This window comes from Arthrobacter sp. (genome assembly GCF_031179985.1).
Taxonomy (GTDB): domain Bacteria; phylum Actinomycetota; class Actinomycetes; order Actinomycetales; family Micrococcaceae; genus Arthrobacter.
Window position 1 is genome coordinate 1 of the sequence record NZ_JAPSHJ010000008.1, and the last position, 56,497, is coordinate 56,497.

Annotated in this window: 51 protein-coding genes and 3 pseudogenes (1 of these 54 cut by a window edge); 28 read left to right on the forward strand and 26 right to left on the reverse strand. The window is 62.7% G+C overall.

All coding sequences use genetic code 11. The annotated features are described in order from the left end of the window. Positions 1 to 139: 139 nt before the first annotated feature. Together RIN13_RS05580 and RIN13_RS05585 are read right to left on the reverse strand one after the other, a co-directional pair. Positions 140 to 580 (reverse strand): annotated as a pseudogene (locus RIN13_RS05580) (PTS sugar transporter subunit IIA); the annotation flags it as partial. 60 nt (positions 581 to 640) lie between these two features. Then, a pseudogene (locus RIN13_RS05585) lies at positions 641 to 1,360 on the reverse strand (TetR/AcrR family transcriptional regulator); the annotation flags it as partial. Positions 1,361 to 1,520: 160 nt separating this feature from the next. Here RIN13_RS05585 and ptsP point away from each other — a divergent pair. From ptsP to RIN13_RS05600, 3 genes are all read left to right on the forward strand, one after another. Further along, positions 1,521 to 3,206: a phosphoenolpyruvate--protein phosphotransferase gene (ptsP, locus tag RIN13_RS05590; protein WP_309106351.1), complete on the forward strand. Its 1,686-nt coding sequence runs from the start codon at positions 1,521 to 1,523 to the stop codon at positions 3,204 to 3,206. A gap of 62 nt (positions 3,207 to 3,268) precedes the next feature. After that, a complete protein-coding gene (locus RIN13_RS05595) occupies positions 3,269 to 3,688 on the forward strand; it encodes a helix-turn-helix domain-containing protein (protein WP_309106352.1) in 420 nt (139 codons plus the stop codon). 101 nt (positions 3,689 to 3,789) lie between these two features. After that, entirely contained in the window at positions 3,790 to 5,064 is a 1,275-nt protein-coding gene (locus tag RIN13_RS05600; protein ID WP_309106353.1) for an FAD-binding protein, read from the forward strand. Between the two features lie 48 nt (positions 5,065 to 5,112). Here RIN13_RS05600 and RIN13_RS05605 read toward each other — a convergent pair whose 3' ends face one another. Next, positions 5,113 to 6,333 carry a helix-turn-helix domain-containing protein gene (locus tag RIN13_RS05605; protein ID WP_309106354.1) on the reverse strand — a complete coding sequence of 407 codons (1,221 nt, stop codon included), beginning with the start codon at positions 6,331 to 6,333 and terminating at the stop codon, positions 5,113 to 5,115. Between the two features lie 243 nt (positions 6,334 to 6,576). On the opposite strand from RIN13_RS05605, the gene ald reads away from it, so the two are divergent. Continuing rightward, entirely contained in the window at positions 6,577 to 7,695 is a 1,119-nt protein-coding gene (gene ald / locus RIN13_RS05610) for an alanine dehydrogenase (protein WP_309106355.1), read from the forward strand. 69 nt (positions 7,696 to 7,764) lie between these two features. On the opposite strand, the gene RIN13_RS05615 is transcribed toward ald, so the two are convergent. Beyond that, entirely contained in the window at positions 7,765 to 8,838 is a 1,074-nt protein-coding gene (locus RIN13_RS05615) for a Gfo/Idh/MocA family oxidoreductase (RefSeq protein ID WP_309106356.1), read from the reverse strand. Between the two features lie 247 nt (positions 8,839 to 9,085). Next, positions 9,086 to 9,691 (reverse strand): helix-turn-helix domain-containing protein, encoded by a 606-nt coding sequence (locus tag RIN13_RS05620; RefSeq protein ID WP_309106357.1) that lies wholly within the window; start codon positions 9,689 to 9,691, stop codon positions 9,086 to 9,088. 124 nt (positions 9,692 to 9,815) lie between these two features. On the opposite strand from RIN13_RS05620, the gene RIN13_RS05625 reads away from it, so the two are divergent. The 4 genes from RIN13_RS05625 to RIN13_RS05640 all read left to right on the forward strand — a co-directional run bounded on the left by RIN13_RS05625 (position 9,816) and on the right by RIN13_RS05640 (position 13,284). Further along, entirely contained in the window at positions 9,816 to 10,379 is a 564-nt protein-coding gene (locus RIN13_RS05625; RefSeq protein ID WP_309106358.1) for an NADPH-dependent FMN reductase, read from the forward strand. A 207-nt stretch (positions 10,380 to 10,586) separates the two neighbouring features. Then, positions 10,587 to 11,411, forward strand: a complete 825-nt coding sequence (locus RIN13_RS05630) for a GerMN domain-containing protein (protein WP_309106359.1) — start codon at positions 10,587 to 10,589, stop codon at positions 11,409 to 11,411. Between the two features lie 92 nt (positions 11,412 to 11,503). Beyond that, on the forward strand, positions 11,504 to 12,796 hold the full coding sequence (locus RIN13_RS05635; RefSeq protein ID WP_309106360.1) for a PLP-dependent aminotransferase family protein: 1,293 nt from the start codon (positions 11,504 to 11,506) through the stop codon (positions 12,794 to 12,796). Positions 12,797 to 12,852: 56 nt separating this feature from the next. After that, a complete protein-coding gene (locus RIN13_RS05640) occupies positions 12,853 to 13,284 on the forward strand; it encodes a universal stress protein (RefSeq protein ID WP_309106361.1) in 432 nt (143 codons plus the stop codon). 151 nt (positions 13,285 to 13,435) lie between these two features. Here the strand turns inward: RIN13_RS05640 and RIN13_RS05645 are convergent, their stop codons facing one another. The 4 genes from RIN13_RS05645 to hisC all read right to left on the reverse strand — a co-directional run bounded on the left by RIN13_RS05645 (position 13,436) and on the right by hisC (position 18,470). Continuing rightward, a complete protein-coding gene (locus RIN13_RS05645; protein WP_309106362.1) occupies positions 13,436 to 14,947 on the reverse strand; it encodes a 2-oxo acid dehydrogenase subunit E2 in 1,512 nt (503 codons plus the stop codon). Between the two features lie 57 nt (positions 14,948 to 15,004). Next, entirely contained in the window at positions 15,005 to 15,985 is a 981-nt protein-coding gene (locus RIN13_RS05650) for an alpha-ketoacid dehydrogenase subunit beta (protein ID WP_309106363.1), read from the reverse strand. Further along, positions 15,985 to 17,202 (reverse strand): pyruvate dehydrogenase (acetyl-transferring) E1 component subunit alpha, encoded by a 1,218-nt coding sequence (pdhA, locus tag RIN13_RS05655; protein WP_309106364.1) that lies wholly within the window; start codon positions 17,200 to 17,202, stop codon positions 15,985 to 15,987. Before pdhA ends, RIN13_RS05650 begins: the two co-directional genes overlap by 1 nt. Positions 17,203 to 17,351: 149 nt before the next feature. Continuing rightward, positions 17,352 to 18,470 (reverse strand): histidinol-phosphate transaminase, encoded by a 1,119-nt coding sequence (gene hisC / locus RIN13_RS05660; RefSeq protein WP_309106365.1) that lies wholly within the window; start codon positions 18,468 to 18,470, stop codon positions 17,352 to 17,354. A 56-nt stretch (positions 18,471 to 18,526) separates the two neighbouring features. On the opposite strand from hisC, the gene RIN13_RS05665 reads away from it, so the two are divergent. Continuing rightward, positions 18,527 to 18,955 (forward strand): phage holin family protein, encoded by a 429-nt coding sequence (locus RIN13_RS05665; protein WP_309106366.1) that lies wholly within the window; start codon positions 18,527 to 18,529, stop codon positions 18,953 to 18,955. A gap of 35 nt (positions 18,956 to 18,990) precedes the next feature. Here the strand turns inward: RIN13_RS05665 and RIN13_RS05670 are convergent, their stop codons facing one another. Together RIN13_RS05670 and RIN13_RS05675 are read right to left on the reverse strand one after the other, a co-directional pair. Next, positions 18,991 to 20,436 carry a hypothetical protein gene (locus RIN13_RS05670; protein ID WP_309106367.1) on the reverse strand — a complete coding sequence of 482 codons (1,446 nt, stop codon included), beginning with the start codon at positions 20,434 to 20,436 and terminating at the stop codon, positions 18,991 to 18,993. Beyond that, a complete protein-coding gene (locus RIN13_RS05675) occupies positions 20,436 to 20,741 on the reverse strand; it encodes a hypothetical protein (protein WP_309106368.1) in 306 nt (101 codons plus the stop codon). Before RIN13_RS05675 ends, RIN13_RS05670 begins: the two co-directional genes overlap by 1 nt. Positions 20,742 to 20,970: 229 nt before the next feature. Between RIN13_RS05675 and purB the strand changes: the two genes are divergently transcribed. The 3 genes from purB to RIN13_RS05690 all read left to right on the forward strand — a co-directional run bounded on the left by purB (position 20,971) and on the right by RIN13_RS05690 (position 23,723). After that, complete coding sequence (purB, locus tag RIN13_RS05680) at positions 20,971 to 22,413, forward strand: adenylosuccinate lyase (protein ID WP_309106369.1); 1,443 nt, start codon at positions 20,971 to 20,973, stop codon at positions 22,411 to 22,413. Continuing rightward, positions 22,410 to 23,087 (forward strand): histidine phosphatase family protein, encoded by a 678-nt coding sequence (locus RIN13_RS05685; protein ID WP_309106370.1) that lies wholly within the window; start codon positions 22,410 to 22,412, stop codon positions 23,085 to 23,087. The genes purB and RIN13_RS05685 overlap by 4 nt, the downstream gene beginning before the upstream one ends. Positions 23,088 to 23,219: 132 nt before the next feature. Continuing rightward, entirely contained in the window at positions 23,220 to 23,723 is a 504-nt protein-coding gene (locus RIN13_RS05690) for a GNAT family N-acetyltransferase (protein WP_309106371.1), read from the forward strand. Between the two features lie 4 nt (positions 23,724 to 23,727). Here the strand turns inward: RIN13_RS05690 and RIN13_RS05695 are convergent, their stop codons facing one another. After that, the gene (locus RIN13_RS05695; protein WP_309106372.1) at positions 23,728 to 24,804 is read right to left on the reverse strand and encodes an FAD-dependent monooxygenase; all 1,077 of its coding nucleotides are present in this window, start codon (positions 24,802 to 24,804) and stop codon (positions 23,728 to 23,730) included. 181 nt (positions 24,805 to 24,985) lie between these two features. On the opposite strand from RIN13_RS05695, the gene RIN13_RS05700 reads away from it, so the two are divergent. The 3 genes from RIN13_RS05700 to RIN13_RS05710 all read left to right on the forward strand — a co-directional run bounded on the left by RIN13_RS05700 (position 24,986) and on the right by RIN13_RS05710 (position 29,072). Further along, positions 24,986 to 26,065, forward strand: coding sequence for an extracellular solute-binding protein (locus RIN13_RS05700; RefSeq protein ID WP_309106373.1), 1,080 nt, complete (start codon positions 24,986 to 24,988; stop codon positions 26,063 to 26,065). Between the two features lie 86 nt (positions 26,066 to 26,151). Further along, positions 26,152 to 27,291 (forward strand): ABC transporter ATP-binding protein, encoded by a 1,140-nt coding sequence (locus tag RIN13_RS05705; RefSeq protein WP_309106374.1) that lies wholly within the window; start codon positions 26,152 to 26,154, stop codon positions 27,289 to 27,291. Next, positions 27,288 to 29,072 carry an iron ABC transporter permease gene (locus tag RIN13_RS05710; protein ID WP_309106375.1) on the forward strand — a complete coding sequence of 595 codons (1,785 nt, stop codon included), beginning with the start codon at positions 27,288 to 27,290 and terminating at the stop codon, positions 29,070 to 29,072. Before RIN13_RS05705 ends, RIN13_RS05710 begins: the two co-directional genes overlap by 4 nt. Positions 29,073 to 29,106: 34 nt before the next feature. On the opposite strand, the gene RIN13_RS05715 is transcribed toward RIN13_RS05710, so the two are convergent. The 5 genes from RIN13_RS05715 to RIN13_RS05735 form a co-directional block, all read right to left on the reverse strand. Then, a complete protein-coding gene (locus RIN13_RS05715) occupies positions 29,107 to 30,297 on the reverse strand; it encodes a 4-hydroxybenzoate 3-monooxygenase (RefSeq protein WP_309106376.1) in 1,191 nt (396 codons plus the stop codon). Between the two features lie 116 nt (positions 30,298 to 30,413). Next, positions 30,414 to 31,163 carry an IclR family transcriptional regulator gene (locus RIN13_RS05720; RefSeq protein ID WP_309106377.1) on the reverse strand — a complete coding sequence of 250 codons (750 nt, stop codon included), beginning with the start codon at positions 31,161 to 31,163 and terminating at the stop codon, positions 30,414 to 30,416. 98 nt (positions 31,164 to 31,261) lie between these two features. After that, entirely contained in the window at positions 31,262 to 32,440 is a 1,179-nt protein-coding gene (locus tag RIN13_RS05725) for an ABC transporter permease (protein WP_309106378.1), read from the reverse strand. Continuing rightward, entirely contained in the window at positions 32,437 to 33,591 is a 1,155-nt protein-coding gene (locus tag RIN13_RS05730; RefSeq protein WP_309106379.1) for an ABC transporter permease, read from the reverse strand. The genes RIN13_RS05725 and RIN13_RS05730 overlap by 4 nt, the downstream gene beginning before the upstream one ends. A 19-nt stretch (positions 33,592 to 33,610) precedes the next feature. Beyond that, complete coding sequence (locus tag RIN13_RS05735) at positions 33,611 to 34,549, reverse strand: ABC transporter ATP-binding protein (RefSeq protein ID WP_309106380.1); 939 nt, start codon at positions 34,547 to 34,549, stop codon at positions 33,611 to 33,613. Positions 34,550 to 34,718: 169 nt separating this feature from the next. Here RIN13_RS05735 and RIN13_RS05740 point away from each other — a divergent pair, with 169 nt between their 5' ends. From RIN13_RS05740 to RIN13_RS05760, 5 genes are all read left to right on the forward strand, one after another. Beyond that, positions 34,719 to 35,210, forward strand: a complete 492-nt coding sequence (locus RIN13_RS05740; protein WP_309106381.1) for a glutathione peroxidase — start codon at positions 34,719 to 34,721, stop codon at positions 35,208 to 35,210. Continuing rightward, complete coding sequence (locus RIN13_RS05745; RefSeq protein ID WP_309106382.1) at positions 35,207 to 36,262, forward strand: SMI1/KNR4 family protein; 1,056 nt, start codon at positions 35,207 to 35,209, stop codon at positions 36,260 to 36,262. Before RIN13_RS05740 ends, RIN13_RS05745 begins: the two co-directional genes overlap by 4 nt. Positions 36,263 to 36,294: 32 nt before the next feature. Further along, entirely contained in the window at positions 36,295 to 36,726 is a 432-nt protein-coding gene (gene mscL / locus RIN13_RS05750; protein ID WP_309106383.1) for a large conductance mechanosensitive channel protein MscL, read from the forward strand. A 103-nt stretch (positions 36,727 to 36,829) separates the two neighbouring features. Then, positions 36,830 to 37,714 (forward strand): ACT domain-containing protein, encoded by an 885-nt coding sequence (locus tag RIN13_RS05755; RefSeq protein ID WP_309106384.1) that lies wholly within the window; start codon positions 36,830 to 36,832, stop codon positions 37,712 to 37,714. Between the two features lie 150 nt (positions 37,715 to 37,864). Continuing rightward, complete coding sequence (locus RIN13_RS05760; protein ID WP_309106385.1) at positions 37,865 to 38,323, forward strand: DUF4383 domain-containing protein; 459 nt, start codon at positions 37,865 to 37,867, stop codon at positions 38,321 to 38,323. Positions 38,324 to 38,459: 136 nt separating this feature from the next. Here RIN13_RS05760 and RIN13_RS05765 read toward each other — a convergent pair whose 3' ends face one another. Beyond that, positions 38,460 to 38,816, reverse strand: coding sequence for a hypothetical protein (locus tag RIN13_RS05765; protein ID WP_309106386.1), 357 nt, complete (start codon positions 38,814 to 38,816; stop codon positions 38,460 to 38,462). Between the two features lie 166 nt (positions 38,817 to 38,982). Next, positions 38,983 to 39,909 carry a diacylglycerol kinase family protein gene (locus RIN13_RS05770; protein ID WP_309106387.1) on the reverse strand — a complete coding sequence of 309 codons (927 nt, stop codon included), beginning with the start codon at positions 39,907 to 39,909 and terminating at the stop codon, positions 38,983 to 38,985. A gap of 212 nt (positions 39,910 to 40,121) precedes the next feature. Between RIN13_RS05770 and RIN13_RS05775 the strand changes: the two genes are divergently transcribed. After that, the gene (locus tag RIN13_RS05775; protein ID WP_309106388.1) at positions 40,122 to 40,367 is read left to right on the forward strand and encodes a hypothetical protein; all 246 of its coding nucleotides are present in this window, start codon (positions 40,122 to 40,124) and stop codon (positions 40,365 to 40,367) included. A gap of 41 nt (positions 40,368 to 40,408) precedes the next feature. Here the strand turns inward: RIN13_RS05775 and RIN13_RS05780 are convergent, their stop codons facing one another. From RIN13_RS05780 to RIN13_RS05795, 4 genes are all read right to left on the reverse strand, one after another. Next, entirely contained in the window at positions 40,409 to 41,782 is a 1,374-nt protein-coding gene (locus tag RIN13_RS05780; protein WP_309106389.1) for an NAD(P)(+) transhydrogenase (Re/Si-specific) subunit beta, read from the reverse strand. Next, positions 41,779 to 42,105 (reverse strand): NAD(P) transhydrogenase subunit alpha, encoded by a 327-nt coding sequence (locus tag RIN13_RS05785; protein ID WP_309106390.1) that lies wholly within the window; start codon positions 42,103 to 42,105, stop codon positions 41,779 to 41,781. The genes RIN13_RS05780 and RIN13_RS05785 overlap by 4 nt, the downstream gene beginning before the upstream one ends. Next, positions 42,105 to 43,301, reverse strand: coding sequence for a Re/Si-specific NAD(P)(+) transhydrogenase subunit alpha (locus RIN13_RS05790; RefSeq protein ID WP_309106391.1), 1,197 nt, complete (start codon positions 43,299 to 43,301; stop codon positions 42,105 to 42,107). The genes RIN13_RS05785 and RIN13_RS05790 overlap by 1 nt, the downstream gene beginning before the upstream one ends. A gap of 218 nt (positions 43,302 to 43,519) precedes the next feature. Further along, entirely contained in the window at positions 43,520 to 44,191 is a 672-nt protein-coding gene (locus tag RIN13_RS05795; protein WP_309106392.1) for a TetR/AcrR family transcriptional regulator, read from the reverse strand. A 242-nt stretch (positions 44,192 to 44,433) separates the two neighbouring features. Here RIN13_RS05795 and RIN13_RS05800 point away from each other — a divergent pair, with 242 nt between their 5' ends. The 7 genes and pseudogenes from RIN13_RS05800 (at position 44,434) to RIN13_RS05830 (ending at position 54,855) form a co-directional block, all read left to right on the forward strand. Further along, positions 44,434 to 45,942, forward strand: a complete 1,509-nt coding sequence (locus RIN13_RS05800; RefSeq protein ID WP_309106393.1) for an amino acid permease — start codon at positions 44,434 to 44,436, stop codon at positions 45,940 to 45,942. Positions 45,943 to 46,003: 61 nt separating this feature from the next. Further along, positions 46,004 to 46,924 carry an urea amidolyase associated protein UAAP1 gene (locus RIN13_RS05805; protein WP_309106394.1) on the forward strand — a complete coding sequence of 307 codons (921 nt, stop codon included), beginning with the start codon at positions 46,004 to 46,006 and terminating at the stop codon, positions 46,922 to 46,924. Beyond that, on the forward strand, positions 46,921 to 47,601 hold the full coding sequence (locus RIN13_RS05810; protein ID WP_309106395.1) for an urea amidolyase associated protein UAAP2: 681 nt from the start codon (positions 46,921 to 46,923) through the stop codon (positions 47,599 to 47,601). The genes RIN13_RS05805 and RIN13_RS05810 overlap by 4 nt, the downstream gene beginning before the upstream one ends. After that, complete coding sequence (uca, locus tag RIN13_RS05815; RefSeq protein ID WP_309106396.1) at positions 47,598 to 51,356, forward strand: urea carboxylase; 3,759 nt, start codon at positions 47,598 to 47,600, stop codon at positions 51,354 to 51,356. Before RIN13_RS05810 ends, uca begins: the two co-directional genes overlap by 4 nt. Next, positions 51,353 to 53,206 (forward strand): allophanate hydrolase, encoded by a 1,854-nt coding sequence (gene atzF / locus RIN13_RS05820; protein ID WP_309106397.1) that lies wholly within the window; start codon positions 51,353 to 51,355, stop codon positions 53,204 to 53,206. The genes uca and atzF overlap by 4 nt, the downstream gene beginning before the upstream one ends. Positions 53,207 to 53,402: 196 nt before the next feature. After that, positions 53,403 to 54,155: pseudogene (locus tag RIN13_RS05825) on the forward strand (hypothetical protein); the annotation flags it as partial. Positions 54,156 to 54,195: 40 nt separating this feature from the next. Then, positions 54,196 to 54,855, forward strand: coding sequence for a hypothetical protein (locus RIN13_RS05830; RefSeq protein ID WP_309106398.1), 660 nt, complete (start codon positions 54,196 to 54,198; stop codon positions 54,853 to 54,855). A gap of 34 nt (positions 54,856 to 54,889) precedes the next feature. On the opposite strand, the gene RIN13_RS05835 is transcribed toward RIN13_RS05830, so the two are convergent. The 3 genes in view from RIN13_RS05835 to RIN13_RS05845 are tightly spaced (at most 28 nt apart) and all read right to left on the reverse strand, a layout consistent with a single transcriptional unit that may run on beyond the window. Further along, a complete protein-coding gene (locus RIN13_RS05835) occupies positions 54,890 to 55,690 on the reverse strand; it encodes an IclR family transcriptional regulator C-terminal domain-containing protein (RefSeq protein ID WP_309106399.1) in 801 nt (266 codons plus the stop codon). A gap of 28 nt (positions 55,691 to 55,718) precedes the next feature. Then, positions 55,719 to 56,441, reverse strand: coding sequence for a 3-oxoacid CoA-transferase subunit B (locus tag RIN13_RS05840; protein ID WP_375164728.1), 723 nt, complete (start codon positions 56,439 to 56,441; stop codon positions 55,719 to 55,721). A 1-nt stretch (position 56,442) separates the two neighbouring features. Next, positions 56,443 to 56,497: the final stretch of a 3-oxoacid CoA-transferase subunit A gene (locus tag RIN13_RS05845; protein WP_309106400.1), read on the reverse strand. The gene runs 605 nt beyond the window's last position; 55 of the gene's 660 nt are visible here — the last part of the coding sequence; its start codon lies off the right edge, out of view — the gene reads right to left on this strand; its stop codon occupies positions 56,443 to 56,445.

A 56,497-nucleotide genomic window follows, 5' to 3' on the forward strand; every position in this document is an offset into this window, starting at 1 on the left:
CCCTGTTTGTCTCCCCACCGAAGTAGGGGGCTGAAAACCCTCCCTCACCTTTCGCTCTATCTGCGCGAATGCTCTCCCTCGAACTGAAGGAGGGTTCGCCAAAAACCTGCGAAAGGTGAGGGAGGGTCAGGGATGTGTCTTAGGCGCCTCTGGAGTTGACCTTCGCAAACAGCTCCAGCACTTCGTCCACGGATGTTGCGGCTTCAAGCTGTGCCACTTGGGCCTTTTCAGCAAAGACTTCGGCAATTGAGGAGAGGATGTACAGGTGCTCATCGCTGATGCCGGCGACACCGACCACGAACTTGACCTCTTTACCGTTCCAGTCAATGCCGTGCGGATAACGGACCACGGAAACCGCGGATTTTTTGATGTGATCCTTTGCGGCGTTGGTACCGTGCGGGATCGCGAGGTAGCTGCCCATGTAGGTGGAGACCGCTTCCTCGCGCTCGTGCATAGCCGTGATGTAGCCGCTGTCCACTGCACCGCGGTCCAACAGCAAGCTGCCGGCTTCAAAAATTGCGGCATCCCGGGTAGTGGCCGTCCCATGGAGGATCACGCTGCTCGAGGCAAGGATCTTTGACCCACCTTCTCTGGCTTCGGATGCAGGCGCGTCGACCCCTGTGGCAGCGCGGAGGCTGCCGGAGCTGTTAGAGATGCGGTGAAGCCATTCGAGGAAGAGCTTGAGTTCTGAGCTTGAGAGCTGATCCGAGTGCGAGGCCTGGAGCGCGGCATTAAGGGCAATGGCGGCAACCACCACTGATGATTTGCCGGAATCATCCGGTGCCGCCTCTTTGGCCTCGTCCGTGGACACCGCGAAGATCATGGCGTCCCGCGTCATGGTGGAAAGTTCAAGGTTGCGGTCTGCAATCGGCTCCGCGATGAGCATGAGAGTGACACCGACGTTGGCTGCCAGAATGCTTCTGGCCGCTTCCCGTGGAGGCACGTTGAGCTGGCCCGTGACGGCCGCCTTGTTCAGCATTTCCTCCATCAGGGCTTCAGCATCGGCCACGATGGAGGGACGTCTTTCAGGCCGGATATTGCCGAACATCACGAGGTACAGCTCGGGCTGGTTGAGCCCGAACTCGACGTGGTTGTCCCACATCCGCCGGATATCCTCCAACGGTTTGCCGGACGGGGCAAAGTCGCGTTCGCCCTTTACATATTCTTCGAAGCCAGCTGTAACAACTGCGTCGAACAGCCCTTCCTTGTCGCCAAAGTGGTGATACAGCGTGGGTGCCGTAACCCCTGCCAGCTGGGTGATCTGCCGCGTGGATACAGGCGCTCCCGCTGATCTGGCGAGCAATTCAGCCGCCGCACGCAGCAGTCTCGCCTTAGGCGGTAACTGGCCATCGAAACTCATAGCCGCTACCCTAGCACCTATAGCGTTGCTATATGAAGTGCATCACATACAATTTTTTCAGAACTTTTTTCAGGCAAAGCAGCTACCGTCGGACGTAGCAGTACCGACTTCCAGCATCCGACGACGCAGCATGGTTACCGGCAGAGAATGAGGACCTTCAGTGCAGAACTTCCCAGGAGTAGGCGTAAGCCCCGGCCGCATTATTGGCACCATCCGCCAGATGCCCAAACCGATCAGCGAACCCATTGCTGGTGAGCAACTGCAGCAGGGGATCTCCGCAGAGGAGGCCACGGCGCAACTCAAAGCAGCAGCTAAGGCAGTGCATGATGAGCTCAAGGAGCGCGCCGTCAAGGCCACCGGGGATGGCAAGGCCGTCTTGGAAGCCACTGCACTTATGGCCACCGACACCATGCTCATCAAGGGCGCAGGCAAACTGATCGCTCGGGGAACGTCCGCCGAACGCGCCATCTGGGAATCAGGGGCGTCTGTCTCTGAGATGCTGCTCAATCTCGGCGGCTACATGGCCGAGCGCGCCACCGATGTCCTGGATGTGCGGGCCAGGATCGTCGCTGAACTGCGCGCAGTCCCCGCGCCCGGCATCCCCGAATCAGACACTGCGTTCATCCTGGTGGCCGAGGACCTGGCACCTGCCGATACCGCAACCCTCGACCCCAACAAGATCCTGGCGCTGGTAACTGCAGGCGGCGGGCCCCAGTCCCACACAGCCATCATTGCCCGCTCTCTCGGATTGCCGGCCGTCGTTGCCGCGGTTGGCGTCGATGAACTGCCGGACGGCACCGAAGTTTTTGTCGATGGCGCAGCCGGAACCGTCACCGCGGAGCCCGACGAGTCACTGCGTTCTTCCGCGGAGGCGTGGGCGGCAACGGCATCGCTGCTGGCAGAGTTCAGCGGTACGGGTTCGACGGCGGACGGTCACTTGGTCCCGCTTCTCGCCAACGTGGGAGGCGCTAAGGATGCTGTGGCTGCTGCTGCCCTCGGCGCCGAGGGAGTAGGGCTCTTCCGCACCGAATTTTGCTTCCTCGAACGCGATACCGAGCCCAGTGTCGAAGAGCAGGCGGCGGCCTACAAGGGCGTTTTTGATGCGTTCCCGGGCAAGAAAGTTGTGCTCAGGACCCTCGATGCCGGTGCCGACAAGCCCCTCCCGTTCCTCACCGACGCCACAGAACCGAACCCGGCCCTCGGGGTCCGCGGCTACCGGACCGACTTCACCACTCCCGGCGTCCTGGACCGCCAGCTTGAGGCCATTGGATTGGCGGCGAAAGACTCCGAAGCCGACGTGTGGGTGATGGCACCCATGATCTCGACGGCGGAAGAGGCTGCGCGTTTCGCCTCCATGTGCGCCGACGCGGGAATCAGCACCCCTGGCGTAATGGTGGAGGTTCCTTCGGCCGCTCTGACAGCCGAAGCGATCCTGCGGGAGGTCGGGTTTGCCAGCCTGGGAACCAACGACCTCACGCAGTACGCCATGGCCGCCGACCGACAGCTTGGTCCCCTCGCGGGCCTCAACACACCCTGGCAACCGGCGGTGCTGCGGCTGGTCGGACTGACGGTTGAGGGGTCGGTGGCAGAAGGCAACAACAAGCCCGTTGGCGTCTGCGGGGAAGCGGCAGCCGACCCAGCCCTGGCCGTTGTCCTCACAGGCTTGGGTGTTTCCACACTCTCCATGACTGCCCGCTCCCTGGCCGCAGTTGCCGCTGTGCTGAAGACCGTCACTCTGGCCGAGGCCCAGGAACTGGCCAAGCTGGCCCTTTCCGCTCCCAGCGCTACCGAAGCCCGGGCATGGGTCCGTGCCAAGCTGCCCGTACTGGAGGAGCTGGGCTTGTAGGGCTCAGCCGCCCGGGCAGCCCGTGTCCCCCCGGGCGGATACAGCCGGGTTAGTATTCAGCCATGGCACTGATAGCCCCACGGGTCACAGGCGCACTGCCCGCTGACGATGCCCGCAAGCTCAAGCGAGCCCTCGAGGGCAGCCACGACATCACTGTCTTTGTCGACGGCACTGTCCACCGGCTGCCCCCGCAGGCGAGGGACGCCGTCGTCGACGTCCTGACGCGTTTCAGTGAGGGCGACGCCGTCACCGTCAGCAGTGTGGAGGAAATGCTCACCACCTCGCGTGCGGCCGAACTCGCGGGGATATCGCATACCTATCTGCGCAATATGACAGATCGTGGCGAGATCCCGGTGCAGTACAGGGGCACGCACCGGCGGATCCGGCTGACGGACATCATGGCCTGGCTGGAGACGCAGAAGAAGTCCGTGGAATCGCAGGAATCGGAGGCGTCGAAAGACCCGGAAAACTCCGAAGCCTGACCGCACCTCGGCCGGTCATTGACAGCACGCTGGGTGCCTAAGCAGTATTGTGAGCGGTAACAATTTGGTCGGAGCCACGGGCTGCGGCACGAAAGGGAGTTATGCGCACGGAGCTTGATGAACTGAACTGGGCCGGCAACTACCGCTACGGAGCTCCCGTGATCCACCGGCCAGGCTCGGTGCAGGAAGCGCAGGAACTCGTCGCCGGCGCCCCGAACATCAGGGCCCTTGGCTCCCGCCACTCCTTCAACTCCATTGCCGATTCCGCGGGGGCCCTGCTCTCGCTGGAGGCCTTGGACCCCGCCATCACCATTGACCCTGCAGCGCGGACCGTCACAGTTTCAGGCGGAACGCGTTACGGGACCCTGGCGGAGGAGCTGGAGCGGAACGGCTTTGCCCTGCCCAACCTCGCCTCACTGCCGCACATCTCCATAGCCGGCGCCATTTCCACGGCAACGCACGGATCCGGCGATCGCAACGGCAATCTCGCTACCTCGGTAGCTGAACTCGAGCTGATTGGGGCCGACGGGAACCTTCGCAGACTTCGCCGCGGAGACCCCGACTTCGACGGCTCGGTGGTGGCACTCGGCGCCCTGGGCATCGTCACGCAGGTGACCCTGGACATCGAGCCCACCTTCTCTGTTCGCCAGGACGTTTTCGAGGCACTCTCCTGGGAGCAGGTGCTCGCGGATATCGACGCCGTCACCGGCAGTGCCTACAGCGTGAGTCTGTTCACAGACTGGCAAGGGGAGACGGTGGCGCAATCCTGGTTGAAGAGCCGCGGGTACGACGGCGGTGTCCCCAACGCCGCATACAGCGCCGGTTTTTACGGCGGCTCCCCGGCCCTTCGAGCAATGCACCCATTGCCCGGCTTCTCAGGCGAGGATTGCACCCAGCAGCTAGGCGTTCCCGGGCCCTGGTCCGAGCGCCTGGCACACTTCCGGATGGCCTTCACGCCAAGCAGTGGGGCCGAGCTGCAAAGCGAATACTTCGTGGCACGGGAGAACGCCACGGAGGCCATCGCCGCAATCCGGGGACTCTCTGAGCACATCACTCCCCTGCTGCAGGTCTCGGAAATCCGCACCATCGCCGCCGATCAGCTGTGGCTCAGCCCTGCCTACGGTCAGGCAACAGTGGGCCTCCACTTCACCTGGAAGCCCGAGCAGGCAGCTGTTGAGAAGGTCCTTCCGCTGATGGAGGAGAGGCTGGCCCCGCTGGGAGCCAGGCCGCATTGGGGCAAGCTCTTCCAGGCAGATGCAGCAGCCCTCGCGCCGCTGTATCCCCGTTTCGCAGATTTCATTTCGCTGGCCGAACGGGTGGATCCTGAGCACAAATTCCGCAACAGCTTCCTGGAAAGCAAGGTGTTTGGCGGCTAGCTCTTCGTACGCGGCAGGCCGGGCCCAAGCGAGGGCCGTGGCCCGGAATCAGATGCGTGGGCGGGAGGCCCAACGCCGCGCCTTGAGGGCCGCGTGGAGTTCCAGCCGCACCATTCCCTTGAGCGGATCAACTCCCAGCACCTGCCGGATCCTGCCGAGCCTGTTGTAGATGCTGCTCCGATGCAGATGCAGCTTGTCAGCAACATCCTGGACCGAACCGTCATTGTCGTAGAGCAGCTCAAGCACGGGGAGAAGCTCTCCGTTGCGGTCGTGGTCCTCCAGGAGATGGAAGTACACGGAACCTGCATCTGCCCACGCTCCTGTGCCGCCCCCGGCTGAGGCGAGCAGCTGGTACATCCCCGTATCGCGGCAGTCCACCAGCTCTCCGAGCTGCGGATCAACTGCTGCTGCCTGCGCCGCCTGCTTCGACTGACGATAGGCCTCGTTCAGCTCCCGCGGCTTACTGAAACCTTCACTGCAGCCAAGGATGATCCGCTGCACGGGCCGCCCGGCACGCTTGGCCAGCTCCAGCTGATAATGCACCAGGACCTGCGCGTGGCTGGCCCGGCCGACGGACTCCCGGAACAGCACCACAGCATGGGTTTCCGTGCCAGCACTGAACAGGGTGGAATCCACTCCGATGGTTGCCTGCAGCGCAGCAGACCTGTGGATGAGGGTGGACGCGATCGGATCCGGGCCTTCAGTCCAGCCATCGGCATCGATGATGGTCACCAACTGCCAAGGCCCCTTGCCCTGAACTTCCTTCCAGCCGGCGACGGCCGCCACAGCGTTGCTCTCCCCGGCGCACGCCTTAAGGAATTCCTGCTCACGTCGGCGGCGGAACTCTGATTCTGCCGTGTTGGACTCGAGCAGGAGGCCGGACAGCACCTCCAACTCGTCCCGGACGCCGGGCAGCTGACTCAGGATCGCCGTCGCGCTTTCATCTTCAAGGTCCTGTTGGACCCACAGATATCCCACGCGGAAACCGCGCACCAGCAGCGGGACGCAGACGCGGCCCAGCATCCCCAGGTCCTCGTTGGCAGGCACGACGACGGGACGCACCGCCGTCGCGATCCCGTGCGAAAGCTGCCAGGCGCTGACATCCGCCGGGACCCGTTTGCTCAGCAGGAAGTTCACCCGCACGCGGTCGGCGTGGGATTGGTTGGAGCTGTAAGCGAGCAGGACACCGTCGAGGTCCTCAAGGGAAAGCCCCCGCCCCAACTTGAGTGCCACGTGCTCGACGAGCTGTTCCACATCCTGTACCCGCATGCTGCAACAGTACTGCTCATGCGGCCTCGGCAACCCACCTTCCTGCACGAACAGGAGGCGACAGTTGACGCTAGAGGCTTCGACAAATGTCGAGGTCAATCTGCGCAAACCCGCGAAAACAGGCGGAAGTTGAGTTCTGTCCCGATAATTTCCATGTCGTGTGCCTCACAACCGGATTTATTCTGGAATCACATCCACAGATCCATCCTGGCCCTTACAAAGCCGCCGAACCTGGAGCCCAAAATGATCATCGGTATCCCCAAAGAGATCAAGAACAATGAATTCCGCGTGGCCATCACCGCTGCTGGAGTTCACGAATTCCTTATGCACGGCCACACAGTCCTGGTGGAACGCGGCGCAGGGCTGGGCTCGGGAATCACTGATGAGGAATACGCGATTGCCGGCGCCGAGATCGTGACTGACCCGGACGATGTCTGGGGCCGCGCAGACATGGTGATGAAGGTCAAGGAACCCATCAAGGCCGAATACCACCGGTTCCGCAAAGGGCTCATTCTGTTCACCTACCTGCACCTGGCAGCAGAGCCGGAACTGACCCAAGAACTAATCAACTCCGGCGTCACTGCCATCGCCTACGAAACGGTGCAGGAAGGCCGCACACTTCCACTCCTGGCCCCCATGTCTGAGGTGGCAGGCCGCTTGTCGGTCCAGGTCGGAGCCGCTTCGCTGATGGCCCCAGCCGGAGGCAAGGGTGTGCTGCTGGGCGGCGTACCGGGAGTCCGTCCTGCCAAGGTTGTGGTGCTCGGCGCCGGAGTAGCCGGAACCAACGCCGCGGCGATGGCACTCGGGCTTGGGGCGGACGTCACCATCCTGGACATCAACATTCCCCGCCTCCGGGAACTCGATGCCCAGTACCAGGGCCGCCTGAAGACGGTGGCGTCCAACAAATACGAGATTGAAAAGTCAGTAGTGGACGCTGACCTGGTGATCGGATCCGTGCTGATCCCGGGAGCCAAGGCACCCAAGCTGGTGACGAATGAGCTCGTTGCACGGATGAAGCCGGGCTCGGTTCTGGTGGACATCGCGGTGGACCAGGGTGGCTGCTTTGAGGACACCCACCCCACAACGCACCAGGAGCCCACGTACAAGGTCCACAACACAATCTTCTACTGCGTGGCCAACATGCCCGGCGCCGTTCCGAACACCTCCACCTACGCGCTCACCAACGTCACCCTGCGCTATGGCGTCGCGTTGGCGAACCTGGGCGTCAAGGCGGCCTTCGAGAAGGATCCCGCACTGGCCGCCGGCCTCAACATCGCCGCCGGCCATGTGGCCCACCATTCCGTGTCGGAGGCACACAACCTGCCGCTCGTCGCAGATTGGCACCAGTTGGTTAGCGCCTGATTTTCCCATCGACTGCTCCATTAGTGCCTTTTGATGCGTCAAGGGGCACTAACGGAGCAGTCGGTGGGGTTAAGCCAGCTCCCGGGCCTTTTCTATTAATTTGAGGACGGCGACTGCGTCTTGGGGGTTGACCGGGAGGGGAAGTGCAGAGGAGGCCCCGCCGTCGTGGATCTTTTCCCCCAGGAGCCGGTAGAACTCGGGGTAGGCACCACGTTCCGTTGGCAGCTTGTCGAGGTGGCCGTCGCGGCCGAGGGTCCCGGCCCACTCAGGGGCTTCGAGGCCATAGTCGAGGTCCAGCGGGCTTCCACCGGCCACGATGTAGGGTTCCTGGGGGTCCACGCCGTGCTTGGTGAACCCGCCGTCGCTGCCCAAAAGCCGGAAGCGGGGACCTTGCTGCGCGCACAGCATGTTCATCCAGAGGTGGCTGGTGACGCCGGAGTCGTGACGCAAGGCCAGGAACGCGTCGTCGTCCACGTTTTCGCCGGGGCGCCTGATCTGGAGTTCGGCGTGAGTGACCGTGGCCGGGCCAAAAAGCTGAAGCGCCTGGTCCAGAAGGTGGGTACCCAGATCAAACAGAACCCCTCCTCCTTGCTCGGCCGTCGCTTCAGCTTTCCAGGCTTTGGAAATCTGGGGCGACCAGCGCTCGAACCGAGATTCGAATCGGGCCACATGTCCCAGGGCGCCGTCGGCGAGGATGGTCCTGAGAGTGAGGAAATCTCCGTCCCAACGGCGATTATGGAAGACTGTGAGTACGCGCCCAAGGCGTTCGGCCAGTCCGATGAGTTCCTCGCCTTCACTGCTGCTCACTACAAAAGGCTTGTCGACCACGATGTCGAGGCCCGCTTCCAAGGCAGCCTTCGCAAGCGGAAAGTGGGTTGCCGGAGGGGTGCCCAGAACCAGCAGGTCGAGCTCCCCGGCTATCCCGAGGATGTCTTCGGGGGTGTCCACAACCCTCGTCGCCGGGTAGCGCTCGGAGGCGGCGGACTTCCGGCCGGCGTCGGAGGTTGAAATGACCTCGAGGGAGAAAGCAGGATTGGCCGCGATCAGCGGGGCGTGGAAAACGCTGCCCGACAACCCATACCCGGCCACCGCCGTTCGGATGGGGGCTGGCCGGCCGGCGTGAACGGAAGAGTCTGTAGTCATGGAGCAACGCTACCCCCGGACGCTCCCTCACATCCCGACCAAATTTCCCCAACCCTCCCTCACATCCGGGACCAAATTCCCAAACCCTCCCTCACATCCCGACCGCTAGGCACCCCCGGCGGACGAAACGTGAAGGAGGGTTCCCCCAAAACCCGCGAAATGTGAAGGAGGGTTCCCCCAAAGCCCCGAAACGTGAAGGAGCGTCCCCAAAAAACCCCCGAAACGTGAGGGAGCGTTCAGGGGCGGGCTAATCCTGGCGAACCACCCGTGTGACAAGCTCGCGCCACGATTCCGCCAGCCGCTCGGGAGTTATTCCTTGTGCCCTCACGGCATGGAGAATCCGGTCGGTATCAAGAGTTGCGCTCAGTGCTCCCGCCATGAGGTACGGGTCGGCGTTCATCCCCGCGGCCCTCAAAAGCATCTCGAGATGGCTGTGCCAGAGGAGCACGGCGGGCACCTCGAACTTGTTCCGTGTGGATGTTTCCGCGAGGCGCGCAAGGTCGCCAAACTCGAGAATGTAGCCGATCCGGCCACTTCCGAAGGCCACAAGTCTTTCAAGTGGCGGTGCCCCCGGCCCCAAAGGAGGAGGCCCAAACATAAACTTCCGCTGGAAGTCTGCCTCGGCGTCGCTCAAGAGCGTCATCATCAGTCCCGCCTTGCTGCCGAAGCGGCGGAAGACAGTTCCTTTGCCCACGCCGGCGCGAACAGCAAGCTTGTCCATCGTGAGAGACCCCACCCCGCACTCGTCCAGGAGCTCACGTGCCGCAACAAGCAGGCGTTCCCGGTTCCGGGCGGCGTCGCTGCGCTCTGAATCCTCACCCGGGGATCCGGAGCGGATTGGGATAAGGCTCACAAAAAACATTCTAGACCCGGGAATAAGATCCGGACCGCAGTCCGTTTAGATCAGGTGAAGGGCCCACAAGGCCTCCTAACCAACCGGCCGCCGCCTTCCGGTGGCCAGACAGAAGGAGTTTTTCATGTCAAAGAGCACCGTACTCGCCCTCGTCGGCAGCCTGCGCGCAGAGTCCACCAACCAGAAGCTTGCCGAGGCCATCCAGGTCAACGCCCCGGAGCAGGTCGAGGTCATCATCCACGAAAGCCTGGGAAACATCCCCTTCTACAACGAGGATATCGACGTCGAAGGCCAGGTGCCGGCCGCTGCGGCAGCACTGCGGGCCGCCGCTTCCGATGCCGATGCCCTGCTGCTGGTGACCCCCGAGCACAACGGCACCATTCCCGCCTCCCTGAAGAACGCCATCGACTGGCTGTCCCGCCCGTTCGGCGCAGGCGCCCTCACCGGCAAGCCGACCGGCGTCGTCGGAACCGCTTATGGTCAGTTCGGCGGAGTCTGGGCCCAGGATGAGACCCGCAAGGCTGTAGGCATCGCCGGCGCCCAGGTCATTGAGGGCGTCAAGCTCGCCGTGCCGGGTTCCGTGGTGCGCTTTGCTGAAATCCATCCGAAGGACGACGCCGAAATCGTCGGGCAGATCAAGGATGTCTTCAATGCGATTGCTGAGAGCAGCCCAGTCGCCGCTGCCTGATCTTTCCAGCTGATGTACGACGCCTCCCGGCCGCCGATTCAGGCAGCCGGGAGGCGTTCTGCATTTCAACCCTGACCCCTGAGGGCCAGACGTATTAAACCGTGACACAGCTGTCGCCGAACCGTCATCTGAAACATATTCCGCCCCTCCCCGCTGAGCCGTAACGTTGATATACGGATTGCAACGGGGCTGGAGGTGCGGGTTGTCATGAGGACCTCGCAGGGTTTCACGAGGGTAGCGGGATTGGCCTGCTGCCTGGCAATTCCCCTGTGGCTCGGAGGCTGCACCTCGTCGGACACCAGCTCCACCACGGGCGCTGCGGAAGGTTCAGCACTGAGCCAGCTGACACCGGCGCCCGCTCTTGCCGCACCCGAGCCGGAAGCCCAGCCGGCACCAACCCCTGTAACGGAGCCTGCTGAAGGGGGCAGCCCTCAGTTGGCACCCCGCGGAACGGCTGGGCCTTATCAGGAGCCTGCAGCCGAAACGCCACCGCCAGGCACCACGTCAGGAGGGTCTGCATCCACGGCCTCGTCGTCGCCAGGCCCGGCTCTTCCGCCTGAACCCTCCCCTACGCAAGGGGCCGCGCTTCCTGCGGGTAATCCTCCGGCTCCCGCTGCCAGTGCCCGGCAGTCCGGAACGGCCTACTTCGTTATGCTCGACGACGGCGGCAGTGGCGGAGTCCGCTTCGGCTGCAACGACAGCCTGGTGTCAGTACCCCTTGCCGCCCCACTCGCAAACGAACCACTCCAATCCGCTCTTCAGGCCCTTCTGCCTGGGAGCAGCGGCGGCGGCTCCGCCCCTGACGGGCTCTACAACTCCTTGGCCTCTTCCACGCTCAGCTTCGTCTCGGGTTACTTCGACGGATCCACAGTGGTGGTGAACCTTAGTGGCACTGTAAGTCCTGCGGGTACCTGCGACATCCCCAGGATTGAGGCCCAGCTGACACAGACAGCCGTCACGGCGGTAGGTGCAACACGGGCGGAAATCTACATCAACGGACGGCGACTGGCCGAGGTCCTCAGCCTTCGCTAAATCTGCAGCAGGCGGGAGCGTCGGCATCCCAACCTCACCGAAAGGCAACAGAGGTTGCATACTTAGCAACTGATGGTTGTATCCTGAGGAATGTGAGCCACGAGACACTGGATGCCGCAGCACAGTTGCTGCCCGCTGAAGCCGTTGAAGCAATCGAACGAGCGGCCACGTCCGCCCACCGCCACGAGGAACTCTTCTCGGAGCGCGCCGCCAACATCAAGCAGTCAGCCGTACGCGATGTCTTTGACATTTCCATGCGCCCCGGGCTGGTCTCATTGGCCGGAGGCAACCCGTACCTGCAGTCACTCCCGCTGGACCGGCTCGCAGAAACAGCCGCCGCCATCATCGCCGAACAGGGAATGATCGCGCTTCAATACGGCAGCGGCCAGGGCTCCCTGGAATTGCGGACACAGATCTGCGGGGTCATGGCCGAGGAGGGAATCCTTGACGCCGTTCCGGAGAACGTGGTTGTCACGGCCGGGTCGCAGTCGGCCCAGGACATCGCCGCAAAAGTCTTCTGCAACCCCGGCGACGTCGTCCTCGTAGAGAATCCAACCTATGTGGGTGCTCTGAATGCCTTTGAGGCGTACCAGGTGCAGGTGGAAACCGTTCCCATGGACGAAGATGGCCTTGTCCCTGAATTGCTGCGCGCGAAAATCGCTGCTCTGCAAAGTGCCGGGAAGAGAATCAAGTTCCTCTACACCATCCCCAGCTTCAACAACCCGTCAGGCATTACTCTCGCCCAGGAGCGCCGCCAAGAGATAGTTGATATATGCCGCAACGCAAATATCTTGATTCTGGAAGATAACCCCTACGGTCTTCTGCGCTTCGACGGGCAGCCTCTGGCCCCGCTGAGGAAGGATAACCCGGACGACGTGATTTACCTCGGCTCGTTCTCCAAGATCTTCGCGCCGGGATTGCGTGTGGGTTGGGCATTGGTCCCGGCACACCTTCAGCGCCGCTACTATCTGGCCTCCGAATCGGTAACGCTGTGCCCCCCTGCCTTCAACCAGATGCTGGTCTCTGCCTACCTGCGGGACTTTGACTGGAAGGGGCAGATCCGCACGTACCGCGGACTCTACGAGGAGCGTTGCCAGGCAATGCTGACTGCCCTCGAACAGCACATGCCTGAGGGCATGAGCTGGACGCGGCCCGAGGGTGGTTTTTTCGTCTGGGTTACGCTTCCGGTTGGAGTGGATACATATCCGCTGCTTCACAAGGCCATCGAGGCGGGGGTTGTTTTCATTCCCGGAGCAGCATTCACCCATTCGACTGAACCCTCCAACAAGCTCAGGCTTGCCTTCAGCGCGGTTCCACCCGAAGCCATAGACAAAGGTGTCCGCAGGTTGGCACCCGTGATGCGGGAAGCAATTGCAGCACTGTAGCCTGAAAACCATCCCGGGCTCAGCCCGGAGATGCATCGACTTAAAGGAGCAGGAATATGACCGGAATTATTGTTGTCGGCGTAGATGGCAGTGAAACGGCGATGAAGGCTGCCGAGACGGCCGCAGGTCTCGCCGCTTCCATGGGAGCCACCCTCCACGTGGTGAGTGCGTTCGACAGCGACCGCACTGAAGTCTTCGGAAGCGGGAGCGACCAGTGGATCGTCTCCGATGCCGGTGCAGCGGAGAAAGTTGCCCGCGGCGTCGCCGATCGCCTGCGGACACCGGAGTTGAACGTGACTTATTCCGCGGCGCGCGGAAAGCCGGCCGAGGCACTGATCAATGAAGCCGAGCGGAGTGACGCCCGGATGATCGTGGTGGGCAATCGTCGTATGCGGGGAATTGGCCGCGTGCTGGGCAGCGTGGCCAACAGCGTTGCTCACAGCGCGCCTTGCGATGTCTACATTGCCAAGACGGACGACGTCGCCTGAGGCCGCCCCACTTCCTCACCTTCGCGTGAAGCTCCTCCGGTTGCCATCAGTCACTGGAGGAGCGACCACACTCCGGCCATGACTACTCCGCGGAACAGCGGTCCGCGTTCACCATTCGCTGGCCGTCACCATCAGCTAGCTAAGCCCTCGTTCAGTCAAGCAGCAGGGCAGGCTCTTCGAGGATGGCCGCGACGTCCGCCATGAACCGCGCCGAAAGATCCCCATCCACCACCCGGTGGTCAAAGGAGCCACCCAGAGTGGTGATCCAGCGCGGGATGACCTCTCCATCCAGCACCCATGGCTTCTGCTTAATGGTGCCGAAGGCAACGATGGCTACCTCGCCCGGGTTAATGATGGGTGTGCCGGTATCAATTCCCAGCGCGCCGATGTTCGTGACAGTGAGCGTGCCGCCCTGCATCTGTGCCGGCTGGGTCTTGCCTGCACGTGCTGTGGTTGCCAGGTCGTTGAGGGCCAGGGCCAGCTCCTTGAGGGAGAGATCCTGCGCATTCTTGATGTTGGGCACCATGAGGCCCCGCGGTGTAGCGGCGGCAATACCCAGGTTCATGTAGTGCTTGACGTGGATTTCGGCTGTATCGCTGCCGTCGGTGCTGTCCACCCAGGTGGCATTGACGCTGGGATTACGCGCGGCAGCCCAAATGACCGCCTTTGCGAGGATCAGGAGGGGGGAGACCCGGATGCCCTCAAAATCACGTGATACCTTGAGCCGCTTCACGAACTCCATGGTCCGGCTTGCATCAACATCCACAAAGATGCTGACGTGCGGGGCCGAGAACGCCGACTCCACCATCGCCTTGGCCGTCGCCTTGCGGACACCCTTGACCGGGATGCGCTCGATGCGCTGGTCCTGCGGCTTGCCGGACTTGCCCCAGAACGAATCGGCTTTATCCAATTCGGCGTCGCGCTGCGATTGGTAGCTCACCAGATCCTCACGCGTAACTTCGCCGCGGGCGCCTGTAGGAACGACGTCGGAGAGGTCGATACCAAGATCCCGGGCAATTTTGCGGACAGGGGGCTTCGCGAGGACCTTGTTCACCAGCCCGCTGATGGTGCCGCCTAGAGTCTGGCGGTCGGCGTCCGGGACGGCGCCAGCCGTGGCCGCGGCCTCCGGAGTTTCCATCCGCTGGACCTGAGGAGGCGCGACGGCGGCCGGCATGTCAGAAGGAGGAACAGGCGTTACGGACGCATCCGCCGGGACGCCCATGCCCGAGGATTTCCGCGGCCGGCGCTTCACGGCGTCGGCCTTGGGACCCGATCCGACCAACGGTCCGCCAGCCTCCGGACCCGTGCCGGGAGTATCCTCCGGCAGCTTGCCGTACAGCGGCACGGCCGGCGTCGAAGCGGCGGGTTCTGCTGTCCGGAGGGCGGGGGCCGGCACGTCCGCGGGAGTGGGGTCCCCGGCAATGGCGTCGCTGACGCTGATGATCGGGGTTCCGACGTCGATGGTCACGCCTTCGGGGACCAGCAGTTCGGTCACGGTACCGGCGAAAGGCGACGGCAGTTCGACGAGCGACTTAGCGGTTTCAATCTCGCAAAGGACGTCGTTGATAGCCACGGTGTCTCCGGCCTTCACCTTCCAGGAGACGATTTCAGCCTCGGTCAGCCCTTCGCCCACATCGGGAAGGTTGAACTTGTTCAGAGTCATGGAGTCCTCGGTTTCGAAACGATCAAGGGCGGCGTTGGAACTTGCTGCAGACTGGATTCAGTAGGCCAGGGCGCGGTCCAGCGCCTCAAGAATCCTGTCGATGTCCGGCAGGTAATCCTCTTCCACCTTGGCTACGGGATAAGGCATGTGGAAGCCTCCCACCCGGATCACCGGAGCCTCCAGCGACAGAAACGCCCGCTCACTGATACGTGCGGCGATCTCGCCGCCGATTCCACCAAAGGTGGGGGCCTCGTGGGCCACGATCAGCCGGCCGGTCTTTTTTACGGACTCCGTGACGGTTTCGAAGTCGATGGGGGAAATGGAACGCAGGTCGATGACTTCGACGCTGCGGCCGTCTTCCTCCGCCGCGTTTGCCGCTGCAAGGGCAACCGGCACGAGAGGCCCGTACGCAACGACGGTGGCGTCCTGACCTTCCCGGATCACGTGGGCCTTGAAAGGATCATCGGCGAGCCCGGGGGCCTGGATGTCGACGTCGCCCTTGAGCCAGTACCGGCGCTTGGGCTCAAAGACGATAACGGGGTCCTGGCACTCCACTGCCTGCTGGATCATCCAGTACGCGTCGTGGGCGTTGGACGGGGTGATGATGCGAAGGCCTGCGGTATGCGCGAAGAGCGCCTCGGGCGATTCCGAGTGATGTTCCACCGATCCGATGCCGCCGCCGTACGGAATGCGGATCACTACGGGAACGGTGAGGTTGCCGTGGCTGCGCGCATGCATTTTGGCCAGCTGGGTGGTGATCTGGTTGAACCCCGGGAACACAAAGCCGTCGAACTGGATTTCGCAGACCGGGCTGTAGCCCCGCAGGGCCAGCCCGATTGCTGTACCGATAATGCCGGACTCAGCGAGGGGTGTGTCTACGACTCGGTCGGCGCCGAATTCACCGATCAGCCCGTCAGTGACGCGGTAAACGCCGCCGAGGGGTCCAATGTCCTCGCCCATGAGCAAGGACTTGGGGTTGTTGGCCAATACAGCCCGGAGGCCTTCGTTGATCGCCTTCGCGATGGTCATGGTGGTCATCAGTGCGCCGCCCCTTCAGCTGCATCTTCAAATCCTGCGCTGTACTGCTCGAACCAGGCGAGCTCCTCAGCCACCAGCGGATGCGATTCCACATAGGCGTTCGCGAAGGCTGCCCGGATGTCAGGCGTCTCAAGATCGTGGGTGGTGCGCCGCACATATGAGGCGAGTTCATCGCCGTCGGCCTTGACCTGCTCAAAGAAGGCATCATCTGCCAGGCCAGCGGCGCGCAGATAGACCTCGAGCCTCGCGAGAGGATCCTTCGCCCGCCAGGCATCCTCCTCAGCGGAGAGCCTGTATTTGGTGGGATCATCAGCGGTAGTGTGCGCGCCCAACCGGTAGGTGAAAGCCTCGATCAAAACAGGCCCCTTGCCCGAACGTGCGTGCTCCAGCGCCCACTCCGTCACAGCATGTACGGCGATGACATCATTGCCGTCCACGCGGATGCCGGGGAAGCCGTAACCCTTAGCACGGTTGGAGAGGGGTATGCGGGTCTGGACGGCGCTGGGGACCGAGATAGCCCAATGGTTGTTCTGGCAGAAGAACACCACGGGAGCGTTGTACGAGGAGGCAAAAACCATGGATTCATGCACGTCACCCTCGGAGCTGGCACCGTCACCGAAGTAGGCAACGACGGCGGCAGGCGGCTCCGTTCCCGCCGGATCCGAGGCGGCGGCGAGCTTCTGGTCGCGCTGGATCCCCATCGCGTAGCCCACGGCATGGAGGGTCTGGGCGGCAAGAACCAGCGTGTAGAGATGGAAGTTAGTGTCCTTGGGGTTCCATCCACCGTTGGAGACACCGCGGAACTGCCGCAGGAGTTCGGACAGGTCGACGTTCCGGGTCAGGGCCACGCCGTGCTCGCGATAGGTGGGGAAGATGTAGTCCTGGGGCTGGCTGGCCCGGCCTGAGCCGATCTGGGCTGCCTCTTGCCCGGTCAGCGGGACCCAGAGCGCGAGCTGCCCCTGCCGCTGAAGAGCTGTGGCCTCCTGGTCGAACCGCCTGATGGCCGCCATGTCCGCATAAAAACCGCGGAGCTTGCCGGCGTCGAGCTTGTTGGCGTACTCCGAAAAAACAGGATCGCTGCCCAAGGTTCCGTCCGGTCCCAGCAGCTGCACCATCTGGGCATCGGGTTCCCCCATGGCCGCCTCGGCTTCCGCCTCGAGCTGGTCGTCTACCTCGGTTCCGTCGAACTCGGTGGAGGGCAGATGTGTGGCGCCCATACCGTCTCCTCGCTTGCCGCATAAGAATGCGCTGCAATGTCGCTGGGATATATGCTCTTCGGGGAATATATTCCCATCGGAGCATATATTGTGGCTTACTGATCCTTACTTTATCCGCAGTAAGGTAGCGGAAGCCGCCTCGTTAAGCGCTAGGAACGCTGTGGGGCTTTTGTATAGTTCGCACAGAGTTCCAAGAACCGGGTGTTCGCCTCTGTTTCTCCAATGGTGACGCGTACACCTTCGTCCCCAAAGGCCCGGACGGAGAGTCCTGCTTCTTCCGCCTTACGGGAGAAATCCGAGCTGTTTTGGCCCAGGTTAAGCCAGACAAAATTTCCCTGGGCCTCAGGAACGAACCATCCCAGTTCCTTGAGGCCCGCCGTTACCCGGTCCCGTTCGTCCACCAGCACTTGTACCCTTTCTACAACCTGGCTGAAGTTCTGCAGGGAGGTCACGGCTGCAGTTTCCGCTATCTGCGAGACAGCGAAGGGAGTGGCGGCCACCCGCAGGTGCTGCGTGAGATGTGGCTGGGAAATGCTGTACCCCACCCGAAGGCCTGCCAACCCATGGGCTTTCGAGAAGGTCCGAAGCACCACTACGTTGGGGTACTTCCTGTACATGTCGATGCCCTCGACAGCATGACTGTCGCGTACGAATTCCTGATAGGCCTCGTCGATCACCACAATCACGTCCGACGGCACGGTGTTGATGAAGCGCTCCGTCTCCTCGGCGCCCAAGCTCGGTCCGGTGGGGTTGTTGGGGGTGCAGAGGAGAATAACTTTGGTCCGCGCCGAAACTGCCGCGGCCATCGCCTCCAGGTCATGGCGCCCTTCAGGGGTCACGGGGACCCTGATGCTCTCGGCGCCGGCCAGTCCTACACAAATGGGATACGCCTCAAATGAGCGCCATGCGTAGATCACCTCGTCTGCTTTACCGTCCTCATTTTGCCCGGCGAATGCGGCAAGAAGCTGGTTCAGGGCACCAAGGCTCCCCGTCCCTGTGACAATGTCCTCCGCCGGAACGGACAAAAACCCCGCCAGAGCCGTCCGCAGCCTGGTACTCAACGGATCAGGATAGCGATTGAAGTCTGTTTGCGCCGCGATGGCTTCCACGACGGCAGGGATTGGCGGCAGCGGATTCTCGTTCGAAGACAGCTTGTAACTCGTGATGCCCTCGACGGCGAGGGGCGGCTTCCCGGCGGCATAGCGCGGGAGCCTGTCTACCACTGGCCGCGGCCTGATACCAGGGGCAATCTTTTCTGGTGTCGTCATGTGAACCAGCCTACTTCCACGTATCTGCCGCCTGCCCGCGTGTGAAAACATGGGGGATGCGTTCTTTCATTGTGCGGGTAGTTATCAACGGACTGGCTTTGTGGATTGCGAGCTGGATCCTTCCGGGGCTGGATATCTCCACGTCGGCCGCTTCTGAGGCCGTTGCCAGGACAGGCGTAACCGAAGGAACCGACACCATCGGGCTCATCCTCGCTTATTTGTTCATTGGATTGATCTTTGGACTGGTCAACGCTTTTGTGCGTCCCCTCGTCAGCCTGCTCTCCTTGCCCATCACTATTCTCACGCTTGGGCTGTTCACTATCATCATCAATGCAGCCATGCTCTACCTGACGTCCTGGCTCAGCAGCTTCACCCCGGTTGACTTCACCATCGACAGCTTCTTCTGGACAGCTATCCTGGCCGCCATCATCATCACCATCATTTCCCTGGTCGCCAGCCGCATTCCGGGAGCCCGCCGCAGCTAACGGAGGTCCGGGACAGCCAGCCGCCAGGCACGCCCCTACCGGCCGCCGTAGGGAAAGCCCGGATGCCGTTCCTTGCGGGCAGCGGAAACGCGACCAGCTTCCTTTGGCGGGACCTGAGGTTCGCGGACCATGCGGAAGCGGGTAGCCGTGGCGGCACCACCTGTGCCCACCACTCCGGCCAGAGCGGCGGTTGAAGCTATCAGCGAGGGGTCATCGCTGGCTGAAACGGCCCTTGCCCCTTCTTCGTAGTTGGTAAGTCTGTGCCCTGGTCCCAGCCCGGCCTCCTCCCCTGACGGGATCAGCGCAGGACTGGTCAGCGTCACCGTGACCCGGTCGCTGGTATCAGGGCTGGGGACGCCGTCACTCCCCGGCACCCAGTCCTGACGGTGCTCCAGGTGCAGGCTGCTGATTCCAGGCTGAGGAGTTATTCCACCGACCGGCGAGCCAGCGGTCAGCACATACTTCAGGTCGTACTCCGCAAGAAAGGCCCTGTCCTTGCTGAGGTTCATGGCATGGACGCCGCCCTGGCTGTAGCCCACGGCCACCACCTGGTCCTGTGCTGCTGCTCCGGCCTGCTGGAGGGCGGCACGGATAGCAGCGCCGGTGTATTGGGAGTCGTAGCCCAACCCTTCAGCGATACCGGCTTCATCAAAGGGATTGTCACCGCCTCTGGGGTTCCCTGGCTGCGTCCCAGGAATGATCACGATGAAAGCCTTCTGTCCGTCGTGGACGGTTTGGATGATTTCGATGCGACCGTGTCCCTGGGCATCCACGCTCCGGGCCCTGGCCAGCAGACCGGCGGGTGAAGCATCCAGATCAGTATCGGACGTCGCTTCCTCTACGGCTGTGACGGGACGGGGCTTGAGGTCCGGGAGTCCGCTTTCTGCCAGGATCCGGATAATGGACGGGACACCGGATCCCTTGGAACCAGGGCCAAGAGCCGTCGCTGCCGCCAAAGCCAAATCCGGCCGCACTCCGAGGAGGAGGCGCAGGCATAGAGGCACATTTCGGGCGAGGGCTTCTGTTGTTTCCCGGTTCATGAATCCGGTAAGTCGACTGTCTGTGATCTGGGCAGAGAACAGTTCAAAGGACCCCATTCCCATGCGGAGATTCTGGCCGCTCTGGCTTTCGGCTGCCTCATACTCACGCTGACACGCACGCACCTGGTTGCCGATGTCCTGCAGCTCCTGCCGGACCGCCCCGACCGCACGCCGGCCTTCCCCCACCGCATCGAGGGCCGCCACTCCGCTGGACCTGGGTTCGTTCCCGTAGTTGCACAGCTCCTGCCAGACACTGTGCGTTGCGGCCTCGACCGAGGTGAGCGTGCCTACGAGGACGTCCAGTGCCGCCGCGCCCGCCGCAAGCTCGGAAAGCTGGAAGCTGATGCCACGAACTCCGCCCCTGATCGACAAGTCCCCATCAGGCGGGGGCAACTGAGGGCGGAGCGGCCCGCCAGCACCTCCTGGTGAAATCTCAGCCATCAGTAACCGCCTGCCGCAGTCCGTGTGGAGGATTCCGCCACGTTCTGGGCGTGGTGCCGCACCGCTGTGGCCGCCTGATCCAGCTTCTCCCTTGCCCGACGCAAGGAAGCTGCCTGCAGCCCTACACTCAGGCGGTAGGCCCTGCCGGCCGGTGACTCCCAGCTTGCGAGCTCCAGTTGGGAAAGCCGGCGATGTACCGCCTCGACTTCAGTTATCCCCGCCTCAACCCGGCCAGCGAGCAGCTGGACCTCATAGCTCCGCGAAGCGCACTGGTTGAGATCCCCCGGTGTGATGGCGCTGCTCATTGTTGGACCCCCAAAAAGTGGATATGTGGCGGCGGAATCCCGGGAACAAGTCCGTCCAGGGAACTACAGGTCTGTCACTGCCCTTTCAATGTAAAGAACCTCCTTTCCGGCGTGAACAGACCACGGCGGCTATGTGGATAAGCGGGCATAACAACCAGTGCTGCTGTTGACGGGAAGTCACATGCCCGCCCGGCTTAGGCAGACTCGAAGTTCATGAAAGAATTGCCGCATGCCTCAAACTGCCGCCACAGCTGATACCCGTACGCCCTCCGGACGCATTGCGCTTGCCGCTTCCCCGGTCCAGATCGCGCTCGGCCCGCTGGACGGCCGCTACCAGTCCGCCGTCGCGCCGCTCGTTGACTACCTGTCAGAAGCAGCTCTGAACCGGGACCGCGTCGCTGTGGAGGTCGAGTGGCTGATTCACCTCACTGGCAACAACGTTCTTCCCGGAGCCGGACCGCTCACACAGGAGCAGCAGGAGCAGCTCCGCACCATCGTCACTGAATTCGATGCCGCCGCCGTTCAGGAATTGGCGGAAATCGAGGCAGTAACTGTCCACGACGTCAAGGCTGTGGAGTACTACATCGGCCGCCGGCTCCAGGGAATCGGCATCGAAAACCTCACCGCTCTGGTGCACTTCGGCTGCACATCCGAGGACATCAACAACCTCTCCTACGCGCTCGGCGTGAAGGGTGCTGTGGAGGACGTGTGGCTGCCGGCTGCAAGGTCCCTGGTGGCCCAGATCGAGAAGATGGCCGAAGACAACCGCGCCGTCCCCATGCTCTCCCGCACGCATGGCCAGCCCGCCACGCCCACCACGCTGGGCAAGGAGCTGGCCGTCGTCGCGCACCGCCTGAACCGCCAGCTGGAGCGGATCGCAAAGACCGAATACCTCGGCAAAATCAACGGTGCCACGGGTACGTACGCCGCCCACGTTGCATCGGTGCCCGGCGCTGACTGGCAGCACGTCTCCAAGTCCTTCGTTGAAGGGCTCGGCCTCACCTGGAACCCGTTGACCACGCAGATCGAAAGCCACGACTGGCAGGCCGAGCTGTACGCAGACGTCGCCCGCTTCAACCGGATCCTGCACAATGTCTGCACGGACATCTGGAGCTACATTTCCATCGGCTACTTTGCGCAGGTTCCAGTAGCGGGAGCCACCGGTTCCTCCACGATGCCTCACAAGGTCAACCCCATCCGTTTCGAGAACGCCGAGGCCAACCTGGAGATCTCCTCCGGGCTGCTGGACGTGCTGGGCTCCACGCTGGTGACGTCCCGCTGGCAGCGTGACCTGACGGACTCCTCTTCCCAGCGCAATATCGGAGTGGCATTCGGACATTCGCTCCTCGCCATCTCCAATGTGGCCAAGGGCCTGGAGCGTCTTGATGTGGCTGAGGACGTCCTCGCCAAAGACCTGGACACCAACTGGGAAGTCCTGGGTGAAGCGATCCAGATGGTGATGCGCGCAGAGGCAATCGCAGGCGTCGAAGGCATGGAAAACCCGTACGAACGGCTCAAGGACCTCACCCGGGGCCAGCGCGTGGATGCTGCCCGCATGCGCGAATTCGTCCAGAGCCTGGGCCTCTCTCCAGAGGCGGAATCCCGGCTGTTGGCTCTGACCCCCGCCAAGTACACGGGGATCGCTGATCAGCTGGTCGATCATCTGAAATGAGGCTCCTGCTCATTCGCCACGGCCAGACGCCCGGGAATGTTCTCGGGCAGCTGGATACTGCGTACCCCGGCCCTGGCCTAACCGAACTCGGTCAGCGGCAGGCGGCAGCGTTGGCCAGGGCTTTGGCGAATGAGCAGATCGACGCCCTTTACGCCTCCAGGCTGGTCCGAACCCAGGTCACCGCCACCCCGCTGGCCCGGGCCCGCGGCCTGGAGATCCAGGTGATGGATGGCTTGCACGAGATTGAGGCCGGCGCGCTGGAGAAACTGACGGACCACGAATCGCACATGCGCTACATGCGTACGGCTTTCGCCTGGACCTCCGGCGACCTGGACCGCCGGATGCCTGATGGCCCGACCGGCCACGATTTTTTCGGGCGTTACGACGCCGCCATCGCCAGCATTGCGGCTGCGGCAGCGGCGGCTGGAACAGACGGTTCCGGATCGGTTGCAGTGGTTAGCCACGGCGCTGCCATCCGCGTCTGGGCTGCTGCCCGCACCCACAATATCGACATCGACTTCGCCGCCAGGCACATCCTGGCCAACACGGGCATCGTTGCGTTGGAGGGAGACCCCGACGGCGGCTGGAACCTTCTGCACTGGGACGGCAGCCCGGTGGGCGGGCTGGCTTTGGCAGACCCGACGGCGGAAGACCCCACGGGCGACTCCTACTGATTTTGAGCCGGGTTACGCCAGCCCGGAAAAGTTCTCCCGGCCCTTACCGCCGCGAAACACAGCGGTAACCGCTGGTTTCTAGTCTTGAGTTGCATACCCCTTCGGAGAATGCGATCTCGAATCGAGGCAGTCATGCAGACCAACCCGCGTCTCAACATCCGTCAAGTCACCTGGGCGAACCCCGTTGGTGCCGATCTTCGAGCAGCCCAGCAGGCGGAATTGGATGCCCGCTTCGGAACGGCCGATCACGAGCCCGGCCCGCCGCCGTCGGAAGCTGATACTGCCGTGTTTCTGGTGGCCTACGAGAAAAGTTCGGGCCAGCCGGTAGGCTGCGGCGGCCTACGGATGCTGGACGACCGTACGGTCGAGATCAAACGCCTCTATGTCATTCCGTACATGCGCGGCTCAGGAGTCGCCAGCTCCATCCTGGCGGCGCTGGAAGGGCATGCCCATCAGCAGGGTTTCACCACGGTGACTGCCGAGGCCGGGTCGGCGCAGCCCGACGGGCGGCATTTCTACGAGCACAGCGGATTTGCGGAAGTGCCGAGTTTCGGCCCCTACATCGGCCAGGAGCATTCGCACTGCTATGCAAAGACAATCGATTCACACACCGCAGCCCACACGGCCATGGCCTAACACCCTAGTTCGACGGCGGTGGAAATTTCCGCGGTCGACCGCCGGCTGCCCGCAGTACCAGATCGCGGACGGGCTGCAGGCGTCCCGCCAGCGCGATGCGCATCATGGCGGCCGAGCCAAGACGCAGGGCCTGGGTACGCAGGAGTCTCTGACGGCCATAGGCCCGGAGGGCGGCGTCAACTGGCCGGGAGTTAAGGTGGTCGGCCAGGGTCACGGCGTCGATCACCGCCTCGCAGGCTCCCCGCCCCAGATTGGGCGTCATGGCATGGGCCGCATCTCCCACCAGCGCCACCCGGCACCGGACGTACCCGGCCAGCGGGGGCGTGGTCCAGATCCGCTGCGCCAGGGTCGCCTCGGTTTCGGCGGTTGTGAGAACCTCGCGAATGGCTGCTGCATGCCCGTCAAACCGCAAGCGGGCCAACTCAAGGGCCCTCCCGACGTCTATCTCGCCCGGTGCCAGTTCAGGCCGGAAGCCGGAGTGGAAGGAGGCGTACCAGTTGGTGCCTCCGGCGGCGGGACCAATGCCGAACAGGTCCCCTCGCCCCCAGTACTCCCCCGAGCAATCCTCCCAGAGCCTCCCCGGCACAACACCGCGGACTGCCACATAGGGAGTCAGGCGGGGTCGCGTGGACTCGCCCCATACGCTGCGGCGAACAACGCTGCCCACTCCATCGGCTCCCACCAATACTTCTGATCCCTTTGAGCTGTTGGCTTTTGGGCTGGCGCCCTCAAAGCGTCCGGTTACCCGGCGGACGGAATCCGGTACGGCAGAGTCGAGAAGCCGGATGAGTTCAGGCCGGGACACAGCGACGGTCCCGCCGGCGGGCACCACCAGCCACGGGTCACCCGCCGCGCTGCGAAGGGATCCGACAGCCAATGCCGGGCTGGAAGCCCTGACAGCATCAAGTATCCCCACCGCAGCAAGTGCCTCCTGCGCCTTCGGCCACATCATCAGGGATGTGCCTACAGCAGGCAGTTGCGTCCGCTGCTCGTAAAGCGTGACCTGGAAACGCTGGGCATCAAGGCGTGCCGCAAGGGCCAATCCGGCTATCCCGCCCCCAACGATTGTTATCTCCTGCACGGGCTGAGTGTACGCGCTCGACGGCGGCCAGGTGGCCATGCGGATCCGCGCCGGCCGCACGGGCAATCAACATGTCTGAAGTGTTCCCCAAATTGATGGTGATTCGTCATCAGGCAGCGTCAATCTTGGCTATAGGCTTGCGGGACATTGCTGATTCAATTGGGGGAGATGAGTCACTATCATGCATAAATTTAAAACTCTTGCTGTGGGTATTGTCGCTGTTCTTGGTCTAGCCGGTTGTGGGGGTACGCCAGGGACGGCGTCCCCTTCTTCCTCGCAGGCTTCCGGCGGATCAAGCGGCGAAACGTTGATTGTCTATACGAATTCGAACGGCGAAGGCCGGGGTGAGTGGCTGACCGAAAAGGCAGCAGCTGCCGGTTTCAAAATCGAAATCGTTGGTGTGGGCGGCGCGGATGCCACCAATAAGCTCATCGCAGAGAAGAACAACCCCATCGCCGACGTCGCCTTCGGGTTGAACAACATGTACTTCGAGCAGGTCAAGGCCGGCGGCGCAATCGAGCCCTACACGCCATCCTGGGCAGACGAAGTTGATTCTGAACTAGGCGACAAAAGCGACGATAAAGCCTATTGGCCGCTGGTAAAGCAGGCTATTCTGCTCGGCTATAACTCCGAGAAATTCAGCGCCGACAAAGCACCAAAGGACTGGACGGACCTGTGGACAAAGGACGAATTCAAGGATCGTTATGAGCGGGTCACGGGCTTGGGGACCGCAACGTCGCAACTGGTAGTCGCCAGTATCCTCACCCGCTATAGAGACGATTCCGGTGACCTGGGAATTTCCGACGAAGGCTGGAGCCAGATCGAGCAATACTTCCAGCATGGCAGCCCAGCGGTACCAAAGACCGATCTCTTTGCCCGGATAGCTGGCGGTGAAGTGGACATGGGCCAGATGCCGTCGTCCATCATCCCGGAACGCGAGAAGACCTTCAAAGTCAATGTCGACGTCGTCAAGCCGTCCGTGGGTGTGCCGTTTGCTGTGGAGCAGGTGGCGATTGTGAAGGGGACTGACAAGAAGGAGGAGGCGCGGAAGTTCATCGACTGGTTCGGCGGAGCGGAATTCCAGGGCGAGTGGGCACAGAAGTTCAACTCCATGCCCGTCAATGAGGGAGCCGTCACCAAAGCGAAACCGGAAGTGGTGGAGTTCGTGAATTCGCTGAAACAGCAGGACATCGACTGGATCTTTGTCCAGGAGAACATCGGGGCCTGGGTCGAGAAGATCGAACTCGAATACATGACGTAGAACGGACGGCGGGCGGAGCCAGACCCGGCCCCGCCCGTCACAGGTTTCTACATTCTCGAACACACTCCTTCCAGACAGGCTTTCCCATGATCCGCTTGGACAACATCGAAGTTACCTTTGGAGATTTCATCGCCATTCCCGGTTTGACGCTGGACGTGAAACAAGGGGAATTCTTTACCCTGCTGGGACCCTCCGGTTGCGGAAAAACGACGGCGTTGCGCACCTTGGCGGGGTTCATCGAACCATCTGCGGGAGATGTTTATGTTGACGGCAAGGCCGTAACCCGGCTGCCAAGCGACAAACGCCAGGTGGGCATGGTGTTCCAGAACTACGCCCTGTTTCCCAGCATGAGCGTGTGGGAGAACATCGCCTTTGGCCTTCGCGTGCGTAAGGAAAAGCCTGCGGACAGCGACCGGATGGTGCGCGAAATCGCCCGGCGGGTTGACCTCTCGGATGCCCAGCTGAGTAAGAACGTCGCGGAACTGTCCGGCGGACAACAGCAGCGTGTGGCGGTGGCCCGGGCCCTGGTGCTCCAGCCCAAGATCCTGCTGCTGGACGAGCCCCTGTCCAACCTCGATGCGAAGCTCAGGCATCAGTTGCGGCAGCAGCTCAAGGACCTGCAAAGCGAATTCGGCATCACCACCGTCTATGTGACGCACGATCAGGATGAGGCCCTGGCCATGAGTGACCGGGTTGCCGTCTTCAACAAGGGCATGGTGGAACAAGTGGGCACGCCGCAGACCATTTACGACGAATCCGCCACGGAATTCGTTTGCAACTTCATCGGGGACAGTTCGGCGCTGACGCCTGAGTTCATCGCCGAACTCAACCGGCAGTCCCGCACCCCGTTGGACCCCGCCGCCCGCTCGTACCTCCGGGTGGAGAAGGCTTGGCTGGAACCTGGCACAGGCCGTGAATGGGGCTCGGGCACCGGTGCACACCGCAACTTGGGCACGGATTTTGGCGCAGCCGTTCCCGAGGAAGCGGTGGCGCTCGAAGGGACCGTGGTCTCGCGGACCTACCACGGGCTTCACAGCAGATACCGCGTGAAATCCCACGGTTCGGAATTGAGCATCATCGTCCGGGAGGACGGGAGCAGGCGGCCAGATTCCGGGGCAAGGGTGACTGTCCATATCAGGCCGGAACACGTCCTCCAATATCACCCGGAGACCGGGAGCAGGCTCGAAAATACAGCCTTCGCGACGTCCGCAACCTCCCAGCCATGAGCGGAACATCCGTCAGGTCAATGCTGAGATCGCCCTTCGTGATTCTGGTGGGCGTGGTGCTCACCTGGTTCATCGCGGCCTTCCTTGTCTGGCCAAATGCGAACGTCTTGATTGCCACATTTTTCCCCGATGGAAGCTTTTCCGGCCGGGCGGCTGAGAAGCTCCTGTCCTCCGACCGCGCCATGAAATCCCTCGGCAACAGCTTCATGTTGGCGGCGGCACTCTCCATCACAGTGAACATTGTGGGGATCTTCATTGTGCTGGTAACGCACTACTTCAGGATCCGCGGGTCGCGGATCCTGTTCCTGGGCTACGCCACCACGTTTATCTACGGCGGCATTGTGCTCGCTGCCGGCTATAAGTTCATCTACGGCGAGAAGGGCATTGTCACTGTTCTCCTGGCCGGCATGTTCCCCGGGATGGATGCGGGTTGGTTCTCCGGCTTCTTTGCCGTCCTGGTGGTCATGACTTTTGCCACTACCACCAACCACATGCTCTTTGTTGCCAACGCGTTGAAAGGCGTTGATTTCCAGACCATTGAAGCCGCCAGGAACATGGGCGCCTCAACCTGGACCATCCTGCGCCGGATCGTCCTGCCCATGCTCAAGCCCACATTGTTTGCGGCCACCATCCTCTCCTTCCTGACCGGTCTGGGTGCCCTGAGCGCACCTCAGGTCCTTGGCGGCCGGGAGTTCCAGACCATCACCCCGATGATCCTGACCTTCACCAACAGCCCCACGTCCCGGGACCTCGCCGCCTTGCTTGCCGTGATCCTTGGTGTGGCCACCATTTTGATGCTTGCCGTGATGACCCGTCTGGAAAAGGGCGGCACCTACTTCTCACTATCCAAGGTGTCCTCACGGCTCGAGAAGCAGGCCATCACCAACCCATTGGCCAACGTCCTGATGCACGCGGCCGCTTATCTGCTCTTTGCCGTGTACACCCTGCCCGTTGTCCTGATCGTGCTTTTTTCATTCGCCGACAGTGCAGCTATCCAAACCGGCCAACTGTCCCTGTCCAGCCTCACGCTGGAGAACTATGTCAGGGTGCTCACCCAGCCTTCCGGCCTTCGTCCGTTCATCATCAGCATTGTCTACAGCGCCCTGGCCGCAGTCATCACGGTGGGAGGGCTTTTGTTCGTCGCGCGGCTGATCCAGAAGCACCAGAACTGGCTCACCACGCTCTTCGAATACCTTCTGCATATCCCGTGGATCCTGCCGTCAGCACTCCTCGCCCTGGGCCTGATCATCAGCTACGACCACCCGAATCCCCTCGTCGGCGGAGCCGTCCTGACCGGGACAACGGTCATCCTGCTGATCGCCTTCGTCACCGTCAAGATTCCTTTTACCCTCAGGATGCTCAAGGCAACTTTCACCACAGTGAACTCCTCACTGGAGGAGGCCGCCGCCATTATGGGAGCCAGGACCCTGTATGTCTTCCGCCGCATCCTGTTGCCGATTGTCCTGCCCACGGCCGCGGCCATCGCTGCACTGAACTTCAACAGCCTGCTGGACGACTATGACACCGCCATTTTCCTGGCCCACCCGCTATTCCAGCCGCTTGGGCTGATCATCAAGGCCAACACAGAGGGGGCCGAAGGGGTGGACGGCGTCTCGAACACCTTCGTCTATACGGTGCTCCTCATGGTCATCACGGGGCTCACGATGTACATCGTGTACGGGCGGGCACGCTCACGGGCTGGCCGCACGCCGCAGGAACTCCCGCCGTTGCCAGCGGCCGAGAGTTCCCTTCCAGCTACCGTTTCCAGCGCTGCTCCCTAGCCAGACGCATGGGAAAGCCCGACGGCGGTGCCTCCTACGCTGCTCCCGGCCAGCCGGTGTAAGCCTCAGCCAGGTACGCCTGCCCATGGCGGGAGGAAACCACCGAGTTAAGCTCCCCCAGTTGGCGGGCACGTGAAAACCCGTCAGCGTACGCCGGGGTGTGGAGCATCGAAGTCATCCAGTACGAAAATTGCTGGGCTTTCCACACGCGGTCCAGGGCGCGGCTGCTGTAGGAGTCCAACAGTTCGGTGGAACCCCGGGAGTAGTAGCTGTCCAGGCCCTCGAACAACATTTTCACGTCGTGGATGGCCAGGTTGAGGCCCTTCGCTCCGGTAGGGGGAACGGTGTGGGCGGCGTCCCCGGCCAGGAACAGGTTGCCATGCCGCATGGGAGTGTGGACAAAACTGCGGAATTTCAGCACCATTTTGTCGATGACCGGCCCCTCCTTGAGCGTGAACCCGTTGCCATTCACGCGGCTGCGGAAAGTCTCCCAGATGCGGTCATCGTTCCACTCCGCCACGTTTTCGTCTGGATCGCACTGAAAGTACATGCGTTGAACGGTGGGAGTGCGCTGGCTGATCAGGGCGAACCCATTCTCGGAGTTGGCATAGATCAGCTCATCGGAACTTCGCGGAGCCTCCGCCAGAATGCCGAACCAGGCGAAGGGATATTTGTGGAAGTACCATTTCCGGTGCGCTTCCGGGATCTGCAGCCTGCACTGGCTGCGGGACCCGTCCGCGCCCGCAATGAAGTCGGCCCGAAGCTCATAGTCCACCCCGTCTGCCCCTGTAAACCAGACCTTCGGCTTGCCCTCGATGTCGTGAAGACGTGTGTCAGTGACGCTGTAGCGGATGTCGCCGCCGTCGGCCTCCCGTCGTGCAGCGAGGTCTCTGAAGACATCCGTCTGGGGATAGAGCCACACGGATTCGCCCACCAGCTCCTTGAAGTCGATGCGGTGGCTTTCGCCTTTGAGTCGCAGTTCAATGCCGTCATGACGATCCCCGTCCCGGAGCACCCGGTCCGACACACCGCTGTCCACGAGCATGTTCACGGTGCCGTGTTCCAGGATTCCCGCGCGTACCGTTTCGGAAATTTCCTCCCGGCTGCGGATCTCCACCACTGTTGAGGCAATTCCGGATTTCGCCAGGAGGTGCGAAAGCATCAGGCCTGCGGGTCCTGCCCCCAGGATGGCCACTTGGGTGGTGACGACGGTACGTTCTGCCATGGTGTTCCTCGCTTCATCGCGTGTGGGAGCAGAGGCTACGGAGCCTGCTTGTTGATCTGGCATCAGTGTGTCCCTGAAAGGCCCCGGCGCATCATGTCGATTCCGTTGAACGGAATCTACGTCACGGCTTCCCCCAGTTGGCGCCCTATCCCACGGGCCGCTGTCTGGAGCGCCGGAATCAGAGCCTGCAGGCGCATCTCATGCAACGGAACAACCACTCCGAGAGCCGCCAGGGCGTTCTTTCGCCGGTCAAAAACGGGCACGGCGATACCCCACGTATCCGGGTCCACAACCCCCGCCAGCTGGGCGTACCCCTGACGGTTTGCCTCGGCCAGGAGCACACGCATCTCGCGAGGGCTTATCCGGCCGGAGGGATCGGCAAACTGATCCAGGTACTCCCCTTGGAGATCCTTTGGCTTGAATGCCATCAGAGCGACGCCGGCCGATGAGATGTGCACCGGCATTCTTCGCGCAATTTGCGCGCGGTTAGCCACCGACCCCCGACGGGACAACCTTTCCACAAACAGAACCTCCCAACCGTCCAGGACTGCAAGGTTCACATTCTGGTTCAGCACCTGTTGGATGTCCTCCATGAAGGGCAACGCGGCCTGCCGCAGGACGAGCGCCGGGGAATTACGGTTGACGAGCTCCCACAGCCGCAGTCCCAGCCGCACCGAACCGCCGTCGCCCAGATCCACGAGTCCGTGCTGGGCGAGTTGCCGGACCAGTCTGTGGGTGGTGGTGAGCGGAAGCCCCGCGAGCTCGGCAAGCTGCGAAAGCTGTAGGCTGCTCACGCCATCGGGAAATGCGGCGATGACCCGCACAACGCGGTCCACCACCGAGTCTCCCGACATAGAGTTGGCCACGGCTTCCTAATCTCCCAGCGAGTCCACCGAGCAGAGATTCCAGAAGGATTCCATTCAATGGAAATAACGCCTTCACCCTACCCTGCGTCAGGGGAAGGTCAGAGAGACCTGTTGAGGCTCCGGCGCAACAGCAACGAACCCAGCAGCAACAGCGCAACCGCCATGGCCGCCAGCACTCCGAGTTGAGGCAGGATGTCCCCTAAACCGCCTTCATGCCGCTGAATCTCGGCAAACGCGTCGTACGCAAACCGGTGTGGAGTGATGTAGGAGACCGTCCTGAGCGTCTCGGGGAACAGTTCAGGAGGCACCATGCAGCCGCCCAACCCGGCCAGAACCAAGCCCGCTCCAACCCCCACTCCGGAAGCAGCGCCGTCGTTGTCCATTACAGATCCGATCACCATGGCCGCCGCCGCTGAAACAGTGCAGAACAACGCCAAAACCAGCACTGACAGTGCAATGCTGCCCCACTGGACGCCGAAGAGCAGTGCGGTCCCCAGCATGATGTAGCCGCCCTGCACCAGCGCAATAGCAAACCTGCCCAGAGCCTGCCCCGCTACGGCTTGCCCGCTTGAAACAGGTGCTGCCAACATCCGTGGGATCACTCCCAGTTTCCTTGCCTGGATCAAGGTGGTGGCGCCCGTCAAAGAACTCAAGAACACAAAAAGCAGCAGCTGCTGGGCTGCTCCAAGATCGAACTGGCCCAGGCCGCGGAACTCCTGGGCGATTTCACTGGTATCCACCACCTCCACTTTCGGGGCCGAGAGCCTCTGCGAGGCGGCTGCCAGCGCTTCATCTGCCTGTGCAGCGGGCAGGCCTGCCTGAGTCAGTGCTGCGAGCTGGCCGCGCTCCACGTTGACCGATTGAATGGCCGTACGCACCTGTTGCATAACTGCCTGCGCGCCGGACTGCGACCCCATCACCACCTCAACCTCAGCAGGTCTCCCGGCTTCGGACCCGCCGGCATCGAATTCTGCAGCGGCCGCCTCTGAGATGAATAGCCCGACGTCGGTGCTGCCGCGGCTCAGCTCCTGCCGCACGGTATCCGCTCCCGCGAAGGTGACGTCGACGTCGGCTGCTTCGAGTTTCGTCTTGATGGCCTCGGCCAGCGACGATCCAGAACCCGAAATGGCTACGCGCGACTGCCCGGCACCCGCGCCGAACTGTGAGCCGATCAGCAGGATCAGCATGAGCGGAAAGATGAACACAAAGAAGATGTTGGACCTGTCCCGCAGGAACCGTTTCAGCTCCACACCCGCGAGCGCCAGCACTGCCGTCATGCCCGTGCCCCCCGGTCCGGAATGATCCTGGCTATGACCAGACAGATCCCGGCGAACACCAGCATCACAGTGATGGGAGCACCAACCTCTGCCAAGCCGCCCCCACCGGCGGAAATCCCCAGGCCGCGGATGAACGCGCCAACCGGGTTGATGTCCAAAAGGGTCTGGGCAAACCCAGAGCCCTGGATGGGAAAAAATGCCCCGCCTGCTATGCCCAGCACCATGGCCAGGATGGACTGCGCCACGTTAGCCTGTTCGGCAGTCCTGACCATGCGGGCCACGATGAAGGTGAGGCTTGTTGCCGCGGCCACCACGCTGAGAGTCAGCGCACCAACCACCAGAGGGGATCCGAAATCGACTCCGAACAGCAGCGATCCGGTAACCAGCAACACTCCGGTGGCCGCCACGCCGAGGATAAAACCGACGGCGGCCTTCGACGCCATGATGGTTCCGTGGCCGAGGGGCATGGACTTAAGCCGCGCCAGGGTGCCCTCCTCGCGCTCTGCCAGCAGTCCCAGGACTCCGAAGCCGACGGTGAACATCAGGAAGAGGCCGGCCTGGCCGGCAACCAGTGTTCCGTGGAAAGAAAGCTGCTCGTCCGAAGCCTGCCCTTCCTTGAGGATCAGTGCAGGGGCTCCGGCCGCCGCCTGGTTCCCGATAGCGGCTATGGTGTCAGGGGGAAGTCCGGCAGAACCTGCCGCGGCCGCCGCTACGGAAGCAGCGTGCAACTGGTCCACCACTCCCACCACCACGGAGATGAGGACGTCCGTTTCCAGTCCGGCGCCGTCGCCCTGAACCACCTGCACAGTGGGTGATGATCCTGATCTGAGCGAGCCGCCGAAGTCCTCAGGGACGATGAGTGCCATGTCGGCTGCACCTGACCCGGCCGCCGCACGGGCGTCGTCGGCCGACATCCTGTTGAGAGTAACGTCCACTACCTCCTGGGACTCAACGGTGTCCAGAACGGTTATAGCCAACTGGTCGTCGTTGGCGGCGCTTGCGGCAACCGTCACAGGCTCCAGCCCGGGGTCGTCGCTGCCAAAACCGCCAGTGACGAGGCTCAGCACACCCATCAAGGCAAGCGGAACGACGAGTGAAAAAACGAAGACTGACCTATCGCGGACGCGTTGCCTCAGGTCTTTGAGAATCATGATCCACAGCTGGCGCATATCAGTCCCGGAGCGCCTTTCCCGTGAGGTGGAGAAACACGGATTCCAGGTCCGGGCGGGTAATTTCCACGGATGTCACCGACATCCCGGCGTTACCTGCACCAGTGACGATGCCAGCCAGGACGCTCGGGCCATCCTGCACGGTCAGCGAGAGGGCTGAGCCGTCGCCGTCCACGTGCTGCACCCCCGGGACGAGGCGCAAGGCAGCCGCTGCGGCCACTGAATTTCCGCTGCCATGAAGGTTGATGCGGTCCACTCCGCCGGTCAGCTTGATCAGCTCGTCACGCGTCCCCTCGGCCTGGATGCTGCCCTCGTCAATGATGGCTATCCGGTCGCAGAGCCGCTCGGCTTCCTCCATGTAGTGCGTCGTGTACAGGACAGCCATTCCCTCGGAAGACAACGCCTCCACCGCTTCCAGTATGGAATTGCGGGATTGGGGGTCGACGCCGACAGTCGGCTCATCGAGGATCAGCAGCGTGGGGCGGTGCAGTAGGCCGATGCCGATGTTGAGCCGGCGCTTCATTCCGCCGGAGTAGTTCTTGGTGAGGTCGCCGGCCCGATCGGCCAGGCCGATAAGTTCCAGCACCTCCTGCGTACGCCTGGAGAGGTCCCTGCCGTTCAAACCCTGGAGCCGACCGAAGAAGCTCAGGTTCTCCCTCCCGGTCAGGTCGGGATAGATCGCCAGTTCCTGGGGGACCAGGCCGAGATGCCGCTTGGCCGCAGTTTCGGATGGACCCATCCCCTTTCCGGCGACCGTGACGGTACCGGCGTCGGCCGCAATCAGGCCGGCAATCATGGAAATCGTGGTTGTTTTACCTGCACCGTTCGGGCCCAGGAGCCCGAAGGTTTCACCCGGAGCGATGGTGAAGGACACACCGTCGACGGCGGCCAGGTCCCCATAGCGCTTGGCCAAGCCCTGCACGGTGAGGACCTCGGTCATTTGCGGTTCGGTTTGTCCTGCATCACTTGGTCGTGCGACACGCACTCCGGCGGCCCCCTTTAATCGACGTTCCAGCATCCAGTATCTGACAGAAAACCCCCAGTCTGAGCCCGTACGCTGATGTTGGCAACGAATTTCCGGTAAGACCCACTTTGCGAGGACCAACACCGTGACATCCCTGTACTCCATCCCCCTCACCCTGAACGACGGAACCCAGACCGACTTCGGCCGTTTCGCGGGAAACGTGGTGATGGTGGTCAACGTGGCCTCAAACTGCGGATTCACCCCCCAGTACACGGGGCTCGAGACCCTCTACGAAAAGTTCAAAGACGGCGGCTTTGAGGTTCTTGGAGTCCCCTGCAACCAGTTCGCCGGCCAGGAACCTGGCAACGACAGCGAAATCGCCGAGTTCTGCCAGCGGAATTTCGGGGTGACCTTCCCGTTGACCGTGAAGTCGAATGTCCGCGGCAAGGACCAGCATCCGCTCTACGCGGAGCTGACCAAATTCAAGAGCGGTGTGCTGCCCGGCCTGGTTAAGTGGAACTTCGAGAAGTTCCTGGTAAATCGCGACGGCGAAGTGGTGGCCCGCTTTGCTCCGACCGTTGAGCCCGACTCAGCTGAGGTCATAGACGCGATCGAGACTGCCCTCGCCAAAGGATGACCGCAGGCACCAGCCCCGGGGAACCGAAAGCACCCAGCCATGCGTTCACGGACGCTGATCTCAGAGGGTTGTGGATCGACGGCGACTTCTCACCCGAGTACCACGAGGAGGCGCGTCCAAGTGACGAGTTGATTGCATCTGTTGAGGCCGAACTGGGCGGTTACAAGCTGCCGGCGTCGTATGTCGAACTGGCCCGGATCCACAACGGCGGCGTGTTGCACAGGTGCGTTTACCCCATGCATCATCCGACAAGTTGGGCTGATGACCATATCGTCATCACGGGCCTGTACGCCTTGGGGCGGACCGCGCAATGGTCGGTTGTAGGGCCGCTGGGTTCCCTCCATATGGAGAGCGAGTGGGGCTATCCCCGTATTGGCGTTGGTATTGGAGACACCCCCAGTGCGGGCCATGAGCAGATCATGCTCGACTACCGTTCCTGTGGAAAAAGCGGCGAGCCGCAGGTGGTGCACGTCGACCAGGAAGCCGGTTATCGCATTACGTTCGTGGCAGAGGATTTTGCCACTCTTATCCGCGGGCTTGTGGGCGAGGATGACTACTATTTCGCCCAGGAAGAGCGCAAGGTGGCCTTGGTGACAGTGGAGCGGGGAACGCTTTCGCCGATCGTCGTCTCGGCATTGGCTGCGGCCTCGGGCCAACTCCCCGAGGGTGAGCGGATACTGCGGGCCCTCGCACGTCGGATTGTCGAGGACAAGGGCAGCTTCGCGCTGCATGGCGATGAGCAGTCATACGCGATGTACGACCTCATTTTCTGGCTGTATTCTCACTTGACCACCGCCCAATCCTTTGAGCACTTTGTGAGGGATCCTGAGGGCGCTGCCTCTTACGACGCTCCTTGTTATGAGCTCATGATTGTATTCAGCCTCACCGACCAGCCCTACGGTTTCAATACCGGTGACTTCTCCGGGGACTTTCTTCTGGGATGGTGGCAGGAGCGGCTCTCGTCGGGCGCCATCGCACCTTCCGCTGAAGGATTTCGGATGAGCCCCGAAACCCAGCAAAACCTCCTCGCAGTGGTATCTTCTATCGGTTGATTCCGAGGTATTTACGCACAACTGGAGGTCGCGTGTTCAAAGGGTTCAAAGACTTTATTCTTCGAGGCAATGTCATCGAACTGTCGATCGCCGTCGTCGTCGGTACAGCCTTCACAGCGCTGGTTGCCGCCTTCACCACCAACATTGTTAACCCGATCATTGCAGCGGCCGGCGGGGTGGAGACCGAAGGGCTGGGCTTCCCTATCTGGCCGGGAAACGAAAAGACATTCGTGAACATCGGCGGGGTCCTCACAGCGTTAGTGACATTCCTGATTACTGCCGCCGTGGTCTATTTCATCTTTGTGGCCCCCATGAACAGAATCAACTCCCTGGTCAAGCAACGCCTTGCCACTGAGGAACCCGAAGAAGAACCGATCCCGGCCGATACCGCCCTTCTGGCCGAGATCCGTGATCTGCTGACGAAAATGGCCGAGGCTGACCGCAGCAGCGAGAACTCCCGCTAACCGGCACTCAAAAGGCCTGAGGCGGACGTAGGGCTGCGGAACCGTCCACTGATCCTTACGCAGGGGCAATACTGCCGAAACAGCCAGCGGACAGTATGGCCCTATGAAGCCAAAGGTGAACATCCCGCTCCCGGCTGATCTGAGTTGCGAGGTCTGCGGCCAGATGCCTGAACCTACTAGAGCCCGGCTGACCCTGGCCAACATCGCAGTGATGCTCCCCATCGAGCTCCTGGTGCACGCTGCCGTTGTGGAAACCCATCTGCCCTACGTTGCCAAGGTCCTGGTCCTGACCTTCACAGCTACATTCCTGGTGATCTGGGTAGCTGAACCGTCTGCCGCCCGGCTCCTGAAGAAGTGGCTCCATGCTCCCGCCCTTCGCCACCGTAGCCGGCTGGTGGAGGCTCCGGCTCTGTGGCGGGCACGAACCGTGCTTCGTGACCAGCCGGGCTCGCTCCAGAAGGTTACCCGCGCCCTGGCCAGACTGGATACGAACATCCTCAGCATTCACGTCCATCCCGTCGCTGGCGGCGTGCTCGACGAATTTGTGCTCTCGGCTCCGGGAAACCTCGGAGAAACCGAAATTTTGGCGGCTCTGCAGGAGGCCGGCGGACGGCATCCCCATATCTGGCCCACCACGGCACTGGCGATGGCTGACGGCCAGACCAAAGCCCTCAGCCTCGCCTCCCGAATCGCTGCAAACCCGGCCGAGCTTCCTTTGGCAGTTGCCGAACTGCTGCGGGCACATGTGGTCGGTACGGGCGACCCTGCCCGAGGAAACACGCCACCGGCAGAAGCTGGAAGCGGGGGTGACCTTTCCGGATCACAGGTTGCCGGCACTGCATTGAAAATCCCGACGGCCTGGCATGGGCCCCTTGTTTTCTCCCGGCCTGGGGAACCCTTCACTCCTGCGGAATCCGCCCGCGCCCACCGGTTGGCTGAACTGGCAGAAATTCTGGCCCATGGCCCCACGAGATCGGCCGTCAAGTAGAGCTCAAAACATTACTCCAACCACTTCCCTAATTTGATAAGCATACTTATGATGTATCTCATGGATGCGACGTAGATCGGCCGTACCGGAACGTGGCACCCTGCACCGCAACATCCGATAAACAGTTGCCGTATAAGGCAGGAGAACATCATGGTAAATACCAACCAGACAGGTCGCCGGACAACCATCCAGACGGCAGCAATGGTGGTTGGAGCAGTGTTCTTGCTGGTGGGCATCCTGGGATTCATCCCCGGTGTTACCAGCAACTACGCAGCCCTCGGAGCAGCGGGACCCGGTTCAGAGGCTCTGCTTCTGGGCATCTTCCAGGTTTCCATCCTCCATAACATCGTCCATCTGCTGTTCGGTGTGGCAGGAATCGTTATGGCACGCAGCGCCACCCAAGCCCGGAACTATCTGATCGGCGGCGGCGCTCTTTACCTGATCCTCTGGCTCTACGGCCTGGTAGTGCCGCATGATTCAAGCGCCAACTTTGTTCCGTTCAACGACGCGGACGACTGGCTGCACCTCATCTTGGGTCTGGGCATGGTCGCCTTGGGTGTTGTCCTGGCGCGCGGGGTGACAGCAACCCGCACCACAGCCCGCGGCTAAGAACAGGTGCACCGCTGAATAAAGGTTGCCGCCAGACTTTGGCGGCTAGGCCTTGGTGGCCGGGAGACCGGCCACCAAGGCTTTTTATTGCCAGAAGACCAAGAGCACGAGCATCGTGAGGGTGAGAGCTTGCCAGCTACCGGAGCTCAATGAATTCGCGTTCGAACATGTTGGGTTTCACGTAATCGGACACAAACTCCAGCTCGAGCCCTTGCTCGGTCCACGCCGCCCGGTAGTTCCCTTCGCGGAACGGATCATGCGCGTTATTGGTAACCACCGACCCTACCTCCACGTATACGGGCCAGCTTCGAGGCTCGTAGATCGTGAACCCGCCGGCGTGAAGGAATGTCCTGTCGACGATCAGCGCGCTTCTTCCGTCATTCGGTGATTGCAACCCGTACGAAGTGCCCGGGGTGAGCAGGAACATCGCGAACGCCAAGTATGAGAAAAGCAGGCTGACGTAGATCCCGGTGATCCAACCGGTTGCTCTCACGAGGCGGGCTACCCAACGACGTCGAGTACTGAGGGCGGCAGAGCGGACCAGGATGTAGATGCCAGCGATGGCTGGCAGAACGGCCAGATGAATGTTCGCAGACGGCCTGTTGCCACGGCCAACTTGGATTCATCGTGAACGGTTATTTCGGGGCTTCCGCTAGCCCTCAGTCGTTCATCATCCTGATCTTGAGTGCGGCAGGCTCGAGGGTTACTGCCAGGTGCTTGCCCGTGCCGACGTGGTCCCCGTCGAGCTGGAACTCCTGTTCGTGCTCCAAGGTGATTTCGGCAGACTTGCCCTGGAAGTACTCCACCGAGGTATTCCTGCGCTTGTTCCGGCCGAAGATGCCTGCCACCACTCCCAGCCACCCCAGGCGGCCGCGAGGCGCCAGGATCAGGAGGTCCAAAAGGCCGTCGTCCACCTTGGCCTCGGGAAATATCTCCACGCCGCCCATGATCCTGCCGCAATTGCCGATCATGACACTGCGGATGCGCCGCCGCACAGGATGCTTTCCGTCCATGCTGATCCTGGCGCGCACTGGCTTTCCCGGAAGCTTCCGGATGCCGGCTTCCACATAGGCGAGCCAGCCCATCCTGTCCTTCAAAACATCGATGGTGTCCGCCATGATCGCTGCGTCATAGCCCAGGCCGCCCATCACCAGGAAAACCTGCCGGTCGGCGGAGCCGTCCAGGTTGGTTCGGATCACGTCCACCGTTCGCACGGTGCCGTTCAGCACATCGTAGGCGGCAGCCACCGGATCCGTGATGTTGATGCCCAGGTTCCGGGCCAGCAGGTTCCCGGTGCCCAGCGGCACCAGTCCCAGCGGAACCCCGCTGCCGGCAAGGATCTCTGCCACGCAGCGGACTGTACCGTCACCGCCTGCGGCAATAACGACGTCGACTCCTGCTTCCAGCGCTTCCCGCGTCTGGCCTTCCCCCGGGTCCTCGACCGTGGTTTCCAGCCATAGCGGCTCGGCCCATCCCTGGGTCTGGCACAGCCGGAAAATGGAGCCTCGTAACTCCGGGCCGACAGATTTGGCAGGATTGATGACGACGGCTGCCCGAAGAGCGGGGGTGGCGTTAGTGGCTGTCATAGCGTCCTTGAAAGAGTGGCGTTTTCGCCGCATGGCGACGGGAAAGGCCCCGGACTGAAATCGTATCGGGGATTGACCTGGATAGGCAGCAGCGGCGCGGGGTCGTGGACGCTCCACCCCTTCGACCCATAGGCTGGCTACGTTATGGAAGACTCCGGCCTGTCCGGGATACTCCTGGGGGGCCGCGAAAGCAATGCGGAAGGCGGCGGAGCATGACCGAAGCGGAGAACATTTCAGCAGAGGCCGAGGCGAACAGCAGGGACCCGCATGATTGGGGCCGGGCCATGGCCCGCGCAGTAACGAGGCTTGCCGAGCAGCTCGCTCCGGAGGGAAGCGAGGACATCCACGCCTCAGTGGTGGACAGGGAACTGTGCCTCACCATCAGGGATGATCCCGACGGCGTGCTCATCACGGTGTCCACTCAGTTCACGGGGGACCGGGGCAACCACCAGGATTGAAACGCGGCCACTCAGGCGAAGGCCACAGAAAGCCGTGACTTTCAGAGTCCCTTGACCGCGCCGAGCACCTTGGTGAGGGATTCCTTGGCGTCCCCGAACAGCAGCGTAGTCTGCGGTTCGAACATGAGATCATTTTCGATGCCGGCAAAACCGGGGCGCATGGAGCGCTTCAGGAAGACCACCTGCCGCGCGTCGGCGACTTCGAGGATGGGCATGCCGTAGATCGGCGAGCCCGAGGAAGTCTTGGCGGCCGGGTTGACCACATCGTTCGCTCCCACCACCAAGGCGACGTCTGCCGTCCTGAATTCCGAATTGATTTCGCCCATTTCCTTGAGCGACTCGTAGGGCACGTTGGCCTCGGCGAGGAGGACGTTCATGTGTCCGGGCATGCGCCCTGCTACCGGGTGGATGGCGAAGTCCACCTGGATGCCCCGGGCCTCGAGCGCCTGGGCAAGTTCCGCTGCCGTGTGCTGCCCCTGGGCAACGGCGAGGCCGTACCCGGGAACGATGATCACGCGTTGCGCGTAGCCGAGAAGTACAGCGACGTCCTCGGCACTGGAGGACCGCACCGGCCGGTCACTCGCCGTCGTCGAACCCGCCGTCGAGCCTCCGCGGAAGGCCCCGAACAGGATGCCTGCTACGCTCCGGCCCATCGCTGCAGCCATGGCCCGGGTGAGGATGGTACCCGAGGCGCCCACGAGCGTACCGGCGACGAGGAGAAGAACGTTGCCGAGCACCAGGCCGCTGGCCGCGACGGCGAGGCCCGTGAAGGCGTTCAGGAGCGAGATGACGATGGGGACGTCCGCGCCGCCCACCGGAAGCACCAGCAAAACGCCTGCAGCCAGGCCCAGCACCATCAGTATCAACGCCAGCGCCAACGAACCGGTCAGTACAACGGCGGTAGCGGCACCGAGCGCTGCGATCAGCACAGCGGCCATCAGCACAGGCAGGCCCGGGAACACCATCGGCCGGGTGGTCATGAGTTCCTGCAGCTTGGCAAACGTAATGGCCGAGCCGGCGAAGGAGACGGCACCTACCAGCAAAGTGAAGACAACCGCCAAGCGAACCCAGGATTCTCCTGCATGCCCGAGTTCCAGAAGTGCCACGAGCGCCGCGGCACCGCCGCCCACACCGTTGAAGAGGGCCACGAGCTGAGGCATCTGGGTCATTTGCACGCGACGGGCAACGGGCGCCGCCACAGCTGTGCCGACGGCAATGGCACCCAGGATCCACGGAATGTTGTCCAATCGTGCCGAGAGGAAAACAGTGATCACCGCCACGAGCGCCCCGAAGGCGCCGAGGAGGTTTCCCCGGCGCGCAGTGCGGGGGGAATTGAGGCCCTTGAGCGCGAGGATAAAGAAAACAGCAGCAGCGAGATACAGCAGCGCCGTCCACACCGGATCGAGGAGAATCACTTCTGGACCTCCCGGTTCCCGGAGCCGGTGTTTTCCAGGCCGGGTTTCTTACGGCCGCGGAACATTTCCAGCATGCGGTCTGTCACCACAAAACCGCCCACCAGGTTGGCTGTGGCCAGGACTACCGCCAACAGGGCCACCGCGAGCACCCAGGGGTCGGCGGCCTGGCCTGCAACGATGATGGCGCCCACGAGGATGATGCCGTGGATGGCATTGGCCCCCGACATCAGCGGGGTATGCAGGGTGCTGGAAACCTTGGAAACCACTTCGAAGCCCACAAAAACCGCCAGCACAGTGATGGTGAGCAAACTGATCGGATCCATCAGGACACCCCCTCATTCCGCGAAGGTGCGTTGGGCGCGGGGGCGTTCTCCAAGGCGAGCAGATGCAGCGCCTGGGCGGTGGGCTCGTGCCGCACAACGCCGTCGTGCGTCAGGGAGGAAGCTGCCAGGACCTCATCCTCAAAGTGCGGCGCCACAACACCTTCCTTTGTCATCAGGGCCAGCAGGTTCGCCACATTCTTGGCATAGAGCCGTGACGCGTCTGCCGGCATTGCTGATGCAGCATCCTTCATGCCCACGACGGTGACCGCTCCCTGGCCATCTGCGGTGGGAACCTGGAGATCCTCTCCGGGAACCGAGCCCTCCACGTTTCCGCCAGACTCAGCCGCGAGGTCGACGACGACGGAACCGGGCCGCATGCCCTGCACCATTTCCCGGGTCACCAGGAGAGGGGCACGCCGTCCGGGGACTGCCGCCGTCGTGATCAGTACGTCTGACTGGGCCACATGCGGGGCCAGCAGCTGGCGTTGCAGGGCGCCGCGATCTGCGCTGAGCTCCCGGGCGTAGCCTCCGGAGGCCTCCGCAGTTTCCAGATCCAGTTTGATGAACGTGCCTCCCATGGACGTGACTTCCTCGGCCGAGGAAGGCCTGATGTCGTTGGCCGAAACACGCGCACCCAGACGCTTTGCGGTGCCGATTGCCTGGAGCCCGGCCACTCCGACGCCGAGCACCAGCACGCGGGCCGGGGGGATTGTCCCGGCTGCTGTCATGTACAGCGGAAAAAAGCGGGGAAAACGCATCGCCGCCTCAAGCACGCAGCGGTAACCGGCCACCAGGGCCTGGGAAGAGAGGGCGTCCATGGATTGGGCCCGCGAGATGCGCGGCACCAGTTCAAGCGCGAAGGAGGTCACTCCGGCTGCCGCGAGCGCCTGGACTGTGGGAAGCTCCGATGACGGTGAGGCAAGACCAACCGTGATTGCTCCAGGTTTGAGGCTCTGCGCCGTTGCCGGTTCCAGCGGGCGCACGTGTGCGTAGACATCCAGTTCGGCAAGGCCCAGCTCGGGGATGATGTGCGCTCCGGACTGGCGGTAATCGTCGTCACTGTGTCCGGCAGCCGTTCCGGCCCCCGCCTCTACCAGCACGTCGAGGCCCAGTCCCGTCAGCTGCTTTACCGTTTCCGGCGTCGCCGCCACCCGGCGCTCTCCATCCCGGCGTTCCCGGGGTATTCCTAGCTTCACCCGTCACTCCCCTTCCGACGAGTGCAGCGGCGGACCTCCCGGCTCTTCGCCTGTGGACGGATGCCTTGCGGAGCAACACTGCTGCACGTGGTTGGCACGAGTCTATGGCCCCTTGGGTCCGCTTGGCGTGTACAGGCAGGTAATTCCCCCAAATTGGGGATTGGCGGGAAAGTGCTTCCTATGTGCGCTTCGGCCGGGCCCCGCTGGCTGGGAAGGCCCTATGCGAGGCTGGAAATGAGTGCCGCGCTATGAACCCGGATAGCGGGAAGGCTCTGCGCCAGGCCGCAGAGCACGATGCCTGCGTCAGCCGTCTGGTGAGGTGAAGCTGTGGTGGCCAAGCCGTCAGCCCGCAGACTGACCAGGGACTCCACCAGGCGGAATGCCAGTTCCCCGGCCTGGGTGACGTCGTTGGTCCAGCTGCTCTCCGGCAGCTCAGCGCCAAGGCGTTGGTACAGGTTCCGAAGCTCCTTGCGGTCGTCCCGGAATGTGCTGAAACGCTCGGCCCTCGCCTCCGGCAGGTTGTAGAGCACTCCGAGGTTCCAGCGTGCATTGCAGAGTTGCATGCCGTCGTAAAGAGCGACGGCGTGAAGCCGCGACCCCGGGGGAAGTTCCTTATCCGCGGACTCAGTAAAGACTCGGCGTGCGAATGCCAGGCCGCCGGAAACCGTGCCCGCCAGCAGTTCCTCAAGGATATCGTCCTTGGTGCCGAAGTGATGGTAGAGCGATGACTGCCGGATGCCGACGGCATCGGCGATAGAGCGGGTGGAAGTGTTGGCGTAGCCGTGGGTCGTGAAGAGCTCGGCAGCGGCGTCGAGGATTTCATCACGGGCGGTTGCCCCGGGCCGCGATGGTTGCTGCTTGCGGGGGCGTCCCGGTCCGGCTGAAGTCACCGACTCATTCTTACATTCCTTTTTGCCTCGGCGGGGCGCCTGGAGAGCCTGGTCCAAATCGGTGAGTGTTTCGAAATGCCCGGGAAACAATCCCTCAATCAACCTTTTACATTGGCGAAACGAATCCGGGAGGTCCGGATGGAAAACTATCAATTGACCGGTATTCAGCAGCCATCGGATCCATCGCTGCATTTGCCGGAACGCACCACTCCCCAACGCCGTTCCAGCCCCCGGAGATCCCGATGACATCCACCGTTGTTCCCACGTCCGCCCGAGCGGACGATGCTGACCTCACGTCACTGGGCTATGAGCCCTCGCTGCACCGCAAGCTCGGCCGCTACGCCTCCTTCGCCGCCGGCTTTTCCTTCGTATCCATCCTGACCACTATTTTCCAGCTGTTCGCGTTCGGCTATTCCTTCGCAGGACCGGCATTTTTCTGGACCTGGCCCGTGGTGCTCCTCGGTCAGCTTCTGGTCGCATTGAACTTCGCCGAACTCGCTGCCCGTTACCCGCTTTCCGGCGCCGTCTATCAGTGGGCAAGGCGTGTCGGCGGCGAGACAGTGGGCTGGTTCGCCGGCTGGTTTATGGCCCTGGCCCAGGTAGTAACGGCAGCAGCAGCAGCAATAGCTCTTCAAGTGGTGCTGCCTCAATTGTGGGAAGGCTTCCAGGTGGTAGGGGGCGATGCCGCCCTGAACACCGTCACCGGCGCCGCAAACGCCGTTGTCCTCGGAGCGGTACTGCTCGTCGTGACCACCATCATCAACTCATGCGGAGTCAAGCTGATGTCGCATGTGAACTCGATTGGTGTCACTTGCGAGATTGTGGGAGTCGCGGCTGTCATCCTTGCCCTCGTCACCGCCGCCCAGCGGGGGCCAGAGGTAATCATGGACACCACTGTGATGCAGGGCTCGGACCTTGGAGCTGTGGGGGCCTTCCTGGTTTCCGGCCTGATGGCCGCCTACGTGATGGTGGGTTTCAACTCCGCCGGTGAGCTTTCGGAAGAGACCAAGAACCCGCGCCGCACAGCTCCCCGCACCATCCTCTCCGCCCTGATCATTTCGGGTATCGGCGGCGCCCTGATGATCATCACTGCCCTTATGGCGGCCCCAAGCCTCGACGACGGCCGGCTCGCGACCGAGGGCCTCCCCTATGTCCTGACGGCGGTCCTCGGCACCTTTTGGGGCAAGGTCCTGCTGGTGGACGTGGCTGTTGCCATCTTCGTGTGCACGCTTGCCATTCAGACGGCGGGTTCGCGGCTCGTCTTTTCCATGGCCCGTGACGGCAAGCTGCCTGCCTCCAACCTTTTTTCATCGGTCCACCCCGTCCGCGGAACGCCTATGTGGCCATCTATTGCCATCGGCGCCCTGGCCGTCGGAGTCCTGGCCATCAACGTCGGCAACGCAGCACTCTTCACGACGCTTTCCAGCGTCTGCATCGTCATGGTGTATCTCGCCTACCTCATGGTGACGGTCCCCCAGCTGATCAACCGCCTCCGTGGCGACTGGGACAGGGTTGGCCAGACCATACCTTCCGGGCTGTTTTCCCTGGGCCGCTGGGGACTTCCCGTAAACATCCTTGCCGTGCTTTACGGAGCAGTCATGGTGGTCAATCTGGCATGGCCGCGCCCGGAGGTCTACGACCCCTCAGGAGAAAACGGAATCCTGCTTTACGCCGCGCCGCTGATGGTTGGCGTTGTCCTGCTCCTCGGGATCTGGGTGCGCCGCATGAGCTCGATCCGCGCCTCTGCCTGAACCTCCCCGCACGGTACGGAAAGCCAGCGCCCCCTGAACCAACAACACAGGACCAGGAACCATGACAACGAATATTGAAACTGCCGCCGGAGTGGCGGCTGACCCCACCGTTGCCTCTACGGTGGCAGCCGGAACAGCCACCACCGACGGAGCCCGCGCCCATGCACGGACACAGCACTCACGGACCGCAGAGACCATGCGCCACGTTCCAGCCGCTTCGGCTCCTGAACGGCTCGTTGCTGGATTGCCTGAAAAGGCTGTTGCCAGTCTCACCTGGGCGGAATCCCTGGGCTTCGGCCGGTACACCACCCTGCCACTCGCACGCGGCACGCGCATCCGCCTCACCGACACCCTCGGCGATGGCTGCATCCACACCTTGCTGTACCGCAGCGGGGCGTTGCACGAGCGGCTAAACGTGGCCGACACCGTCAAGGTCCCTTGGCAGGCCTACCCGGGAGCGGGACATCCCCTGCTTTCCGACGCCGGACGCGTCATGGCAACCATTGTGACGGATACCTCTTCCAGGCATGACGCATTAACAGGTACCACCAGCCTCGCCGGAAACACCACGCGGTATGGCGCAGGCGCAGTCCATAGCTCCTCGCCGGCCGGGCGCGAGCTCCTCACCCTGGGTGCCCTCAAGCACGGGTTGGGGCCGCGGGACGTGGCTCCTTCATTGTCCTTCTTCAAGGGCATAACTGTGGAGCCGGACGGCCGCATCCGCTTCACAGGAAGCGCCGGGGCCGGGGCCGCCGTCGAGCTCCTGCTGCAGCTGGACGTGGTCCTGATCCTGGCCAACACCGCCCATCCGCTGGATCCACGCCCTGCCTTCAGAGGTACTGCGGTGGATATCGTTGCCTGGCAGGCGCCAGAGGACCTGGCCGCTCTTGCTGACGGCAGGCTGCCCGGGCCGCTGACCCCGGAACACCGGCAAGCGCTGAACAACTCCGAACACGACCTCAAGGCTAGGAACGCCCAATGACCGCCGCAGTGGAACAATCAACGAGCCGGCCCGACGCCGGGATCACCGCCCTGGTGCCGGGCGCCGTGGTCCTTGATGAGTATGTGGATGCCCTGGGGCCGTGGTCCGCCGTGGTAGAGGCAGGAGACATCCTGACCATCGTGGATCTCGAAGGAAACCAGGCCGTGGACTGCCTGCTGTATGCGGCCGCCGATACAGCAGTCCGCTACTCCGCTCCCGCCACAATCGCCAGGCAGCGCTCCATTTTCCTGACCACCGGTTCCGTGCTGCTGGCCGAGACCGGAGCGCCGCTGATGACCGTTGTGGCGGACGAGGTGGGCGTGCACGACACCATTGGAGGGGCCTGCTCACAGGAATCGAACACCCTTCGCTACGGGCAGCACACCCGGGACCAGCATGCCTGCGTGGAGAACTTCCTGATCGAGGGTTCCCGGTGGGGCCTCGGCAAGAGGGATCTGGTGTCCAACATCAACTGGTTTATGAACGTGCCCGTGGACCCGGATGGCGCCCTGGGCATTGTGGACGGACTCTCCGCTCCGGGAAAGCGTGTGGCGCTCCGGGCTGAGATGGACACTCTGGTGCTCATCTCGAACTGCCCCCAGATCAACAACCCCTGCAACGGCTTTAACCCCACCCCCGTGCGCATGATCATCACCCGGCCGGAGGCTGGAAAATGAACAGCAAACAGCACCCATCACAGAATCGCTTCGACACCCTCCTTATCGCAAACCGGGGGGAGATCGCCTGCCGCATCATCGATTCCGCCCGCAAACTGGGACTGCGTACGGTTGCGGTCTTTTCCGAGGCGGACCGGGGTGCACGCCATGTAAAGCTTGCAGACCAGGCCGTGCTGCTGGGGCCCGCTCCGGCCAAGGAATCCTACCTTCGTGTTGACGCTATCCTGGCAGCTGCCGAGGCCACCGGGGCCGGAGCCGTCCACCCCGGGTATGGTTTCCTGTCCGAGGACGCCGATTTCGCAGCGGCGATAGAGGCAGCGGGGCTTGTGTTCATCGGACCCACCCCGGAGCAGTTGCGGATCTTTGGGACGAAGCACACTGCACGGGACGCAGCGCGCGCCGCAGGCGTCCCCATGATCGCAGGATCCGGCCTGCTGGCCAACATGGACGAGGCTGTGGCGGCATCAGTTGAAATCGGCTTCCCACTGATGCTCAAGGCGACAGGTGGCGGCGGGGGTATCGGCATGACCGTTTGCCGCAACCAGGACGAACTGGCTGAAGGATATGGGCGCGTTACCCGTCTGGCTGCATCCAGTTTTGGCACAGCCGGCGTTTTCGCTGAGCGGTACGTTGAGCATGCGCGGCATGTTGAGGTTCAGATCTTCGGCGACGGACAAGGCCGCGTCGTCAGCCTTGGCGACCGCGACTGTTCCCTGCAGCGCCGCCATCAGAAGGTAATGGAGGAAGCGCCGGCGCCTGACCTTCCTGCGAACCTGCGGGAAGAACTTCACCGCAGCTCACGAGCCCTGTGCGCTTCCTTGAACTACCGTTCTGCCGGCACTGTCGAGTTTGTCTACGATCCACTACGGCAGGAGGCTTCCTTCCTGGAGGTCAACGCACGGCTGCAGGTGGAACACCCTGTGACCGAGGCGGTCACCGGCGTCGACCTGGTGGAGTGGATGCTGCGCTTGGCACAGAGGCCTGTAGAAGCGGGGGTCCTGACGGGCCTGCCGGACAGCATCCCGGTCACCGGCTCCGCCGTGGAAGCCCGTGTTTACGCGGAGGACCCCGCCCGCAATTTTCAGCCAAGCGCGGGAACCGTTACCAACGTGGTGTTTCCGGCCGGGGCGGGCGCCGACGGTGTCCGTGTCGACGCCTGGGTGGAGTCCGGCACCGAGGTATCCACCAGCTACGATCCCCTCCTGGGCAAAGTCATCACCTTCGGCGCCAACCGCGACGAAGCCTTCAATAAGCTTGCCCAGGCGCTTGCCGGCACGCGTGTCGACGGCATTGAGACGAACCTCGGGATGCTCAGAGCAGTCACTGCCTTGGACACCGTCCGCCGGGCGGAGCACTCCACTGAAACTCTGGATAGCGTTGGTGACCCGGAGCCGCGCATCACGGTGGAGCGGCCTGGGCTGCAGACCAGTGTTCAGGACTGGCCCGGCCGTACAGGTCTGTGGCAGGTGGGAGTACCTCCAAGCGGGCCCATGGACGATCTCTCCTTCCGGCTGGGCAATACCGCTTTGGGCAATGCCGAGGGCGCGCCGGGGCTCGAATTCACTGTCACGGGGCCGCGTTTGCACTTCACCCACGACACGACGGTCTGCATCGCCGGAGCGGATGTACGGGTCTCGGTGGACGACGAACCAGTTCCCCTGTGGGAACCGATCACGGTGAAAGCCGGTGGTACGCTCGACGTCGGCACGGCCGAGACAGCCGGCCTGCGCGGCTATATTCTGTTCGACGGCGGGCTGGACGTTCCGAAATACCTTGGCAGTGCCTCCACCTTCACCTTGGGCCAGTTCGGCGGACACGGTGGACGGGTGCTGCGTATGGGCGACGTCCTGCGCTCCGTCGCCGGTTCTTCCGGTCTTTCAGCAGCCGCCTCGGTGCAGGGTTCTGCCGAAGGTTTAACGTCCCAAACGTCCCAGGAATACCGCCCGGTTCCAGCGGACAGCAGGCCTGTTTTCACGTCCTCCTGGGAGCTGATGGTGGTGGAGGGACCGCATGGCGCTCCCGAGTTCTTCCAGCGTGAAGACATCGAGGAGCTGTACGCCGCTGAATACGAGGTCCACTTCAACTCCGCCCGTACGGGAGTCCGGCTCATGGGTCCCAAGCCACGGTGGGCACGGGGCGACGGCGGCGAGGCCGGGCTGCATCCGTCCAATATCCATGACACTGCGTACTCTGTGGGCGCGCTCGACTTTACCGGGGATACGCCCATCCTGCTCGGGCCCGATGGCCCTAGCCTGGGCGGTTTTGTCTGCCCTGTCACTGTTGTAACGGCCGACCGCTGGAAGCTGGGGCAGCTGCGTCCGGGAGACAAGGTCCGATTTGTACCCCTCAATGCGGCCCAGGCCCCTTCCTTCAGGGATTTGGGACCTGGCCGCCAGTTGGTCCTCCCGGGAGGTTCAGATTGGTCTACCGTCTTGGCGGCGGGCGACGGCGACGACGGTGTGTTGGGACGGGTACCAGAGGGGCCAGGCCGTCCAGCGGTTACCTACCGTCGCTCCGGCGACGATAATCTGCTGGTCGAATACGGCGACATGGTGTTGGACCTCGGCCTTCGGGCCCGCGTCCACGCTCTGCACCAGCACATTGAACAACTCCGGCTGCCGGGAATCCTTGACCTCACGCCGGGAATCCGGTCCCTGCAAATCAAGGTGGACCCATCGGTCCTGCGGACCCCGGTGCTGCTCGGTTTCGTCAGGGAAATTGAAACCGCCCTGCCGGCCAGTTCCGAACTGGTCGTCCCCAGCCGCACCGTCCGGCTCCCGTTGTCATGGGATGACCCCGCCACACGGGAGGCGATTGAGCGCTATATGGCTGGGGTACGTGACGACGCGCCCTGGTGTCCTTGGAACATCGAATTCATCCGCCGCATCAATGGCCTGGACTCTGTGAACGACGTTTTCGATACCGTGTTCGACGCCGAATACCTCGTCCTCGGACTTGGGGACGTCTATCTGGGCGCCCCCGTGGCCACCCCATTAGACCCAAGGCACAGGCTTGTCACCACAAAATACAACCCAGCCCGCACGTGGACTCCGGAAAACGCCGTTGGTATAGGCGGGGCGTATATGTGCATTTATGGAATGGAAGGCCCTGGTGGCTACCAATTCGTGGGACGCACCACCCAGGTGTGGTCGCGGTATACGGACGCTGCACCGTTCGAGCCGGGTTCCCCGTGGCTGCTGCGGTTCTTCGACCGGATCTCCTGGTATCCGGTCAGTCCGGAGGAATTGCTGGACCTGCGCGCTGACATGGCGGCAGGTCGTGGACGCGGGGTGGAAACCGACGAGGGAACGTTCTCCTTGGCGGAGCACGAGGCCTTCTTGGAACAGCACCACGACACCATCGACCTCTTCCAAAAGCGACAGGCGGCAGCCTTCGCCGTCGAGCGGCAAGCCTGGGCCGATGCCGGCGAGTTTGACCGCGCGGACGCGGCGGCCGCCGTCGTGCTCCCTACGGAAGAACTGGTTGTACCCGAAGACGGGACACTGGTTACCGCGCCCTTTGCGGCGAGCGTCTGGAAGGTGGACGTGGCCGTCGGGGACAGGGTGGAACAGGGGCAGGCCTTGGCATCACTCGAGGCGATGAAAATGGAAACGGTCCTGACAGCGCCGTGCGACGGCGTGGTGCAGCAGGTGCTATCGAAGGCGGGTTCGCAGGTGGTGGCAGGCGAAGCTGTGGTGGTGCTCGTGGTGGCCGATGAATTTAGCACCCTGGACTTGGAAGAGGCAGTGGCATGAGCAAACCCGGAAGAGCAACAGGTACCGCTACAGAGCGTGTTCGGGCAGCCCTGGCGGCCGTCAAATCCGTGGATCGGCCAGAAATCTGGATAATGCTTCGCAGCGAGGATGAGCTTCTTGTTGAGGCCGCCGGAATCGACGCAGCGTTGGCCGGTGGTTCTCACCTGCCGTTGGCCGGGTTCCTGCTTGCAGTGAAAAACAACGTGGACGTTGCTGGTATCCCGACGACGGCGGCCTGTCCCGGCTTTGCCTACGTCCCCAAACAGGATGCCGCAGCGGTAGCCCGCCTTCGTTCTGCCGGAGCGATCGTGCTGGGCGTCACCAACCTGGACCAATTCGCTACAGGTCTGGTGGGCACCAGGAGTCCCTATGGCGCCGTCCGAGACTCACGCCGGCCCGAGCGGATTTCCGGTGGCTCGAGCTCAGGGTCCGCCGTGGCGGTGGCCCTCGGGTTAGCCGACATTGCCATCGGGACTGACACCGCCGGCTCCGGTCGGGTCCCCGCAGGGCTGCAGGGAATTGTGGGAATCAAGGCGACACTTGGCGCGGTGTCCACGTCCGGCGTCGTGCCTGCTTGCCGTTCCTGGGACGCCGTGACGGTCTTCGCCCGCGAACTCACCACAGCCGAACTAGCGATGGGCGTGATGGCCGGGGATGCACGCCCCTGGCCGGCTAATGTCCGGTTCGGGGCCCCTGCCCGCCCGCGGGTTGCCTATCCTGCCGTTTTGCCCGAGCTTCCCCCGGCATGGGCTGAGGCGTTCGGACGGCAGGTGGCCAGGTTGCAGGCTGCTGGTGTGCAAACCACGCCGATCGAGTTCGACGTCTTCCTGCAGGCGGCCCGACTGTTGTACGACGGCGGATTGGTCGCCGAGCGCTATGCCGCCGTCGGGGATTTCATAAAAAATTCCGGGTCGGAGGCCAACCTGGATCCGACAGTGGCCGGGATTATTCGGGCGGCCGGGGACGTGCCCGCCCACCGCTATGTAGCGGATGTGGCGCGGTTGGAGAAGTTGCGGGAAGAGGCAATGGCAGGGCTTGCCGGGTTCGACGCCCTGCTGGTTCCCACCGCCCCCTTCCACCCGACCCTCGCGGAGGTGGCAACGGATCCGGTGACCGTCAACAGCCGAATGGGCACCTACACCAACTTCTGCAACCTGTTCGATTTGTGTGCCGTGGCTGTGCCGGCAGAGGAAGTGGAAGGTAACCAGTTCGGCGTTACCGTCGTCGGCAGGGCATTTGATGACGCTGTGGTGGCGGATATCGCCCGGCGGATTGAAACGACCCCCGCCCCGCCGGAGCTGTTCGCTTCCGGCGCAACAGCACCGGCCGAGGCGGGAACACCGTGGCCTTTGCAGGCGGGCGCTTTCGCCGTTCCCCTTGTAGTCGTCGGCGCCCATCGGCAAGGCCAGCCCCTGGCTCCGGAGCTGGAGAACCTCGGAGCCTATTGGGACGGCCCTGTGCGGACGGCTGCCCGTTACCGGATGGTCGCCTTGAGCACCGAGCCCCCGAAGCCTGGAGTTTACCGTTCCGAAAACGGAGCGGAACTGGTGGCCGAGCGCTGGCTTCTGTCCGAGGCTGCGATGGGCAGATTCCTGGCTGCGCTGCCGGAGCCAATGCTCCTGGGATCGACACTCTTGGATGATGGTTCAACCGCTGTGGGCTTCGCCTGTGATGCTGTAGCAGCCTCCACCGGCACTGACATCACCCGGTTCGGCGACTGGTTGGCGGCTATTTCGGACAGTTTCGCTGAGCCTGTCCCCGGTTCTCGCTCTGACCCTGACCACCGGCGGCAAGGTGCGCCCAAATCGCTCCGGGAATCCTTGCTCACCGGATTCACCCGGGGGCTGTAGCGGTTCTGTCCCCCCTCGCCAGACCTGGCCGCACCTCCTGACCTACCCGCGGGACCATCCGCTCAGCCATCCCCGACGACGACACCTGGAACCACTGGACGAAGGCCACAACAGTTACTAAGGCGCCGAAAATGGACCTCGTGGCATACCGGGATAAAGGCCCGGTTCAGAACGGGATCAGACCCCGGAAACGGACCAGACCTGGACCGGAACCATGTGGGAGTGCCCGCAGCTGTTTGAAATTGACGGCGTCCACGTCCTGGTGACATCGGTGTGGGAGGACGACGTCCTTCACTACGTGGCCTACGGCGTGGGGTCCTACAGTGACGGCGTCTTCACGGCACGCACCTGGAAACAGCTGACATACGGTCCCGGATACTACGCTCCCTCGTTTTTCCGCGACAAGGAAGGAAAACCAGCCCTGATCTTCTGGATCCGAGGGGTCATCAGCCAGGACGGGAAGTGGGCCAGCGCGCTGAGTGTCCCCCACACACTTACGCTGGAGGACGACACGCTGATTGCAACCCCGCATCAGGATCTGGAAGCCTACGCGGTCTCAGTGCACCAAGCCGGCAATGATCCTGGATCCTCGGACGCACTGTTGGCCGGTGGAGCGGATTACACCTGGATCTCCGGAGAACCGACCGCCATTGAATTCACGGCCGGCGAAAAGACGGTTGCAACCATCAGGCATGCAGGAAACTCGCTCATCCTCAATGTCCCGGACAATGCTGCGTTCAGGGATGTGCATATCCCCCTTCCCGATGGAAACCGCATAAGAGCCATCATCGACCAAGGTCTGCTCGAGGTATCGACGCATAGTGGATTGGTGGCTGTGCCGCTGCCGTTCCTCGAAGGCCCAGCATGCACCCGTCCCCTGAGTTGGCGCGTCACAATCCGTTGGTACCAGACTACCCATCGCCAAGTCCTAAATCGCGTGGAACAATGAGCGGAATTTGTTGAGGTAACACCGAGAATATGGGGGATCCATGCAGGAGCGCGCGGACTTCGAAGCGACCAGGCCGGAACAGGGATCCGGTCACACACCGCCACACCCGCAGTATGGACAAAGGCTGCCTCAAGACCCTGCTGCAGCTGAACACTCCTCCGGTTTCCAAAACGAGCAGACTGCCGGTCTCCGGAACTATGGGGAGTACCAGCAGGGAGTCATTCCAGGCAGGACCGCACCGCCCGCCCCCCAGGCAGCCAGGGAAGACGTGGTCCGTGGGACGTTGTTTTCGCTTGTCGCCATTCCTGCCGGCGTCATCCTTTGGCTGATCCTGTGGAACGTAGGCTTTATGGCCTCGATCGTCGGTTTTGTGGCAGCCGCAGGTGCAGCCCGTATGTACGTGCTGGGCAGCGGAAGCTTCAGTCGGAATGGTGTCTGGGTTGTTGCAGCCGTAACACTGATCACTGTCCTGGTCTCGTTCGTGGGAGGTATGTGGTTGGACATGGTTCAGTTCATGGGCGGCGCATCTCCCTTTGCCATGCTCCTGGATCCTCAGGCCTGGGAGCTCCTCGGATACAACCTGACGACAAACGCTGACCTGGTGGAAACCTACAAGCTGGACTTCCTTGTGGCTGTGCTCCTCGGTGCCCTCGGATGCTTTTTCACGCTCCGAAGGATGTTCGCGGAGACCAGGAAGTAGTCCCGTGAGCCACCCCTCAGGGTGGCCGGGGCAGCTAGTGCTTGGCCGAAAGGTCAGCCGAGATGAGCTTGGCGGTCTCCACGATCTCCTGGCGCACAGAATCCAGGTAAGCGTCAGGGTCGGGTTGGGCCGCCACGGCCTGTGCCTGCAGGGAAACGTTGACGGCGGCCACTACCTTGCTTGGTCCGTCATACACAGGCGCTGCGACAGACATCAGGCCCATTTCAAGCTCCTGGTCCAGAAGGCACCACCCTTGGGCCCGGACCGTGTCAAGCACCCCCAGCAGTTCCTGCTTGGTGCCGACTCCCCGCGGCGTCAAGGGCCGGATTTCGGCCGCCGCCAGGTACTCCTGCAGCTTGGCCGGCGGCAGGCTCGCCAGCAGGACGCGGCCCATGGACGTCGCATAGGCGGGGAAGCGTGTACCCACGGTGATGCCGACGTTCATGATCCGGCGCGTGGTGACCCGCGCGATGTAGGCGATGTCCGCCCCGTCAAGGACGGCAGCCGACGTCGACTCCCCCAGTTTGAGGGACAGTTCTTCCAGATGGGGCTGGGCAAGTTGCGGCAGGGACAGGCCTGACAGGTAGGCATAGCCGAGCTGCAGCACCTGAGCCGTGAGCCCGAACGTCTTGCCGTCGGTCCGAACGTATCCCAGCTCCACGAGGGTGTGCAGGAACCTGCGGGCCGTGGCGCGCGTCAGACCCGTGCGGGCTGCCACCTCCGTGAGGGTCATCAACGGATGGTCGGTGTCGAACGCACGGATGACGGCCAGCCCGCGAGCGAGCGACTGAACGTACTGGTCGCTGGCCTGTGGCTGCTTTGCTGGATTGGTCATGGTTACCAATCCTATTGGCTTGGCGGAGTTAGGGCCCGACGGCGGGCGCCGCCTTAAGCGGAACCGGCACGAGCGGGACGGGCACCAGTGCCTGGAGCTCCTCGAAGGTGCAGCCAAACGTCTCGCGCACCTGTACGCCGTCGGGTCCGGTGAGGAACACGGCCATATCGGTGTACACGCGGGTCACGCAGCCCACCCCTGTGAGCGGATACGTACAGGTCTCCACGAGCTTGGACGCACCCTCCCGGGTCAGGAGGGTCATCATCACGAAGACATCCTTTGCGCCGGTTGCCAGGTCCATCGCTCCGCCGACTGCCGGAATGGCATCCGGGGCACCCGTGTGCCAGTTCGCAAGATCCCCCGCGGCAGAGACCTGGAAAGCTCCCAGGACACAGATGTCCAGATGCCCGCCGCGCATCATGGCAAACGAGTCGGCATGGTGGAAATAGGAGGCCCCGGGCAGTTCTGTAACGGGGATTTTGCCGGCGTTAATGAGGTCTCCGTCGATCTGATCGCCGGTGGCTTCCGGACCCATGCCCAGCATGCCGTTCTCGGTATGGAGCGTAATGTCCTGCTCAGGCTGGAGGTAGTTGGAGACCAGCGTTGGCTGGCCGATCCCCAGGTTCACAAAGGATCCGGGTTTGATGTCCCGTGCCACCAGGCGCGCCAGGTCGTCGCGGCCCAGCGGCTTCTCCCTGCTCTTGATGGACACAGTCTGAAGGCCAATCTGATTATTTGGCTGGACAGTCATTTCAGGCCACCTTCACAATGCTGTTTACGTATATGCCGGGGGTTACAACGCTCTCC

What these genes read in the sequence shown, in the direction of transcription:
- RIN13_RS05835 (WP_309106399.1), bottom strand. Translation starts at nt 55,690, where the DNA reads ATGACCAATCCAGCAAAGCAGCCACAGGCCAGCGACCAGTACGTTCAG.
- RIN13_RS05830 (WP_309106398.1), top strand. Translation starts at nt 54,196, where the DNA reads ATGCAGGAGCGCGCGGACTTCGAAGCGACCAGGCCGGAACAGGGATCC.
- RIN13_RS05725 (WP_309106378.1), bottom strand. Translation starts at nt 32,440, where the DNA reads ATGACGGCAGTGCTGGCGCTCGCGGGTGTGGAGCTGAAACGGTTCCTG.
- atzF (WP_309106397.1), top strand. Translation starts at nt 51,353, where the DNA reads ATGAGCAAACCCGGAAGAGCAACAGGTACCGCTACAGAGCGTGTTCGG.
- RIN13_RS05810 (WP_309106395.1), top strand. Translation starts at nt 46,921, where the DNA reads ATGACCGCCGCAGTGGAACAATCAACGAGCCGGCCCGACGCCGGGATC.
- RIN13_RS05710 (WP_309106375.1), top strand. Translation starts at nt 27,288, where the DNA reads ATGAGCGGAACATCCGTCAGGTCAATGCTGAGATCGCCCTTCGTGATT.
- RIN13_RS05600 (WP_309106353.1), top strand. Translation starts at nt 3,790, where the DNA reads ATGCGCACGGAGCTTGATGAACTGAACTGGGCCGGCAACTACCGCTAC.
- RIN13_RS05650 (WP_309106363.1), bottom strand. Translation starts at nt 15,985, where the DNA reads ATGACCACCATGACCATCGCGAAGGCGATCAACGAAGGCCTCCGGGCT.
- RIN13_RS05805 (WP_309106394.1), top strand. Translation starts at nt 46,004, where the DNA reads ATGACAACGAATATTGAAACTGCCGCCGGAGTGGCGGCTGACCCCACC.
- RIN13_RS05705 (WP_309106374.1), top strand. Translation starts at nt 26,152, where the DNA reads ATGATCCGCTTGGACAACATCGAAGTTACCTTTGGAGATTTCATCGCC.
- RIN13_RS05685 (WP_309106370.1), top strand. Translation starts at nt 22,410, where the DNA reads ATGAGGCTCCTGCTCATTCGCCACGGCCAGACGCCCGGGAATGTTCTC.
- RIN13_RS05770 (WP_309106387.1), bottom strand. Translation starts at nt 39,909, where the DNA reads ATGACAGCCACTAACGCCACCCCCGCTCTTCGGGCAGCCGTCGTCATC.
- purB (WP_309106369.1), top strand. Translation starts at nt 20,971, where the DNA reads ATGCCTCAAACTGCCGCCACAGCTGATACCCGTACGCCCTCCGGACGC.
- RIN13_RS05735 (WP_309106380.1), bottom strand. Translation starts at nt 34,549, where the DNA reads ATGACCGAGGTCCTCACCGTGCAGGGCTTGGCCAAGCGCTATGGGGAC.
- RIN13_RS05755 (WP_309106384.1), top strand. Translation starts at nt 36,830, where the DNA reads ATGAAGCCAAAGGTGAACATCCCGCTCCCGGCTGATCTGAGTTGCGAG.
- pdhA (WP_309106364.1), bottom strand. Translation starts at nt 17,202, where the DNA reads ATGGGCGCCACACATCTGCCCTCCACCGAGTTCGACGGAACCGAGGTA.
- uca (WP_309106396.1), top strand. Translation starts at nt 47,598, where the DNA reads ATGAACAGCAAACAGCACCCATCACAGAATCGCTTCGACACCCTCCTT.
- RIN13_RS05675 (WP_309106368.1), bottom strand. Translation starts at nt 20,741, where the DNA reads ATGAGCAGCGCCATCACACCGGGGGATCTCAACCAGTGCGCTTCGCGG.
- hisC (WP_309106365.1), bottom strand. Translation starts at nt 18,470, where the DNA reads ATGACGACACCAGAAAAGATTGCCCCTGGTATCAGGCCGCGGCCAGTG.
- RIN13_RS05670 (WP_309106367.1), bottom strand. Translation starts at nt 20,436, where the DNA reads ATGGCTGAGATTTCACCAGGAGGTGCTGGCGGGCCGCTCCGCCCTCAG.
- RIN13_RS05605 (WP_309106354.1), bottom strand. Translation starts at nt 6,333, where the DNA reads ATGCGGGTACAGGATGTGGAACAGCTCGTCGAGCACGTGGCACTCAAG.
- RIN13_RS05760 (WP_309106385.1), top strand. Translation starts at nt 37,865, where the DNA reads ATGGTAAATACCAACCAGACAGGTCGCCGGACAACCATCCAGACGGCA.
- ald (WP_309106355.1), top strand. Translation starts at nt 6,577, where the DNA reads ATGATCATCGGTATCCCCAAAGAGATCAAGAACAATGAATTCCGCGTG.
- RIN13_RS05690 (WP_309106371.1), top strand. Translation starts at nt 23,220, where the DNA reads ATGCAGACCAACCCGCGTCTCAACATCCGTCAAGTCACCTGGGCGAAC.
- RIN13_RS05785 (WP_309106390.1), bottom strand. Translation starts at nt 42,105, where the DNA reads ATGGATCCGATCAGTTTGCTCACCATCACTGTGCTGGCGGTTTTTGTG.
- RIN13_RS05775 (WP_309106388.1), top strand. Translation starts at nt 40,122, where the DNA reads ATGACCGAAGCGGAGAACATTTCAGCAGAGGCCGAGGCGAACAGCAGG.
- RIN13_RS05730 (WP_309106379.1), bottom strand. Translation starts at nt 33,591, where the DNA reads ATGATTCTCAAAGACCTGAGGCAACGCGTCCGCGATAGGTCAGTCTTC.
- RIN13_RS05630 (WP_309106359.1), top strand. Translation starts at nt 10,587, where the DNA reads ATGAGGACCTCGCAGGGTTTCACGAGGGTAGCGGGATTGGCCTGCTGC.
- RIN13_RS05595 (WP_309106352.1), top strand. Translation starts at nt 3,269, where the DNA reads ATGGCACTGATAGCCCCACGGGTCACAGGCGCACTGCCCGCTGACGAT.
- RIN13_RS05700 (WP_309106373.1), top strand. Translation starts at nt 24,986, where the DNA reads ATGCATAAATTTAAAACTCTTGCTGTGGGTATTGTCGCTGTTCTTGGT.
- RIN13_RS05715 (WP_309106376.1), bottom strand. Translation starts at nt 30,297, where the DNA reads ATGGCAGAACGTACCGTCGTCACCACCCAAGTGGCCATCCTGGGGGCA.
- RIN13_RS05800 (WP_309106393.1), top strand. Translation starts at nt 44,434, where the DNA reads ATGACATCCACCGTTGTTCCCACGTCCGCCCGAGCGGACGATGCTGAC.
- RIN13_RS05625 (WP_309106358.1), top strand. Translation starts at nt 9,816, where the DNA reads ATGTCAAAGAGCACCGTACTCGCCCTCGTCGGCAGCCTGCGCGCAGAG.
- RIN13_RS05840 (WP_375164728.1), bottom strand. Translation starts at nt 56,441, where the DNA reads ATGACTGTCCAGCCAAATAATCAGATTGGCCTTCAGACTGTGTCCATC.
- RIN13_RS05615 (WP_309106356.1), bottom strand. Translation starts at nt 8,838, where the DNA reads ATGACTACAGACTCTTCCGTTCACGCCGGCCGGCCAGCCCCCATCCGA.
- RIN13_RS05745 (WP_309106382.1), top strand. Translation starts at nt 35,207, where the DNA reads ATGACCGCAGGCACCAGCCCCGGGGAACCGAAAGCACCCAGCCATGCG.
- RIN13_RS05665 (WP_309106366.1), top strand. Translation starts at nt 18,527, where the DNA reads ATGCGTTCTTTCATTGTGCGGGTAGTTATCAACGGACTGGCTTTGTGG.
- RIN13_RS05640 (WP_309106361.1), top strand. Translation starts at nt 12,853, where the DNA reads ATGACCGGAATTATTGTTGTCGGCGTAGATGGCAGTGAAACGGCGATG.
- RIN13_RS05645 (WP_309106362.1), bottom strand. Translation starts at nt 14,947, where the DNA reads ATGACTCTGAACAAGTTCAACCTTCCCGATGTGGGCGAAGGGCTGACC.